Below are 57671 nucleotides of genomic sequence, written 5' to 3' on the forward strand. Positions count from 1 at the left end.
ACCCCGCCTCCCACCGCGCCCCGCCCCACGCACGTCGCCTATCGCGCAGCTCACCCCCAAGAGGCAACCATGTCGTTCTCCCGCGCACGGGCCGCCACCGCGCTCGTGCTGCTCGTGGCCACTTCCGCCACCAGCTGCACGGCGCTGGAAGAGAAGCCCGCGCACGCCCGGCACGCCAGCGCACCGGTGCCGTACGCGAACCAGCAGGCCGGACAGGTGAAACTGCCGCTGGACGCCTACGCATCGAATGACGCCGAGACCTACGCCGTGGAAGACGCACAGGACATCCTCATGCGCCGGTGCATGAACAAGCTGAGCCTGGAGTGGAAGGCGCTGCCCAGGGTGCCCACCCGGGACATCGCCCCCCCCGAACCTCCGCCGGTACGGAGTCGTCGCGGCCGAAGTCGTCCGCTACGGATACCACCCGCGCCCCGACCCGACGTCGGTGGTACGGCGCAACCACGCCTGGGACGAGCGCGACGCGCTCCCCGCGGCAGTGCAACGCGCGGCCTACGGGCCCTCCGGCAAGGGCGGGTGCCTCAAGGCGGCCCAGCACCAACTCGTCGGCGACACCGCCCCACCGGACTACCACGCCTTCAACCAGCTGACCGGAACGGCCCTGGACGCCTCCCGGCACGCACCCGAAGTGCGCCGTGCCTTCCGCGGATGGCACGCCTGCATGGCGAAGGAAGGCTTCGACTACCCGGACCCCCTGACAGCCGCCGGCAGCCGGCGCTGGAACACGACCGCCCCCACCCCGGCCGAACGCCACACCGCCCGCGCCGACGTGACCTGTCAGCAGGCGGCTCAGCTGGTGACGGTATGGGCAGCGGCCGAGACCCGTATCCAAAGGCAACTGATCCGGCACAACGCCGCCCGCCTGCACGAGGCAAAAGCCCGCAAGGACCGTTGGCTGGCAGCCGCCTACCGCGTCCTGAACCGTGCGGGCAGCTGAGGGAACCGGCCACCCGCATCATCCCCGTCACCCACATCGCCATGAGGCGACCGACCAACGAACGGAAGGAAAACACCATGCGTCTCGGTCACATATTCGCCACGAGCACCGCCGCCGCTGCACTCGTGCTCGGCGCCGCGCTGCCGGCCTCCGCGGACGATTCCCCGGCGACCGCCGGCTCGGTCGAGGGCAGTAGGGCGAAGGTCGTCGTCTACGAGCAGCCCCTGTTCAAGGGCAGGCACACAACCTTGACCCGCAGTGATCGGAGTCTGGGGGGCCAGGGCTGGTGCCCCGGCTCGGCCAAGAACGTGGGCAGGTACACAGCCTTCTTCTTCACCGGGCCGCACTACAGCGGCGCCCGCCTCACCCTGGAGCCGGGCGACCGGGTTGCCCACCTCAGTGGACGGTTCTGCGGCTCCCTCCTTTTCCGCTGACAGCGAGTCATGACCGGCAGGGGTGCGACACTTGGCGCGACACTTGGCCACCCCCCGCCCCCGCACCGCCTCCTTACTCGGCCGCCTGGCAGGCCTCGTTCCGGTAGGCCGTGGGCGGCATGCCGTATGCGGTGCGGAAGGCGCGGGTGAAGTCGGCCGCCCGGGGAAAGCCCCAGCGGGTGGCGATCGCGTGGACGGGGGTGCTACGGAGGGCGGTGTCGGCGAGGTCGCGGCGGGCGCGTTCGAGGCGCTGGCGGCGAATCCAGGCAGCGACGGTGGCCTCTTCGTCCTCGAAGAGACGGTACAGATAACTGAGGGAAATGTGGTGGGCGGCCGCGACTGCGCTGGGCGTCAAGTCGGGGTCGGACAGGCGATGTTGAATGAATCCCTGGATGCGCAGGCGGAGGGCGCGCCGACGGGCCTCCGGCGCGAGGGTGTCCTCGGCGTCGAGGGCCTGGGCGAACAGCATGGCGATCAGATCGAGGGCCACCGTCCCCAGGCCGGGCCCGTCGGCAGGCTGGAAGGAGCTGCTGTCCCTGACCACCTGGGTGAGGAACTGAACCAGCAGGGCGCCAACACCCTCCCGCCCCGACATCGGCCGGTTGATGAGCTTCTCGACGCTCTTCGCCGGAAGGGGAATCAGCTCCCGGGGGACGAAGACGCCCGTCCCCCGCGCCTGCCCCCCGCTCTCACCGGCGGCCACCTCGACGTGATGGGGGCGTGAGGTGTCCACGAGGGCCAGGTCGCCCACGCCGTACACCGCCTCGCGGCCGAGATGGTCAACCTTTTCGTGCCCGCCGGCAGCAAAAGACAGATGGTAGATCCCCGGGTCGGACCGCCGGATCAGATGCGCCGTGCGCCGTACCGTCATCGGCGAGTGCTCCGTCGTCCGCAGGCGCACGTCGCCGAGGTCCAGGATGCGCTGTGTGGCCGCGAAGTCGGCCACGTGGTCGCTGAGAATGTCCATCGGCACGAAGCTCCCGAAGACTTGCTCACGCCAGTAGTCGAACCGGTCCGCCGGAGCCACATCGTCGCTCCGGAACTCCACCTCGCCGAGCATGAAACCATTCCCCCTTCGATTCCCCGCGAACGCCCCCTGCGGCGGCGTCCGCCCCCCTCAAGGTCCCACAACCGAAGGCGACCTGCACACACGGTCAGTCACTTCCACGGTATGCCCGAGAGGAGTGCGCGCTCCCATCCCGCCGCCGCTAGACGGCGCGCTCGCGTCCCTCCCAATACGGATCACGCAGCCGGCGCTTGTACAGCTTGCCGTTGGGGTCACGGGGCATGACGGCGATGAAGTCGACGGACTTGGGACGCTTGTAGCCGGCGAGCTGTCGCGCGCAGTGGGCCAGGATGTCGGCGGCCAGCCCGGGGCCCGGCCGCTGGCCCTCGGCGGGTTCGATGACGGCCTTGACCTCCTCGCCCCAGTCGTCGTGCGGGATGCCGAAGGCCGCCGCGTCGGCGACCGCGGGGTGGCTGAGCAGGGCGGATTCGATCTCGGCGGGGTAGATGTTCACGCCGCCCGAGATGATCATGTCGATCTTGCGGTCGCGGAGGAAGAGGAAGCCGTCCTCGTCGAGATGGCCGAGGTCGCCGACGGTGAAGAAGTCCCCGATCCGGTTCTTCTGCGTCTTGTCCTCGTCCTTGTGGTAGCGGAAGCCGCCGGTGCTCATCTTCATGTAGACGGTGCCGAGTTCGCCCGCGGGCAGCCGGTTGCCGTCGTCGTCGAAGATGGCCAGCTCGCTGATCGGCCAGGCCTTGCCGACCGTTCCGGGCTTCTTGAGCCAGTCCTCGGCGGTCGCGAAGGCGCCCCCGCCCTCGCTCGCCGCGTAGTACTCCTCGACGCAGCCGCCCCACCAGTCGATCATGGCGCGTTTGACGTGGTCGGGGCAGGGCGCGGCGCCGTGCAGGGCGTGCCGCATGGCGCTCACGTCGTAGGCCGCCCGGGTCTCGGCGGGCAGCGCGAGCAGCCGGTGGAACTGGGTGGGGACCATGTGGGTGTGGGTGCAGCGGTGCGCGTCCATGAGGGCGAGCATCCCCTGCGGCGTCCACTTGTCCATCACGACGATGCGGTGGCCGATGTGCAGGGAGGCGCCGGCGAATTGCAGGACGGCGGTGTGGTAGAGCGGCGAGCAGACCAGATGGACGTGGTCGCCGAACGGCTCGATGCCGAAGATGGCCAGGAAGCCGCCGAGGTAGGTCTCCTCGGGCGGGATGCCGGGCAGCGGGCGGCGGATGCCGCGGGGGCGCCCGGTGGTGCCCGAGGTGTAGTTCATCACCCAGCCCAGGGTGCGGTCGGCGGGCGCGGACTCCGGCTGCCCGTCGAGGAGTTGGGCGTACGGGCGGAAGCCGTCGATGGCGCCGACGGCATAGCGCTGTCCGGCCGGCAGGTCCGCCTCGTCGGCGGCCTGCCGCGCCGCCGCCGCGAACCGCTCGTGCGCCACCAGCACCTTCGCCCCCGAGTCGGCGACGATCCAGGCGATCTCCGGGCCGACCAGATGGTGGTTGACCGGGACGAGGTAGAAACCGGCCTGGGACGCGGCGAGGTAGGCGGTGAGGAACTCCACGCCGTTGGGGAGGACCACGGCGAAGGCGTCGCCGCGCTGCAGGCCCGCGGCGCGCAGCCCGTGGACCAGTTGGTTGCTCGCGGCGTGCAGCCGGCCCGCGGTCCATTCCTCGCCGTCCGGGGCGATCAGGACCGGGCGGTCCGGGTCGGCGGTGGCCTGTGCCCAGAAGCCGTTGGGCGGTGGGGAGCCTGGGGTCATTCCGCTGTCCTCCTCGGGTTCAGGCGCGTCCGGCGATGCGGTTGATGCGGTCGACGGCCCGCTCGAAGCCGCGGGTGAGGTCGTCGAAGACCGCCTGTACGCTGCGTTCGCTGTTCATCCGGCCGACGATCTGGCCGACCGGGGTGCCCAGCAGCGGCTCGACCTCGTACCGCTGGATACGGGAGTTGGCCTCGGCGACCAGCAGGCCCTGGAGCGGCATCGGGAGCGGGCCGGGGCCGTCCGGGTCGTCCCAGGCGTCGGTCCATGCGGTGCGCAGCTGGCGGGCGGGTTTACCGGTCAGGGCGCGGGAGCGGACGGTGTCGGCGGGTCCGGCGGCGAGCAGTTTGGCGGTCAGCCGCCGGGAGTGCAGCTCGGCCTCCTCGCAGGTCAGCCAGACCGAGCCGAGCCAGACGCCCTGCGCGCCGAGGGCGAGCCCGGCGGCGATCTGCTCGCCGGTGCCGATGCCGCCGGCGGCGAGCACCGGCAGCGGGTCGACGGCGGCGACGACCTCCGGGGTGAGGACCATGGTGGCGATCTCGCCGGTGTGGCCGCCCGCCTCGTAGCCCTGGGCGACGACGAGGTCGATACCGGCGTCCTTGTGGTGCCGGGCGTGCCGGGGGCTGCCGGCCAGCGCGGCGACCAGGATGCCGTGGTCGTGCGCGCGCCGGATGACGTCGGGGGGCGGGGAGCCGAGGGCGTTGGCGAGCAGCTTGATCGGATAGTCGAAGGCCACATCGAGCTGGGTGCGGGCGACTTCCTCCATCCACCCGGTGATCCGCCAGCCGGACGCCTCGCCCTCCGCGAGCCGCGGTACCCCGTGTGTGTCGAGCAGTTCGGCGACGAAGCGGCGGTGCCCCTCCGGAATCATCGCCTCGACCTCGGCCTCACTGACGCCGGCCACCTTCTTGGCGGGCATCACCACATCGAGTCCGTACGGCAGCCCCTCGGTGTGGTCCTGCATCCAGTCGAGGTCACGGGCCAGCTCGTCCGGGGCGGTGTAGCGGACCGCGCCGAGCACCCCGAACCCGCCGGCCCGGGTGATCGCGGCGGCGACGGCGGGAAAGGGCGTGAACCCGAAGACGGCGTGCTCGATTCCCAGCGTGATGCTCAGCTCCGTCTGCATGCGCGCAGGATGCCGCAGCGGGCCGTACGAGGGAAGAGAGTTTCTGATGGAACGTCAGAAACATGGCGCGGCGCGGGGACAGATTCCGCCGCCCGGCGGCCCTCAGCTCTTCCCGACGCCCTCCTCCAACACCGCCATCGCCGCATTGTGCCCCGGGATCCCGCTCACTCCCCCGCCGCGTACCGCGCCCGCGCCGCAGAGGAGGACGGTGGGGTGCGCGGTGGCGACGCCCCAGCGGGCCGGTGCGCCGCCGCCGTGCTCGGCGTCCGGATCCGCGTACGGGAAGGCCAGGTCGCGGTGGAAGATGTTGCCGCCCGGCAGGCCCAGTTCGCGGTCCAGGTCGAGCGGGGACCTGGCCTCGATGCAGGGGCGGCCCTCGGCGTCGTACGCCAGACAGTCGGCGAGCGGTTCGGCGAGGTGGGTGTCGAGTTCGGCGAGGGTGGCGGCCAGGAGGCGGTCGCGGGTGGGGGCGTGGTCTGCGGTGTCGGCGGCGAACAGGCGCGCGGGGGTGTGCAGCCCGAACAGGGTGAGCGTCTGGTAACCCTGGCGGACCAGGTCGGCGCCGAGGATGGAGGGGTCGGTCAGGGAGTGGCAGTAGATCTCCGAGGGCGGGGCGGCGGGCAGGGCGCCGGACGCGGCCTGCCGGTAGGCGTCCTCCAGCTGACGGTAGCCCTCGGCGATGTGGAAGGTGCCGGAGAACGCCTCGCGGGGATCCACCCGGGTGTCCCGGAGCCGCGGCAGCCGGGTGAGCAGCATGTTGACCTTGAGCTGGGCGCCCTCGGCAGGTGGCGGCGGAGCCTCGCCCAGGAGGCGGGCCAGCTCCCGCGGGGCGGCGTTGACCAGGACCCGGCGGGCGCCGACGGTGCCCGCCGCGCAGCTGACCTCCGCGGTCCGGCCGTCCGTCGCGATGCCGGTCGCCTCGCAGTCGGTGACGATCTCCGCGCCGGCCCGGCGGGCGGCGTCGGCCAGGGCGTCGGTGAGTGCGCCCATACCGCCGATGGGGACGTCCCAGTCGCCGGTGCCGCCGCCGATGACGTGGTAGAGGAAGCAGCGGTTCTGCCGCAGCGAGGGGTCGTGGGCGCCGGCGAAGGTGCCGATGAGGCCGTCGGTGAGCACCACACCGCGGATCAGGTCGTCGGCGAAGGTCTCCTCGACCAGCTCCCCCAGGGGGCGTTCGAACAGGGCGTGCCAGAGGGCGTCGTCGTCGATGACGGCGCGGAGCGCCTCGCGGGTGGGGAGCGGCTCGGTCAGCGTGGGGAAGACCCGCTCGGCGAGCCGCCGGGTGGCGCCGTAGAAACTCTGCCAGGCGGCGAACTCCCGCTCCGATCCGGTGAGTTCGGCGAAGGCCGTACGGGTGTGGGCCTCGCCCTTGCCGACGAGGAGTCCGGTGGGGCGGCCGTCGCGCACGGTGGGGGTGTAGGAGGAGACGGTGCGTTTGCGGACCGCGAAGCGCAGCCCGAGGTCCCGCACGATCTTCGGTGGCAGCAGGCTGACGAGATAGGAGTAGCGGGACAGCCGGGCGTCGACCCCGGTGAACGCCCGGGTCGACACGGCGGCACCACCGGTGTGGTCCAGCCGCTCCAGCACCAGCACGCTGTGCCCGGCGCGCGCGAGGTAGGCGGCGGCGACCAGTCCGTTGTGCCCGCCGCCGACGATGACCGCGTCATACGAAGTCCGTTCCGGCATGCCTCTTGGTAGCACGCGCCGATCAGGGTCGCCAGGTGCACGCGGCTGAAACCTTCTCCCCGGTCGGTGCGGCTTCTTGACCGGGCAGGGGGGTGCTCCTAGCGTCCGGCCGTGCTCCGCCCGGGCACCGCCCGCGGCCGTCCTCCCCCCAGCCGTCCCGCCCACCCGTGAGGTGACCCGTGTCCCGTTCCCCGGTACCCCGCACCGGCCGTACCCTCGCCGGACTGACCGCCGTCGCCGCCTGCTCCGCCGGACTGCTCGCGGCCCCCGCGCCGGCCTCGGCCGCCCCCGATCCGGCCCGCGCGCCCGGCGCCGCACGGGCCGCCGGGGCGTATCCGAATCTCGCCCCCAGACCCCCGATGGGCTGGAACGACTGGTCCTACTACATGTGCCGGATCGACGAGAAGACGGTCCTGGACAATGCGCGGGCGCTGGTCCGTACGGGGCTGGCGGGCAAGGGGTACCGCACCGTCACCGTGGACGACTGCTGGATGAGCAGAGCCCGTGGCTCGCGGGGCGAGCTGGTGGCGGACCCGGAGAAGTTCCCGCACGGCATGGCGTATCTGGGGCGGCAGCTGCACCGTATGGGACTGAAGTTCGGGATCTACACGGACGTCGGCACCCTGACGTGTGAGAAGTATCCGGGCAGTCTCGGCCATTTCCCCCAGGACGCACAGCAGTTCGCCCGGTGGAAGGTGGACTACGTCAAGGCGGACGGCTGCAACGTGCCGGTGGCGCCGGGGCACACCAAGGAGGAGACCTACCGGGATGTGTACGGGCAGATGAGCCGGGCGCTCAGGGACACCGGCCGGCCGATGACCTTCTCGGTGTCGGCACCGGCCTATTTCCAGTACGACGGGGACAGCGTCTGGCACCGGGTCATCGGCTGGTCCGCGGAGGTCGGCAATCTGTGGCGCGGCGGGCGGGATGTCGCGCTCCAGCAGCACACCCCGGCCGCGAAGTGGTCCTCCATCCTCTACAACTTCCGCTACAACGTGAAGCTGGCGGCCCTCCAGAAGCCGGGGCGCTGGAACGACCCGGACTTCCTGCTGGCCGGCGACACCGGCCTGACGCGCGCGGAGATCCAGAGCCAGATGTCGCTGTGGGCCATGATGGCCGCGCCGCTGATCTCCAGCACGGATGTCGCCCGCCTGTCCCCGCAGGCGCGCGAGGTGCTCGGGAACCCGAAGGTCATCGCCGTCGATCAGGACGCGCTCGGCGTCCAGGGGCGGCTGGTGCGCCAGGACGACGGCTCCGCGGTGCTGGCCAAGCCGCTGAAGAACGGCGACGCGGCGGTCGCCCTGTTCAACTCGGGCGACACACCGCGCACCCTGTCCGTCACGGCCGCCGCGGCCGGGCTGCCGGATGCCGGGTCCTACCGGCTGCACGATCTGGTCACCGGCCGCCGGACGCGGAGCGACCGGACCATCGTGGCGCGGGACGTGCCGCCGCACAGCACCGTGCTCTACCGGGTCACCCCGCACTGAGCCGGCGGGCCGGCACCCGGACCCGCCCCCGACGCGGGCCGCCCGTTCACTGCCGCCCGCGTACGGCGCGCTCCTGGCGCCTTGCCGCGAGCCGGCGGTGGACGGCGGCGGCCTCGTCCGCGCGGCCCAGCTGTTCCAGACACTGGGCGAGATCGCTCTGGCTGGCCAGCGCGTCGAGGTGGCCGGCACCCAGGACCCGCACGCGGGCGTCGGCGACCCGGCGGTAGTGGTCCAGGGCCTCGCCCCAGCGGCCGAGCCAGCCCAGCGCCACGGCGGTCTCCCGGCGGCTGACCAGGGTGTCGGGGTGGTCCTCGCCCAGCACCCGGGCGCGGGCCGCGGCCACTTCACGGGCCTCCACCAGCGCCTCCTGCCAGCGGTGCTGCCGGCCGAGGTTGACGACCAGGCCGTGCCGGGCGCGCAGGGTCTCCGGGTCGTCGGCGCCCTGGGCGCGGGTACGGGCCGCGACCAGCTCCCGGTAGAGCGCCAGCGCCTCCGCGCCGCGGCCGAGCCGGCCGAGGCCGATACCGACCTCGTAGCGGGCGGCCAGGGTGTCGGGGTGGTCGGGGCCGAGTACGGCCGAGCGGGCCGCCGCGACCTCCTGGTAGACCTGCAGCGCCGCCGCCCACATGCCCAACCTGCCCAGGACGAAGGCGAGTTCACCGCGGGTGGCGAGGGTGTCGGGGTGCAGCGGGCCGAGCACCCGGGCGCGGGCCTCGGCCACGTCCCGCGCCATCGTGTGACAGTCCTCCAGCCGTCCCAGCCGGCCGAGATTGAGCGCGACGTGGTGGCGGCAGCTCAGCGAGTCCGGGTGGTCCGGGCCCAGCGCACGTTCGCGGCCGCCCAGCACCTCGGCGTAGAGCTGGTGCGCCTCGAAGTGCCGGCCGAGGTGGCCCAGCGCATGGCCGGCCTCCAGCCGGCTGGTGAGCGTGTCGGGGTGGTCGGGGCCCAGGAGCCGGGCCCGCTCCGCGGCGAGCGCGCGATGTGCCTCGCCCGACTCCGCCCATCGGCCCAGCCGGCCGAGGTCCAGCGCGGCGGTGTGCCGGCCGGCCAGCGCGGCGAGGGCGGCACGGCGGTCGTCGGGCAGCGGCGGTCCGGCCACACCGGCGGCCGGGGAGGCATCGTCACGCCGCGGGTCGCTGCCGCCGGTCCAGGCATCGGTGAGGACCGTGGCGGCCCGGTCCGGTGCCGGGCGGTACGGCCGCCGGGCCAGGTGTGCCGCGGATCCGGGGGTCATGCCGTGCGTCCAGGACGGCAGCGGGCGGGCCGGGACGGTGGCCTCGTCCGGGTCGGCCACGGCGCGGTGCGCGAGCCGCGGCGCACGGGCATCGGCGAGGCGTTTTCCCAGCTCGGCGGCGTCCCGGGGCCGGTCGTCGGGGTCCTTGGCGAGGAGGTCGAGCATGATCCGCTCGTAGCTCTCCGGCAGGTCGGGCCGGAGCGTACGCGGCGGCTCGGGGGCCCGGTCGCGATGCCCGACGAGCACCGCCCAGGTGTCGCCCAGGTCGAACGGCGGCACGCCGGTGGCGATCTCGTACAGCACACAGCCGAGCGAGTAGAGATCGCTGCGGTGGTCGATGCCGTGGGCGCCGATCTGCTCGGGCGACATGTAGTGCGGACTGCCCATGGCGATGCCGGTGCCGGTCAGCCGGGCGGTGAAACCGATGTCGTGGCCGAGCCGGGCGATGCCGAAGTCGCAGATCTTGACCGTGCCGTCGGCGGTCTTGACGATGTTCGCCGGCTTGAGGTCGCGGTGCACGATGGCCTGTTCGTGCGTGTAGGCGAGCGCGGCGGTGACCTGTTCGGCGATCTCGATGAAGTCCGGGACGGGCAGCGGCTGGCGCCGGTTGTCGTCCAGCAGCTGGCTGAGATTACGGCCGCTGAGCAGCTCCATGACGATGAAGAGGGTGCCGTCGTCCTCGCCGAAATCGTGGACGACGGTGATGCCGCGGTGCTGGAGCGCGGCCGCGACCCGGGCCTCACGGCGGAAACGTTCGCGCAGGACCCGCAGGAACGAGGGTTCGTGCTCCGGGCCCAGCGGCTTGAGGCATTTGACCGCGACCTGCCGGCCCAGCGACTCGTCGCGGGCGCGCCACACCTCCCCCATGCCGCCGCGTCCGATGGTGTCGAGCAGTCGGTACCGTCGTTGGATCAGTCTGTTTTCTGCCACCGTGAATCGCCGCCCCCGTCCCCGTTCCGCGGTCAGCCGCGCAGCTCCCCCTGCGTGCCCCGCTGCCCTGACAGTATGGCGGGGGAACGGCGGAGCTTGTAGGGCGCTGGGCGGGTGTCGGGGCCGAGTCGCTCGACGGCGCGCAGGATGTGCCGGGGCGGGAGCTGCCAGCGGACCTTGGTGGGAACGGCGCGCAGCAGGCGGCCGGTGGCGCACAGCCGGCGGGTGACGGCGGCGGGCGGGGGTGCGAGGAACCCGTAGAGCTCGTGTGCGTACGCCGGGAGTGCGCCGTAGGCGAGGCGGGCCACGTGCTGCCACAGCAGTGCGCGGGCCGGCCGGAGCACCGCCGGGGTCGGCGGCCGGCGCAGAAAGGCGGCCACCTCGCGGGCCTCCGGGGTGAGCGCCAACTCGGGCCGTACGCGGGCGAAGTAGGCCGCGAGGGCGGCCCGGTCGCCCGGGACGGCGGCCGGGTCGAGGCCGACGAGCCGGGCGCTCTCGCGTTGCTCGGCGAGGTAGGCGTCGGCCGCGGCGTCGTCCACCGGGCACCCGGAGCGGCGCAGGACGTGCAGGTAGGAGTCGACCTCCGCGCAATGCACCCACAACAGGAGTTCCGGCTCGTCGACGCGGTAGCGTGCGCCGCCCGCCGGATCGGCGGCGGACAGCCGGCGGTGGATACGGCGGACCCGGGCGCCGGCCCGTTCGGCGGCCTCGGTGGTGCCGTAGGTGACGGTGCCGACGAAGTCGGCGGTCCGCAGCAGCCGGCCCCAGGCGTCGCGGCGGAAGTCCGAGTTCTGCAGGACGCCGCGTACCGCACGGGGGTGCAGCGCCTGGAGGTACAGCGCGCGGACGCCGGCGATCCACATCATCGGGTCGCCGTGCAGCTGCCAGGTCACCGAGCGGGGCCCGAACAGCCCCGGGTCGTCCGTGGACACCTCAGTTCACCTCCCGCTGCCGCGTCAGCGCCGTACGCGGGGCATCCCGAGGCCGAGCCAGGAGATGATCTCGCGCTGGATCTCGTTGTTGCCGCCGCCGAAGGTGAAGATCACGGCGGAGCGGTAGCCGCGTTCCAGCTCGCCGTGGAGCACCGCTCCGGCCGAGCCCTCCTTGAGCGGGCCCGCGGACCCGACGACCTCCATCAGCCAGGCGTAGGCGTCCCGCCGGGCCTCGGAGCCGTAGACCTTGACCGCGGAGGCGTCCTGCGGGGTGAGGGTGCCCTGCTGGAGCGCGTCGACCATCTGCCAGTTCAGCAGCTTCATGGCATCCAGTCTGGTGTGGGTACGGGCCAGCCGTCCACGCACCCAGCCCAGGTCGATCACCCGGCGGCCGTCGCCGAGCTTGGTGTCGGCGGCCCAGCGCTGGACGTTGTGCAGGGCGCGGATGGCCATGGTGCCGTGGGCGGCGAGGGTGACCCGCTCGTGGTTGAGCTGGTTGGTGATGATCCGCCAGCCCTTGTTCTCCTCGCCGACGCGGCGGGAGGCCGGGACGGTGATGTTCTCGTAGTAGCTGGCGGTGGTGTCGTGCGAGGCGAGGGTGTTGATCAAGGTGCAGGAGTAGCCGGGGTCGCTGGTCGGGACCAGCAGCATGGTGATGCCCTTGTGGGGCGGGGCGTCGGGGGCGGTGCGTACGGCGAGCCACACCCAGTCCGCGGTGTCGCCGTTGGTCGTCCAGATCTTCTGTCCGTTGACGACGTAGTGGCCGCTGTCCTCGTCGCCTTCGCGGACGGCGCGGGTCTTGAGGGCGGCCAGGTCGGTGCCGGCGTCCGGTTCGCTGTAGCCGATGGCGAAGTCGAGCTCGCCGGAGAGGATCCGGGGAAGGAAGTAGGCCTTCTGTTCGTCGGTGCCGTACTGCATGAGCGTCGGCCCGACGGTGTTCAGCGCCATCAGCGGCAGCGGCACCCCCGCCTGGGCGGCCTCGTCGAAGAAGAGGAACTGCTCCATCGGGGACATCCCGCGGCCGCCGAACTCCGTGGGCCAGCCGACGCCGAGCCAGCCGTCGGCACCCAGCCGGCGCACGGTCTCACGGTAGAAGCGCTTCCGGTCGGCGGGGGCGGCGTACCGTGCCGAGGCGTCGTCCGGCACCAGCCGGGCGAAGTACGTGCGCAGCTCGGCGCGCAACTGCTGCTGCTCGGGGGTGTATTCGAGGTGCACGGCCCCTCCAGTTCGTCCGCTCCGGTCGTCCGGCCCGGGGGTCGCCCGCGAAGCTGACGGGTCGTCGGCTGCCGGATCGAGGGGCACAGTAGAACTTGTTCCAGAAATACGGAAGGGTGCGCGGACCGGCCGCGGACACACGAAGGCCCGGCCCGGCACCTCCGCGGCACCGGACCGGGCCCTCCCCGGACTCCATCAGCCCACGGCGTGCTTCGCCGGGTTGCTCGGCTGGACCCGGTGGTGCTGCACGTCCTTGCAGTACTTGACGAACCCACTGTTGGTCACGTATTTCGCCGAGACCCAGGCCGGCCGCTCGCTGCGCGTCAGGTACCAGACGGAGTTGCCGCGGACGTTCTGGGTGCGCACCTTGCACACCAGGCCGACCTGCGAGCGGTGACGGAGGTAGCCCCGCACGGAGGAGTCCGTGCTGGGGTACTGACGCTCACTCAGGCCTCGCTTGGCCGTGACGACGCCATAGGGCTTGAGGGGTCCGGGTGCCGCCTGGGCCGGGGCCGCGAACAGCGTCGCACCGACGGCGACGACCGCGGCCAGTGCGCCCGCGCCGGCCGCGAGCTCTCTACCTCGGGCCACGAGGTTTTCGGTCGTGGACATAGGGGGTCTCCTGTTCTTGACGCGCAATGCCACCCATTGGTGCACAGCCGGACATTACGCGCACTTCACCCCCGGAATGTGGTGAAACGACGAACAGGCAGCCAATCGTGTGACAGTGCAAGGGTTGCCGGGTGACACGCCGTCATCGGCGCGCGGCCGGACCCGGGTCGGCGCCGGTCAGCCCTCGGCGCCGGCGCGGTGGATCCCGAAGGAGCCGCCCTGGGGATCCCGGATCACCGCGATCCGCGGACCGTCGGGCACGTCCGTCGGGGGCACCAGCAGCATGCCCCCCGACTCCGCGGCCCGGGCGGCCGTCTCGTCCACGTCGGCGACCGCGAAGTACGGCAGCCAGTGCGCCCGCACGTCGTCCGGATAGAACTCGTCCAGTGCGCTCAGCCCGCCGAAGTCGGCGCCGTCGATGCCCCATTGCGGGTAGTCCGCGTGGGTACCGACGGTCCAGCCGAAGACCCGGGTGTAGAAGGCCTTGGCGGCCTCGGCGTCCCGGGTGGCGAGCTCGACCCAGCCGAGCGAGCCCGGCGCGTTGAGGAGGGCGGCGCCCGCGAAGGAACGGGCCTGCCAGAGCGAGAACACCGCGCCCTCCGGATCGGCCAGCACGGCGAAGCGGCCCAGGTCGAAGACGTCCATCGGTCCCATCAGCTGCCGCCCGCCGGCCTCGGTGACCGCAGCGGCCTGCGCGTCGGCGTCCCGCGTCGCGAACGACACGGTCCAGGCGGTCGGCTGCCCGGGGGCGTAGAGCGGGGTCAGCGCGGCGACCGGGGCGGCGCCCAGGTACAGCGTGGTGTAGCCGCCCGCCTCCTGGCGCGGGTCGGTCTCGGCGCGCCAGCCGAAGACCTGGCGGTAGTACACCTTGGCGGCGTCCACGTCCGAGGTGCCCAGCTCCACCCAGCAGGGCGCACCGGGAGTGGGCTCAGTGATCTTCACGGTGTGTTCCGTCCTCCGCGCCGGGCCGTGGCGGACGGGGCTGTGCACGTCCGTCCGCTGCCGATCGGTAGCCGTACGCTGCCGATGGTCCGACGGGTGCGACCGGGCCGCAACCGGAGCGGGGGGGCCGGACCGGCCGCTGGTGCGGCGGCGCCCGGGCACGCGGCTCACGGGCCGTCGGCGCGCAGTCGGCGCAGGGTGCCGTGCGGGGCGTCGGGGGCGAAGGCCTCGGTGAGGGCGCCGGTGGCGGCCTCGGCGGCGCGCGCCGCGCGGGGCAGCATGGCCGCCTCGTACGCGCCGAGCGCCGCGTCGGTGTCGCGGTCCCCGGCGAGGGCGAGGGCGAGTTCGGCGCCGTCGAGCAGCGCGAGGCCGGCGCCCTCGGCGGCGAACGGCGCCATCAGGTGCGCGGCGTCGCCCAGCAGGGTCAGCCCCGGGGTGGCGGTCCAGGTGTGCGGGACCGGCAGGGCGAACAGCGGCCGGTTGCGGAATCCGCCGTCCTGGTCCCGGAGCAGCGCCAGCAGCCGGTCGTCCCAGCCCGCGAAGGCGTCGAGCAGCACCTCGCGGACCGCTTCGGTGTCCGCCATCGTCACCCCGGCCTCCAGCGCCCAGTCCTGGGAGCCGCGGAAGGCGGCCTGGACGTGGAGGCGGCCGGCGGCGTGGCGCCGGACGATCAGGCCCTTGCCGGCGGAGAGCGCCAGCAGCGTGCCGTCACCGACCAGGCGGGCGAGCCGCGGATGGCGGGTGTCGACGTCCTCGAACCCCGCCTCGACGAAGGTGACGCCGCAGTAGTGGGGGGTGGCGTCGGAGAGGACCGGACGCACCCGGGACCAGGCACCGTCGGCACCGATGACCACGTCGAAGGTCTCGGTGTGGCCGTCGTCGAACTCGGCGGTGTGGCGGCCGTCGCCGAGCGGGTGCAGGGTGCGCAGATAGCTGCCCCAGCGCAGGGTCCCGGGCGGCAGGGATTCCAGCAGCAGCCGGCGCAGCGCGCCCCGGCCGATCGCGGACCCGCCGTTTTCGCCCGGGGTCGGGGCGCGCCGGAAGAGTTCCGTCGCGGTGTGGTCGAGCAGCCGCAGCTCCTGGCCCGCCGGGCGGGCGAGCGCGGCGCACTCCTTCTGGAGACCGGCCGCGCGCAGCGCCGCCTGACCGGTCGTCAGCCACAGCTCCGGCACGCCGTGCCGGTCGGGGGCGGTGACGGCGGCGTCCTGCTCGAAGACGGTGACGGGCAGCCCGTTGCGGCGCAGGACGCGGGCGCAGAGGAGCCCGCCCAGGCCGGCGCCGATGAGGGCGATACGGGGCGGGGCGGGGTTCATGGCGCTCCTCGGCTGAGCGAAACGGCAGCCCCCTGGCCAGAAAAGCACAGTGGCCCACCGGGTGCAGCACGGCGCCGGGCCGGCTCCCGCCGCTGCCCGCCCGCAGGCTCCACGGACCGGGGCACCGGCGGGGAGGAGCGCGTGCGCGGGTGCGGAGGCGGGTAGGTCGACCCAGGTCGGGGGCGGTGGGGGCCCGTTGAGTAACCTTGGCCCGACAAAAGGGATAGTTGGCCACTTCTGCGGAACCTCGCTTGCGTATTTAGGTATGCCTAACCTAACGTAGCGACGCGTGTCGACGACCAAACCATCTGCCACCGCACCCGCTGTGCCCGATGCGCCGCCCGCCACGCGCCTCCTGCGGCGCGTCCCGCTGCTCGTGGTCGGGCTTGCGGCGCTGGCGGTCTGTGCCGCCCTCAGCCTCGCCCTCGGTACCCGGTCCGTACCGCTGTCCACCGTCTGGGACGCGCTGACCGGCGCCACCCACGGGCGGGACGCCCTCGTGGTGACGGGACTTCGGCTGCCGCGCACGGTGGTCGGGCTCGCCGTCGGCGCGGCGCTCGGGGTCGCCGGGGCGGTCGTCCAGGGCATCACCCGCAATCCGCTCGCCTCCCCGACGACGCTGGGCATCAACGCGGGCGCGGGCTTCGCGGTGGTCACCGCGATCTACGCGCTGCATCTGACCCGGCCCGTCCAGTACATCTGGTTCGCCTTCGCCGGCGCCGCGGCCGCCGCGCTGTTCGCCCAGGCGCTGGCGCGGCGCGCCGGTGACCTGGATCCGGTGCGCCTGGCGCTGGGCGGCACCGTCCTGCAACTCGTCCTGCTGTCCTGGACATCGACGGTCATGCTGGCCAGCAAGCGGTCGCTGGACGAGGCGCGGTTCTGGCTGGCCGGTTCGCTGGCCGAACGTCCGCTGTCGGTGCTCTACCCGGTGCTGCCGACCCTGCTGATCGGGCTGGTGGTCGCGCTGGCCATCGTCCCGGCGCTCAACGCGCTGGCGCTGGGCGACGATTCGGCGCAGGCGCTGGGCGTGCCGGTCTCCCGGATCCGCAGCGCGGGCGGGCTGGCCGTCGTCCTGCTCGCCGGCTCCGCGGTGGCCGTGGCCGGTCCGCTCGCCTTCATCGGGCTGGCCGCTCCGCATCTGGTCCGCCAGCTGCTGCGCACCTCCGACCACCGGATCGTGGTGCCCGGCTGTCTGCTCGCCGGCCCGCTGCTGCTGCTCACCGCCGACATCCTCGGACGGATCGTCATCCGCCCGTCCGAATTGCAGGTCGGCATCATCAGCGCGTTCCTCGGCGCGCCGCTGCTGGCAGTGCTGGCCCGGAAGGTGGCCCGATGAACGGCTTCGTACGCAGTGCCGCGCCGCACGGGGACCCGGCGGTGGACGCCGGCCGCCGGACCCGCCGGGGCGCCGCGCGCGGGCGTACCGCGCTGACCGCCGTCGTCGGACTCGTGGTGCTCTGCGCCCTGGTGACGGTGTCCGTGGCCAACGGTGACATGGCGCTGCCGCCCGCCGACGCGGTCAAGGGCCTGTTCGGGCTCGGCGACTCCGCGACGGTGCTGGTCGTCCAGGAGTTCCGGGCCCCGCGCATGGTCGCGGCGATCGTCGCGGGGGCGGGGCTGGCGGTGGCCGGCGCCCTGCTCCAGCGGCTGTTCCGCAATCCGCTCGCCTCACCCGACGTCATGGGGGTGACCGGCGGCGCCTCCTTCGGCGCGGTGGCGATGCTGGCCGCCGGGGCCTCGCAGGCCCTGATGCCGCTGGCCGCGCTCGGCGGCGGGCTGCTCGCCGCGGTGCTGCTCGGGGTGTTCGGCTGGCGCGGCGGGGTCAGCGTGACCCGCCTGGTGCTGGTCGGTCTCGCCGTACAGGCGGGTCTGTCCGCGGCGGTGAGCTTCATGGTCGTCCGCTTCCCCACCGAGCTGGCGGGGTCGGCCCTGCAGTGGACGACCGGCTCGGTGTACGGGCGGACCTGGCCCGAAGTGTGGTCCGCGGGCGGGGCGGTGGCGCTGGGCCTGCTCGTCGCCTTCGCACTGCACCGCCGGCTCGCCGTCCTCGATCTGGGCGACGACTCGGCCGGCGCGCTCGGCCTGCGCACCAGCGCCGCCCGGCTGCAGGTCCTGGTCATCGCGATCGTGCTGGCCTCGCTGGCCGCCGCGCTCACCGGACCGGTCGCCTTCGTCGCGCTGGCCGTCCCGCACATGGTGCGGTTCCTCGCCGGGCCGCCGACCGCCGGGACGCTGGCGCTGTCCGGCCTCGCCGGTGCCGTGCTGCTGCTCGCCTCCGACCTCGTGGCGCAGTATCTGCTGCCGGTCGGCGGGCTGCCGGTCGGAGTGGTCACCGCCACTCTGGGCGCGCCATGGCTGCTGGTGCTGATGATCCGTCAAAGCAGTTCCGTGAACAGGAGTGCCCGATGACCGCCAATCAGCTTTCCACCCACGGACTCGATCTGCGCTACGGCGACCGGCTGATCGTCGGCGGCCTGGATCTGGTGCTGCCCGGCGGCGCCGTCACCGCCGTCGTCGGGCCCAACGCCTGTGGCAAGTCGACCCTGTTGCGCGGGCTGACCCGGCTGCTGGCGCCGGCCGCCGGCACCGTCGCGCTGGACGGCGCCGATATCCACCGGATGCCGGCCCGTGCGCTGGCCCTGCGGATGGGGCTGCTCCCCCAGCAGCCGGTCACCCCCGACGCGATCACCGTCGAGGCGCTGGTACGGCTCGGCCGCTACCCCCACCAGCGGCTGCTGAGCCCCTGGTCGGCGGCGGACCAGCAGGCGGTGGAGGAGGCGCTGCGGCGCACCGGCACGCGGGAGTTGCGCGACCAGCCCGTCGACCAGCTCTCCGGCGGTCAGCGGCAGCGCGCCTGGATCGCGCTCGCGCTGGCACAGGACACCGATCTGCTGCTGCTCGACGAGCCGACCACCTTCCTGGACCTGCGGCACCAGCTCGATGTCCTCGACCTGGTCGCCGCGCTGCACGCCGAGGCGGACCGCACCGTGGTGATGGTGCTGCACGACCTCGGACAGGCCGCCCGTTACGCGGATCACCTCGTGGTCCTCAAGGACGGGCGGCTGGCGGCGGCCGGCGCCCCGGCTGACGTCCTCGACGCGGAGCTGGTCAAGTCCGTGTTCGACGTGGACTGCCGCGTGATCCCCGACCCCGAGACCGGCACCCCGCTGGTCGTCCCGAAGAGCAGCGCGAAACGGCACACCGCCGTGACCGTCTGACCGCCTCCCCCACGGGCGTTTGCTCCCCCTCCGCTCCCGTCAAGGAAGACACCTTCATGCTGACCCACCTCCCCCTCCGCGCCACCACCCGCCGGCTGCCGGCCGCGCTGCTCACCGTCGCCCTCGGCGCCACCGCCCTGACCGCCTGCGGCGGCACCAAGGAGGGTGACGACGCGGCGCAGGGCAAGGCCGGCGCCGGCTTCCCGCGCACCGTCAAGAGCGCCATGGGCGGCGACGTGAAGATCCCCGCCAAGCCCAAGCGCGTGGTCGTCCTGGACACCGGTGAGCTGGACGACGTCACCACCCTCGGCGTCAAGCCCGTCGGCGCGGTCTCGCCGCACATGAAGACCGAGGGCGGCTTCCCCACCTACCTCAAGGACGAGATCGGCGGCGTCAAGGACGTCGGTCCGCTGCTGGAGCCCAACCTCGAAAAGATCATCTCCCTGAAGCCCGACCTGATCCTGTCCTCCAAGGTCCGGCACGAGAAGATCTACGACAAGCTCCAGGCCATCGCGCCGACCGTCTTCACCGAGACCACCGGCGGCCCCTGGAAGGCCAATCTGAAGGTCCACGCCAAGGCGCTGGGGCTGGAGAAGGAGGCCGACCGGAAGCTGACGGAGTACGAGACCCGGGCCAAGGCACTGGGCGCGGCGATCAAGAAGAAGTACCACGGAAAGATGCCCTCGGCCTCGGTCGTGCGCTTCGTCGCCGGCCCGACCCGCCTCTACCAGAAGTCCTCCTACAGCGGTGTGGTCCTCGACGACATCGGCCTGGCCCGGCCGACGTCGCAGAGCTCCACCGACCCGGCCAAGACCATGCTCGACGTCAGCCCGGAGCAGATCGACAAGGCCGACGCGGACCTGGTGTTCGTGGCCTCCGCGGACGCGCCGGGCAAGACCCAGCAGAAGGACGTCACGTCCAACCCGGTCTGGAAGGACCTGCCGGCCGTCAAGCAGCACAAGGTCTTCAACGTGCCGGACGAGACGTGGATGTCCGGCATCGGCATCCAGGCCGCCGAGCACATGCTCGCGGACGTGGCGAAGGCCACCGGGGTGCCGCTGCCGAAGGGCTGACCCCCTGGGGTGGCCCCTCCCCGCGGGGGCCACCCCTTTTTTCGACCTCTTTCACCTCTCCTGCCCCTCTTGTTCCCCCCGCACCACCCTCGACCCCAAAGGGGCCCGCTCATGCGGATGTATCTGCTCGCCCTCAACCCCACCGACTCGGTCACCGAGGGGTTCCTGCCCGCTGCCGCCCGCCTCGGCCTCGACGTCACGATCCTGACGGACCAGCCATCGGCGCACCGGGACGTCCCTGCGCACACCGAGGTTCTGGAGTGCGACGTCCATGACTTCCGCGCCGTCATCAACCGGATAGCCACCCACCACCGCGCCGACGCGGTGTTCACCAACAGCGACCATCTGCAGACCCAAGCGGCCCTGGCCGCCGACTACTTCGGACTGCCCGGCAAGGACTGGCGGGCCGCGCTGCGTGCCAAGAACAAGGGCGAGATGCGGCGCCACCTGGCCGCCGCGGGCCTCGACGCGGTGCGGTCCATGGAGCTCGCCGCCGGGCAGGACCCGTCCGCGTTCGCCGCCGCCGACCTGCCGTATCCGGTGGTCCTCAAGCCCCGCGAGGGCGTGGCGAGCGAGGACGTGATCCTGGCCGCGGACGCCGAGGAACTGGTGGCACGCGCCAAGGAGATCCAGGCGCGGCGCCCGCACGCGGCGCTGCTGGCCGAGGAGTTCCTGACCGGTGAGCTGTACACCCTGGAGACCCTGGGCGACGGCCGGGTACGGCACGTCCTGGGCGGCTTCCACACCGCCGTGTCCGCACCGCCCGTCTTCATCGAGGAGCGGCTGGACTTCGTCGCCGCCCCGCCGGAACCCGTGGTCGCCCAGGTGACGGCGCAACTCGACGCACTCGGCGTCGGGCTGGGCGCCTGTCACACGGAGTACGTGGTGCACGAGGGCCGGGCGCGGCTCATCGAGGTGAACTACCGCGTCATCGGCGACCAGTGCGACCTGCTGCTCGCGCAGATCCTGGGCATCGAGCTGTTCGAGCTCATCCTGCGGGCGCATCTGGGCGAGCCGCTGCCCGCGGACCTCGGCGCCCGGCGCGACGGCGCGGGCCGGGTGGAGTACGCCCTCGCCGACCGGGCCGGCACGCTCACGGCGGCGCCCGCCGCCACGGACCGGACGGGGGACGGCGTACGCCTGGCGTACCGGCCGCTGCGCGACCTCGGCGAGCGGCATCCGCACTACGGCACCAACCGCGACTACCTCGGCGTGCTACGGGTCACCGGCACCGACCGCGGCGCCGTGGAGCGGGTGGCGGACGACTTCGTCGCCGCGGAGCGCTGGGAGATCACGCCGTGAACACCGCACTCGCCACCGCCGAGAAACCCGCCACGCACCGGACCGACGACCCGGCCGGGACGGCGGAAGAGGCCGAACTGCTGGTACGCGTGCTGGGGGCGCTGCTGCGGGAGGACGTCGTCGGCCTGCGCACCCGCGGCACGCTGCTGGAACGCCCGGACGGGCCCTGGCTGCGGCTCCCCGCGGGCCCGGCCGCCGGCGCCCTGCTGCTGCCGCTCGCCGAGGACGGCTACCAGAGCGCCCACACCGCCCGCCTGCCGCTCCTGGTCCGCGAGTCCGACGGCGCCCGGCTGCGCACGCTCGACGAGGTCGTCACGGCGCTGCGCGACCTCGCCGACCCGGCCGACCGCGGCGGCTTCGACGCCCTCGCCGAGGAGTGCCGCCAGACCCTGGCGACGATGCGGCTGCACACCCGCACCCGGGACGAGGCCGAGGCCGACCTGACAAGCCGCCACGGCGGCGATCCCGGCGCCTGGCAGGGCCTGGCCGGCGGCCTCGCGTACGACACGCTGGCCGCCCGGACCGACCACCCCGTCTACCCGACAGCCCGCGGCCGGTCCGGCCTCGACGAGGACCAACTCCGCGCGTACGCACCTGAGTTCCGCCCCGACTTCGCGCTGCGCTGGCTCGCCCTGCCGCGTGCGGCGGTCACCGTGCCGGGTGGCGCCGCAGGGCTGCCCGACTGCTGGCCGACGCCCGGGGAGCTGGGCCTGCGCCACCTCGACGAGAGCCATCTCGCCCTTCCCGTCCACCCGTTGTCCGTCGGCGACCCGCTGCGCGGCGCGCTGCGCCGGACCGGCCTGGAGGACGCGGCGGTGCTGTCCGACCGCGAGCTGCTCACCGCGGTGCCGACGCTGTCGATGCGGACCGTGGCGCTCGATGCCGACCCGCGGCTGCACCTGAAGCTGCCGCTGGCCACCGCCACGCTGGGCCTGCGCAACCGGCGCACCATCAAGCCGGGCACGCTCGTCGACGGCGCCGCGGGCCAGCGGCTGCTGGAGACCGTGCTCGCCCGCGAGCCGCGGTTCGCCGCGGCGATCCTCCAGGCCGACGAGACCTGCTACGCGCACGCCGGTGACGAGCTGCTGGCCGTGCTGTGCCGCCGCTACCCGGCCGGCCTGGACGACAGCACCGTCGTGCCGATGGCCGCGCTGCTGAGCCGGGCACCGGGCGGGCGGCCGGTGATCGACCACCTCGCGGACCGCTTCTACGGCGGCGACCCGCTCGCCCTGCTCGACGCCTGTCTCACCCTGCTCTTCGACTGGCAGACCACCCTCTTCGGCTACGGCATCGCGCTCGAATCGCACCAGCAGAACATCTCGCTGGTGCTGGACCGGACCGCCGGCGGCACCCGGCTGCGGCTGCTGTTCAAGGACAACGACGGACCGCGGATCAACACCGTCCGGCTGCGGGAGACCCTGGGCGACGACGCCCCGGACCCGGCCGGCTTCGCCGACCCGCGGATCTTCGCCGAGAACGACCGGCCGGTGCTGGACCTGTTCACCACCATCACCGTCCACCTGTGCGCGGGCTCGTACGCCTTCGGCCTCGCCCGGCACCAACGCGCCCCGCTGGACCGGCTGCTGGGCCTGGTCCGCGACCGGCTGGCCGAGGCCGTCGAGCGGCTGGGCACCGGGCCGCACGAGCCGGGCGCCGCGCTGCGCGCCCACGTCCTCGACGCGCCGGAGCTGCCGGTGAAGGCGATGGTCAGCGCCGGGACGCTGCTGTCCAAGGAGCGCTCGGGCGCCGCCGACATCAACAAGCACTACACCACCGGACCCAACTACCTGCTGCCGACGGGGGCTTCCCGATGAGCACCGCCACCTCCCGCCGGACCGAGCCGGCGGCCGTCGAGACCAAGGCCCGTCCGGCCCTCGCGCGTCGCCAGGTCAACGCCGTGGCCGGCTGCTACTTCGTGGCCTCGTTCGCCGCTCTCGGCCTGCCGCCGTACCTCACCGAGGTCCTGCCCGAGCTGGGCGACGGCGCCGCCCGCTGGGCCGGTCTGCTCTATGTCGTCCCCACCCTGTTCGGCGCCCTCGGCGCCCCGCTGTGGGGGCGGCTGGCCGACCGCTTCGGCCGTAAGAGACTGCTGCTGCGGGCGCAGTTGGGGCTGGCGGCGGCGTTCCTCCTGGCCGGCTGGGCCGATTCGCTGGCCACGTTCGCCGCGGCGCTGGTCGTGCAGGGCGTCCTCGGAGGCACCTTCGCGGCGTCGAACGGCTATCTGGGAGCGGCCCTGGAGGGCCATGCACTGTCCCGGGCCCTGACGCTGATGCAGGGCAGCGCGCGGGCGGCGCTGGTCTTCGCGCCGATCGTGGTCGGCGCGCTGACGCCGTGGCTGTCGCCGCACCGCCAGTACGCCCTGCTGGCCGTCCTGCCGCTGGCCGCGGCCCTGATGCTGGTGAGGCTGCCGGAGCCGGCCGCCGCCCCGGCCGGCGTGGTGCAGGGGGACGGTACCGCGCCGGGTGCCGAGGTCACGGAGCCCGCCGAGCCCGCCCGTCCCCCGGCCGGGCACCCGCCGGACGCCGGCCCGCTGCGCGCCCTCTACGCCCTGGAGTTCGCGTTCGTCTTCTCCACCGTCATCTCCTTCCCCTACCTGATCTCCCTCATCTCCCAACGGCTGCCGGGGACCGATCCGCTGGTGTCCGGCGTGCTGTTCGCCCTGCCGCACCTGTGCTACCTGGTCGCGGCGATGGGGGTGCACGCCGCCTTCCGCACCCGCCCCCGGACCGGGATCGCCCTCGGCTTCGGCCTGATAGCGGCCGGTCTGGCCGGGCACGGGCTCGCCGGCTCGCTCGCCTCCTTCATCGCCGTACGCCTGGTGCTGGGCGCCGGGCTCACCCTCGGCCTGGTGTGCCTGTCCGTACTGGCCGCCGACTGCGCCAAGGGCCGTGCCCCCGGCGGGCTGTTCGGCTCGATCGAGTTCTTCTCCAAGGCCGGCGCGGTCGCCGCGGGCGTGGCGGCCACCGCCGGCAACGACTGGTTCGGTCCGGTCGCCCCCCTGCTGACCGGCACCGCGATAGCCGTGGCCACCGGACTCGCGACCGCCGCCCCTCTCCTCGCCCGTACTCTCCGCACCCGCAGGAGCCACCGATGCCCTCGCTGACCAATTCGCCCGGCACCGCCCCGGTATCCGCCGCCCCCACCGGCCTGCCCACCGCCGACCAGGCCGTGGCACACACCCTGCTCAACTGTCTGCTGCGGGAGGTCTCCGGTCCCGAGCACCAGACCGCCGTCGATGACGGGCGGCTGCTGATCCGGCTGCCGCGCCGCGGCGTGCTGCTGCGCGTCGCGCTGCGCCGTACCTCGCTGCTGGGCGCGCACCGCTTCACCGGCCCGGTGTCCGAGGAGACCGACGGCGGCTGGGCGGAGGTCGGCTGGCGGCGGCTGGCCGAGTACGCGCACGCCGAGCTGTCGCTGCGCACCGGGGTGCACAACGAGGAGTTCCTGGCGCAGATCGCCTCCAGCCACCAGGCGGTGTCCGCCGCGCTCGCGGCCCGTGCGCAGGGCCCGGCCGCCGGGGAGCACACCGCGGGGGACTGGCAGGCCGCCTATGTCGCCTCCGAGCAGTCGCTGCTCTTCGGCCACCGCTTCCACCCGACCCCGAAGGCCCGCACCGGCGACCCCACCGCCTGGCAGTCGTACGCCCCCGAGACCGGCGCCGCCTTCCCGCTGCTGCTGCTCGCGGTGCGGGACGAACTGATCGCCGAGGAGTCCTGCGCGGACGGCGCCACCGCGGTGCTGGACGCGCTGCACCCCGACGTCCCGGACGGCTACCGGCTACTGCCCGTCCACCCCTGGCAGTACGAGCTGCTGCGCGACCACGCGGGCCTGACGGAGGCGCTGGAGCGCGGCGACATCCGCGTCCTGGGCAGCGGCCGGACGCCGTTCGCCGCCACCGCGTCCGTGCGCACGCTCTACGACGGCGCGACCTTCCTCAAGTTCAGCCTGAACGTCCGGATCACCAACTGCCTCCGGAAGAACGCGAGTTACGAGCTGTCCGGCGCGGTGGCGCTCACCCGGCTGCTGGCGCCGCAGCTCACCGACCTCGCCACCCGCTTCCCGGGAAGCGCGGTGCTCCAGGAGCCCGCCTACCGCAGCCTGGCGCTGCCCGGCGCCGACGGCCGCCCGGCCACCGAACTGCTCGAAGGGTTCGGCGTCATCGTCCGCGAGGGGCTCGCCCAGCGACTGCTGCCCGGCACCACCCCGCTGCTGGCCGCCGCCGTCGCCGACGAGTACCCCACCGGCCCGGCGCACGTCTCCCGGCTGCTGGCGGGCGCCGGCCCGCAGGCCGCGCTGGACTGGTGGGCCGCCTACCTCGCCCTGCTGCTCCCGCCGGTGCTCGCCGCCTACTTCGACCACGGGCTGGTGCTGGAGCCGCATCTGCAGAACGTCCTGGTCTGCGTCGACGGCGACGGGATGCCCGCGCAGGTCCTCTTCCGCGACCTGGAGGGCACCAAGCTCGTCCCCGAACACCACACCGAGCTGCTGGCCTCGCTGCCGGAGCAGGTGGCCGCACCGATGACGTACGACGCCCAGCGCGGCTGGGACCGCGTGGTGTACTGCCTGCTGGTCAACCACGTCGCCGAGATGCTCGCCGCGCTCGCCGATCTGCACCCGGACACCGAGACGGAGCTGTGGGCGCAGGTCCGCCGCACCCTGCAGACCCACGCGGACCGCTACGGCTGCCCGCCGCGGCTGGCCGCCCTGCTGGCCGGCGTGCCGCTGCCCGCCAAGGCCAATCTGCTCACCCGCTGGGAGCGCAAGGCCGACCGGGAGGCCGGCTATGTGCGGCTGCCCTCGCCGCTGGCCGAATCCGTGCTGTCGGGCGCGGTCCGCACCGACGACACCACCCCCTGGAGCGCCCGATGACCACCCCGAGCCCCACCCTTCCCGCCACGGTCCGCGACCGGGTCCGCTCCCTCGCACCCGAGGAACTGCCCGCCTACCTCTACGACATGGCGGCGCTGCGCGCGCACCTGGCCGAGGTGCGGGCCGCGCTGCCGGGGCGCGTCGAGCTGTACTACGCGGCCAAGGCCAACCCGGAACCGGAGATCCTGGGGACGCTGCGCCCGTACGTGGACGGCTACGAGGTCTCCTCGGGCGGCGAGCTGGCACATGTCGCCAAGGCCGTGCCCGACGCTCCGCTGGCCTTCGGCGGACCGGGCAAGACGCCCGCGGAGATCGTGCGGGCGCTGGAGACCGGCGTACAGCGCTTCCACGTGGAGAGCGTGTACGAGCTCCACATGCTGGCGAGCCTGGCCGCCCGCCACGTACCGGAGCGCCGGATCGCGGTGCTGGCGCGCGTCAACCTGCCGGTCGCCGACGGCTCCCTGGACGGCAGCTCGCTCGCCATGGGCGGCCGCCCGACCCCCTTCGGGCTGGACCCCGACCGGGCCGGTGAGGTCATCACCCTGCTCACCGACGGCAGCTACCCGCACCTCGAACTCCGCGGCATCCACGCCCACTTGGCCAGCGGCCTGGCGGCGCCCGAGCAACTCTCCGTGGCGGAGGCCATCGTGACCTGGGCCGCCGCGCTGGCCGCCCGGCACCGCGTCCCGCTGTCCGAGGTGACCATCGGCGGCGGCATGGCGGTCGACTACGCCGCCCCGGAGCGGCGTTTCGACTGGGCCGCCTACGGCGCGGGCCTGGCCCGGCTCACCGCCGCCCACCCGGACCTCACCCTGCGCATCGAGCCGGGGCGGGCGCTGACCGCGTACTGCGGCTGGTACGCGACCGAGGTGCTGGACGTGAAGCGCAGCCACGGCGAGGAGTTCGCCGTGGTGCGCGGCGGCACCCACCATCTGCGCACCCCCGCGACCAAGGGCCACGACCAGCCCTGCACCGTGCTTCCGTCCGAGGCGCCCTGGCCGCACCCCTGGCCGCGGGCGGCGGCGGAGGGCGGCCTCGTCACCGTCACCGGGCAGCTGTGCACCCCCAAGGACGTCCTCGCCCGCGGGGTCCCGGCACCGGGGCTGCGGGCCGGTGACCGGCTGGTCTTCGGCGTGGCCGGCGCGTACGCCTGGAACATCTCGCACCACGACTTCCTGATGCACCCGCGCCCCGGCTTCCACTTCCTGGACGCCGCGGAGCCCGGCGCGGGCGGGGAGGGCTGAGGTACTGCGCCCCACCGCGGTCCGCCGCCCGCCCGGCGTGCGCCGCGCGGGCCTCCGGGGCCGACGGCGGGGTGCCGGGGCGGCGCGGACCATGATCACGTCGCCCGCACAGTCCGGGCCGCGCGGCGCGGCGTGATCATGGTCCGCGCAGCTCAGGGACGGTCGGCAGGCGCCTCACGGAGCGCCGCCGGCCACTGTGTGGTCGCCGTAACGACGGGTGGGCGGTTGCCGTGACACCTGGTTAACGGGCCGTTCGTAAGGTCGGGAGCACAGCAGCCGACCACGAAGGGGACCGTCCGTGACCGCACCGGAACCGCCGGCAGAAAGCATTTCGCAGGTGCGGACGGCGTGCACGTACTGCGGTGTCGGCTGCGGGGTCGTACTGGACGTCGCGACGGACGGGGACGGGCGGCGGACGGTGCGCAAGGCGGCCGGCGACAAGGCCCACCCGGCGAACGCCGGCCGCCTGTGCACCAAGGGCGCGACCAGCGCCGAGCTGTTCTCGGCGCCGGGGCGGCTGGCGACCGCGCTGGTGCGCGCGGACCGCGGCGACGAGCCGGTGGCCGAGGCCATGGACACGGCCGTCAAGCGGACCGCCGCGCGGCTGCGGGAGATCATCGACGAGCACGGCCCGGACGCCCTCGCCCTCTACGTCTCGGGGCAGATGACGCTGGAGGCGCAGTATCTGGCGAACAAGCTCGCCAAGGGCTTCGTCCGCACCCGGCACATCGAGTCCAACTCGCGACTGTGCATGGCGAGCGCGGGCAGCGGCTACAAACTGTCGCTGGGCGCGGACGGCCCGCCCGGCTCGTACGAGGACTTCGAGCACGCCGACGTCTTCCTCGTCATCGGCTCCAACATGGCCGACTGCCACCCGATCCTCTTCCTGCGGCTGATGGAACGGGTGAAGGCGGGCGCCAAGCTGATCGTCGTCGACCCCCGGCGCACCGCCACCGCGGCCAAGGCCGACCTGTTCCTGCAGATCGAGCCGGGGACGGATCTGGCGCTGCTGAACGGCCTGCTGCACCTGCTGGCCGCGGACGGCAGGCTCGATGCGGAGTTCATCGCCGAGCACACCGAGGGCTGGGAGGCGATGCCGGAGTTCCTCGCGGACTACCCGCCGGCGACGGTCGCCGAGCTCACCGGGATCCCGGAGGCGGACATCCGCCGGGCCGCCGAGTGGATCGGTGCGGCCGGCGCCTGGATGAGCTGCTGGACCATGGGCCTGAACCAGAGCACCCACGGCACCTGGAACACCAATGCCCTGATCAACCTGCATCTGGCGACCGGGGCGATCTGCCGGCCCGGCTGCGGCCCGTTCTCCCTCACCGGCCAGCCCAACGCGATGGGCGGGCGGGAGATGGGCTACATGGGGCCGGGCCTGCCCGGACAGCGGTCCACGCTGGTGGCCGGGGACCGTGCCGTCACCGAGGAGCTGTGGGGCCTGGAGCCGGGGACGCTGCGGGCCGACGAGCCCGGCCGGGGCACCGTCGAGATGTTCCAGCGGATGGCCGACGGCGAGATCAAGGCGTGCTGGATCATCTGCACCAACCCCGTCGCCTCGGTCGCCAACCGCCGCACGGTCATCGAGGGGCTGGAGGCCGCGGAGTTCGTCCTCGCGCAGGACGTCTTCGCGGAGACCGAGACCACCGCGTACGCCGATGTGGTGCTGCCCGCCGCCATGTGGTCCGAGTCCGAGGGCGTGATGGTCAACTCGGAGCGCACGCTGACGCTGGTGCGGCAGGCCGCCGACGCACCGGGCGAGGCCTGGCCGGACTGGCGGATCATCGCCGAGGTCGCCTGCGAGATGGGCTTCGAGGACGCCTTCAGCTACCGGAGCGCCGAGGAGATATTCGAGGAGATCAAGCGCGCCTGGAACCCGCAGACGGGCTATGACCTGCGCGGAGTGTCCTACGAGCGGCTGCGGGAGACGCCCGTGCAGTGGCCCAGCGCCACCGCCGACGGGCCCGCCCGCAATCCGGTGCGCTACCTCAACGACGGCGTCAGCCAGTCCCTGGACGAGCGGCCGGACGGCACCCGGCCCCGGCTGACCTTTCCCACCGCGTCCGGCCGGGCCGTGTTCTTCGCCCGTCCGCATCTCCCGGCCGCCGAACTGCCCGACGACGACTTCCCGTTCGTCCTCAACACCGGCCGGCTGCAGCACCAGTGGCACACCCTCACCAAGACCGGCACGGTCGTCAAGCTGAACAAGCTCAACCCCGGCCCCTTCGTGGAGATCCACCCCCAGGACGCCCAGGCGCTGGGGCTGGCGGAGGGCGACAAGGTGGAGGTCGCCTCACGGCGCGGCCGGGCGGTGCTGCCCGCCGTGCCGACCGACCGGGTGCGGCCCGGCAACTGCTTCGCGCCGTTCCACTGGAACGATCTGTTCGGCGAGTACCTCAGCGTCAACGCGGTGACCCATGACGCGGTCGATCCGATCTCCTTCCAGCCCGAGTTCAAGGCGTGCGCGGTGTCCCTGGCCAAGGTCGCGGGAGAGCCGGGGCCCGCGCCGGGGACGGCGGCACACACGGGCGGGACGGATGCGGCGGACGCGGCCCCGGGCCCCGGTGGGCGGGTGCCGGTGGCGGCGCTGGCCGGGGTGTTCCAGCTCGCCGAACCCGCGCCGCCGGTGCTGGCCGCGCACGAGCGCCGCTACCTGTCCGGCTTCCTCGCCGGGCTGGACTCCGGGTCCGCCGTCGGCACCCCGGTGCTGCCGCCCGAGGCGCCCTTCAGCCCGGACACCGCGCTGTGGGTCAACGGCGTGCTGGCCGGGATGTTCTCCCGCATACCCGAGGTCCGGCCGCGGACCGCCGCGGCCGACGCCCCCGCCGCGCCGGCCGGGGACACCCCGGGCCGGACGCTCGTCGTCCTGTGGGCCTCGCAGACCGGCAACGCGGAGGAGGTCGCCGCCGACACCGCCCGCCGGCTCAACGGCAGCGGCCGGCAGGCGACCCTGCTGAGCATGGCGGACACCGCACCGGCCACCCTGCCGGACGGCGCCGATCTGCTCATCGTCACCAGCACCTTCGGTGACGGCGACGCCCCCGACAACGGATCGGACTTCTGGGAGACCCTCAACGCGCCGGACACGCCGCGGCTGGAGGGCGTGCGCTACTCGGTGCTCGCGCTGGGCGATTCCTCGTACGACGACTTCTGCGGCCACGGCCGCCGGCTCGACGCCCGCCTCGCCGAGCTCGGCGCGGTGCGGATGGTGCCGCGGACCGACTGCGAACCGGACTACGAAGCGCCGGCCGGGCAGTGGCTCGACCAGGTGCTCACGGTCCTGACGGACGACCCGGGGCCGGCCGACGCCGCGGCGTCCGGCGGTGCCGGGAAACCCGGGGGTACCGGAAGGCCGGCGGCCGCCCCGGCCCCCGCGTCCCCCGCGGCTCCGGCCGCCACCGGGCCCGCCAAGGCCGCGCCGGTCACCGCCCGCCTCGTCGGCAACCAGTTGCTGAGCCGGGACGGGGCCACCAAGGAGGTGCGGGAGTTCACCTTCGACACCCGTGACGACGACGGCACCCCACTGGACTACGAGGCGGGCGACGCGCTCGGGGTGCTGCCGCAGAACTGCCCGGAGCTCGTCGCGGAGTGGCTGGCGGTCACCGGTGCCGATCCCGCCACCGTCGTCGACCTCCCGGGCCAGGGCGCGGTGCCGCTGGGCGAGGCGCTGCACCGGCACCTGGACATCACCCGGATCACCCCCGCTCTGCTGCGCCTCGTCGCCGAACGCACCGGTGACCGGGTCCTGAAGAAGCTGCTGCGGCCCGACAACCGGGGTGAGCTGGCCCAGTGGACCTGGAGCCGGCAGGCCGTCGACGTCCTCGCCGAGTACCCGGTACAGGCCGGTGCGGCGGACTGGGCGGCCCTCCTCCCCCGTCTGCAGCCCCGGCTGTACTCCATCTCGTCGAGCCCGCTGACCGACCCCGCGCTGCTGCGTCTGACGGTCTCCGTGGTCCGCTACGAGAACCGCCAGGGCCGCGCGCGCAAGGGCGTGGCCTCCACCTTTCTGGCCGATGCCGGGCAGGACAGCCCGGTGCCGGTGTTCGTCCGGCGCACCCCCCAGTTCCGTCCGCCGGCCGATCCGGCGACCCCGATGGTGATGGTGGGCCCCGGCACCGGCGTCGCGCCCTTCCTCGGCTTCCTCGACGAGCGGCGCGCCCGCGGCCACCGCGCCCCCAACTGGCTCTTCTTCGGTGAGCAGCGCCGCGCCACGGACTTCTACCACGAGGACGCCCTCGGCCGGCTGTGCCAGGACGGGCTGCTCACCCGGCTGGACACCGCCTTCTCCCGCGATCAGCGCGCCAAGATCTACGTCCAGGACCGGATGCGCGAGCACGGCGCCCACCTGTGGTCCTGGCTCCAGGACGGCGCCCACTTCTATGTGTGCGGTGACGCGTCCCGGATGGCCAAGGACGTGGACCGTGCGCTGCGGGACATCGCCGTCGCGCACGGCGGCCTGACGCAGGAGGCGGCCGCGAGCTATGTGAAACAGCTCGCCGCCGACAAGCGCTACGTCCGCGACGTGTACTGAGGGCCCCGCCCTCGGCGCCCGCCCGCACCGCGCTCCCCTCCCTCACCGCCCGCGACCCCGTGGTCCTCCCCGTTCCTCCTGAACGGGCCGACACCGGGCATCGGACGGACCATGGTGAGGAAGGAGAGGAACATGACCCTGATGACCGCTGCCGCGCTGACCACCGAACCGGAGCCCAGGCGGCCCGATGCCGTGCCGAGCGAGCCGGAGCCGGCGCCGCGGGACCCGGTCCCGGCGGAACCGGAACCCGCACCGGAACCCGACGAGCCGGGCCCCGCACCCGAGGAACCCCCCGGCGCGGTCCCGGGCGACCACCCGGCCCCCGAGCCACCCGACTGAACCACCCACCTCCGGTTGCCCGCACCGCAGGACGGAGCGGGCAGGTCGCGGTGCCCGGCCATGACGTGCCCGTCGCGTGGGTACCCGGACAGTTCCGCCGGTGAACGCCCCTTGCACGCCACCTCGGTGAGGAGATGAGGATGCCCCACGCGGACCAAGCGGACCACGCCCGCACCCCGGACCACGCGGCAGACCCGGCAGCGGTGCCGGGCCCCCTCGGCGCCGACGAGCTACGCGCCCTCGACGCCCACTGGCGGGCCGCCAACTACCTGTCCGCCGGGCAGATCTATCTGATGGCCAATCCGCTGCTGACCGTCCCGCTGCGCCCCGAGCACGTCAAGCCGCGGCTGCTGGGCCACTGGGGCACCTCGCCCGGCCTCAACCTGGTGCACACCCATCTCAACCGCGTCATCAAGGCCCGCGCGCTGGACGCCCTGTGCGTATGGGGGCCGGGGCACGGCGGCCCCGCCGTGGTGGCCAATTCCTGGCTGGACGGCACGTACTCCGAGACCTACCCCGACGTCCCCCGGGACGAGGCGGGCATGGCCCGGCTGTTCCGGCAGTTCTCGTTCCCCGGCGGCATCCCCAGCCACGTCGCCCCGGAGATCCCGGGCTCGATCCACGAGGGCGGCGAACTCGGCTACTCCCTCGCCCATGCCTACGGCGCGGCGTTCGACAACCCGGAGCTGTTCGTCGCCTGTGTGGTCGGCGACGGCGAGGCGGAGACCGGGCCGCTCGCCGGCTCCTGGCACACCACGAAGTTCCTGGACCCGGTGCACGACGGCGCGGTGCTGCCGGTCCTGCACCTCAACGGCTACAAGATCGCCAATCCGACGGTGCTCGCCCGGATCCCGCAGGACGAGCTGGACGCACTGCTGCGCGGCTACGGTCACGAGCCGCTCCACGTCACCGGCGACGACCCGGCGGCGGTCCACCAGGCGCTGGCCGCAGCGATGGACCACGCGCTGGACCGCATCGCCGCCATCCAGCACCGGGCCCGCACGGAGGGGGCCACGGAGCGCCCCCGCTGGCCCATGATCGTGCTGCGCACCCCCAAGGGCTGGACCGGTCCGCACGAGGTGGACGGGCAGCCCGTCGAAGGCACCTGGCGTGCCCACCAGGTCCCGCTGCCCGGCGTACGGGACAACGCCGGGCATCTGCGCCAGCTCCAGGACTGGCTGCGCTCGTACCGGCCGGAGGAGTTGTTCGACGCCGAGGGCCGGCCGCGCCCCGAGGTGCTGGCCTGCGTGCCGGAAGGGCCGCGCCGGCTGGGTGCCTCGCCGCACGCCAACGGCGGTCTGCTGCTGCGGGAGCTGCCCCTGCCGCCGCTGGAGCGCTTCGCGGTGGAGGTCGACAAGCGCGGCAGTGCGCTGCACGAGCCGACCCGGGTACTGGGCGGACTGCTCGAAGCAGTCATGGAGGCCACGGCCGAGCGTCGTGACTTCCGGGTCATGGGCGCCGACGAGACCGCGTCGAACCGGCTGGAGGCCCTCTACGAGGCCACCGGCAAGGCCTGGCAGGGCGAGCTCCTCGGCACCGATGAGCATCTCGCCCGCGACGGGCGGGTCATGGAGGTGCTCTCCGAGCACCTGTGCCAGGGATGGCTGGAGGGCTACCTCCTCACCGGCCGGCACGGGCTCTTCTCCAGCTACGAGGCGTTCGCGCACATCGTCGACTCGATGGTCAATCAGCACGTCAAGTGGCTGCGGACGGCCCGCCGACTGCCCTGGCGGCGCCCCGTCGCCTCGCTGAACTACCTGCTCACCTCACACGTCTGGCGGCAGGACCACAACGGCTTCTCGCACCAGGACCCGGGCTTCGTCGACCACGTCCTCAACAAGAGCCCCGAGGTGGTCCGGGTCTATCTGCCGCCGGACGCCAACACCCTGCTCGCGGTGGCCGATCATGTGCTGCGCAGTCGCGACTACGTCAATGTGATGGTGGCCGGCAAGCAGCCGAGCTTCGACTGGCTCACCCTCGACGAGGCCCGCGCCCACTGTGCGCGCGGCGCCGGCGCCTGGGCGTGGGCGGGCACCGAGGACGGCAGCCGCGACCCCGATGTGGTGCTGGCCTGCGCGGGGGACGTGCCCACGCAGGAGACCCTGGCGGCGGCCGATCTGCTGCGCCGGCATCTGCCGGAGCTGGCGGTGCGCGTGGTCAACGTCGTCGACATGGCGCGGCTGCTGACGCCCGGGGAGCATCCGCACGGCATGCCGGACCCCGAGTACGACGCCCTCTTCACCCGCGACAAGCCGGTCGTCTTCGCCTACCACGGCTACCCGTGGCTGATCCACCGGCTCGGCTACCGCCGCGCGGGCCACGAGAATCTGCACGTCCGCGGCTACAAGGAGGAGGGCACCACCACCACGCCCTTCGACATGGTCGTCCGCAATGATCTCGACCGGTTCCGGCTGGTGATGGACGTCGTCGACCGGGTGCCCGGCCTCGGGGTGCGCGCGGTCGCGCTCCGGCAGGAAATGGCCGACGCCCGTACCCGTCATCACGCCTGGATCCGGGAGTACGGCACCGACCTGCCGGAGGTCGCGGACTGGACCTGGAGCGGCTGAGCCGGACGCCCGCCGGGTCAGGCGCCGGCGGCCGTGCGTACGTCCTCGACGACGGACCGGTCCAGCGCCGCGCGCACCAGCCCGGAGGCGAACGCGGCGGTGCGGTCCGGGCCGACCAGCCCCGCCAGCTGCCGGCTCTCGCCCGGCAGGCCCAGCCGCTCCGCACCCTGGACGGCCTTGGCGTCGAGGTACGGGGCGAATTCGGGCCAGACGCCCTGCACCTCGCGCAGGAAGATGTGGGAGCCCGCGGGCCCCATCCCCGGGATCTCCTGCAGGGCCCGGCGCAGCGCGGTGGCGTCGCCGTCGGCCGCCTCCCGCATCCGCCGCAGATCGCCGCCGTAGGTGTCCAGCAGCAGGGTGGCGCCGTCACCGAGCTGGGTGGCGGTGCGCTCGTCGTAGCGCCGGTAGCCGCCCTCCCCCAGCGCGTCGACCCGCTGTTGCCAGGTCGCCCCGGCCATCCGCCGCGGGGTGCGCAGCCCCGCATCGAACAGGGCACGGGCGGCCGCCACCGCCACGGACGCACGGATGCGCGCGCTGAGCAGCCCGGCCAGCACCAGCAGCTGGTACAGCGGCTGCGGTGTGTTGCCCATACGGATCCCGCTCTGTGCCGCGAAGGTCTCGCCGTGCCGCTCCAGCAGGGCGTGCGCCAGGGCCCGCTGCCCGCCGCGGGGGCTCATGCCGCGGTCCCGTACGGGCTCCCGGGGGCGAGGGGGAGAGTGCCTGCCACGCCATGTCCTCCGTTGCTCGGGTCGGTTCGTCCGCGGTCACCCTCCCCGGTCCGCCGCACGGGAAACGGCTGTTGGGCCAGGGGGCGCAAGGACATGCCGCCCCGTACGGGCGGGCCGGGCCCGCCGCGGCGGGGACTCAGCGCAGCGCGTCGAGCCGCCTGCGCGCCGTACGCAGCGACCGTCCACGGGCCGGCACCCCGGACCACGGCCGGGCGGCCGCCTGCTCCAGGACGCCCGCGACGTCCCGCAACGACCAGCGCTGCGGGGTGAGTCCGCGCTCGTCGAGCTGGTCGCGGCCGATCGGCGTGGCCACCGGGGCGCCCGGCTTCGGCCGCAGCGACCAGGGGGCGACGGCCGTCTGCGCGTAGGCGTTGCGCTGCACATCGAGGTAGAGCCGGTCGCCGCGGGACTTCTTGCGGACCGCGGTGGTCAGCCGGTCCGGGTGACGCTCCGCCAGGACCTGCGTCACGTCCTGGGCGAAGCCGCGCACCGTGTCGACGTCGCTCTTGCCGTCCAGCGCCACGATGACGTGCAGGCCCTTCGATCCCGTGGTCATCAACGCGGCCGGCAGGCCGAGCTCGTCGAGCAGCGCGCACAGCCGCCGGGCGGCCTCCCGTACGGCGGCGAAGTCCGGTCCGGGCGGGTCGAGGTCGAACACCAGCCGGTCCGGGTGCAGGGGACGCTCGGCGCGCGAGAGCCAGCGGTGGAAGGTGAGACAGGCCTGGTCGGCAAGGAAGAGGAGGGTCGCCTTGTCCTCGCAGACGGTATGGGTGACGGTGCCGCCCTCCTTGGCGACCTCGGCCCGCCGGATCCAGTCGGGGTAGTGGCCCGGGGTGTCCTTCTGCATGAACTGCGGGCCGCCCAGGCCCTCGGGGAGCCGCTCCAGCATCAGCGGGCGCCCGCGCAGCTGCGGGACCATCGACGCGGCCACCCGGCGGTAGTAGTCGAGGACATCGGCCTTGGTCAGCCCGTCGTCCGGGAAGAGCACCTTCTCCGGCCGGTGGAGGCGCACCGTACGGCGGCCCACCCGCACCGAGGCCGCGCCGGTGTCCCTGTCCGTACCGGTGTCCGTGTCCGTACCGGTGTCCGTGTCCGTGCCGGTGTCCGTGTCCGTGGCGTTCATGCGGGCGGGAGTACCCGGCCCGGGCCGCCCCTACGCTCCCGCGTCCGGGTGGCACGTCCGTGGCGCGTCCGTGCACCGCCTGTGTCGCGGGGGCCCACGGGCCGTCGCAGAGTGGGCACGGGACGCGGTCCGTGCGCGGCCGGGCGCATGGGCGGCTCCGGACCGGCAAGGAGACCGGCAGGCCCGCGCGGAGCGAGCGCCCGGCGCCCGTCCGCCCAGGAACGACACGTGAGGAGCAGATGACGGTGCGAGCGCACACAGATACGCCGGCCACCCCCCGTCCGGACCCGGTTCCGCCCACTCCGGGGCCCGGCCCCGGCCCGCCGGGACCCACTCCGGGCCCGACGCCCGGCCCGGCCCCCGCCCCCGGCCCGGATCCGGTGCCGCCGCCGGTGCCGGGTCCCGAACCGGATCCGGTCCCGCCGCACCCGGCACCGCCGACGCCGGGTCCGCAGCCCGGCCCCGCGCCCGATCCGCTGCCCGCGCCGGGCACCGACCGGCAGACCGGACGGCCCGACCGCGGGAGTGGCCCGCGCTGAACCGGCTCCCGGGCCGCCGGGCGCCGACCGGCGCGCCGGGGTGGTCGCGGCGTCCCGCACAATGAACCCACCGGTTCATCCAGACGCCGGGCGCGCACCGCGCACCTCTGCACGGGAGAGAACATGCCGAACCCGGACGCCGACCAGGCCTCCGCCGTCCCCGTCCTGGTCCTCAACGGACCCAATCTCAACCTGCTCGGGCTGCGTGAGCCCGAGATCTACGGGCGGGACACCCTCGCCGACATCGAGGCACTGTGCCGGCGCACCGCCGCCGCCCACGGGCTGCGGGCCGACCTGCGGCAGAGCAACCACGAGGGCGTCCTCATCGACGCCGTGCAGGAGGCACGGACCGCACACCACGGGATCGTGATCAACCCGGCCGGCTACAGCCACACCTCCGTCGCCCTGCGCGACGCACTGGCCGCGGCGGACGTCCCGATCGTCGAGGTGCATCTGTCGAACATTCACCGGCGGGAGGAGTTCCGGCACTTCTCCTACGTGTCCGGGGTCGCCGACGCGGTGATCTGCGGGGCGGGCGCCCACGGCTATGAGCTCGCGCTGGCCCATCTGGCCCGTCTGGTGCACAAGACCTGACGAGGCGCTACCGGCATTCCCGCACGGGCTGGTTAGTCTCGGCGGGTGGGGCATTCCGAGGAGCGCGCCGAGGGTGCGGGACCGTTCATCACCCGGCTGACCTGGCGCCTGGAGGAGGGCGGCACCGCCGTCTGGGAGTCCCGGGCGGCCCGCAAGCGCGGGACGCTCGCGGTGCGGCCCGCCGGTGCCGCCGAGAGCAGCGAGCGGCGCGCCGACTCCGCGGCTCTGGCACGGCTGCGCAGGCTCAACAGCCTGGCCGCGGGCTCCTTCACGATCGGCGGGCTCCTCTTCGCCGTCGGTGCGGCGCTCGCCCAGTTCAGCACCGCGGGTCCGACCCTGAGCGCCACGGCCTACTTCATCGGCGGGGTCTTCTTCACCCTCGGCGGCTATGCCTCACTGGCCCAGACCGTCAATGCTCCGCGCCGGGAGGGTACGGCAGGTGAGCTGACCACGCACGCGTTCCGGTGGTGGAGCTACGAGCCCGGCCGGGTCGACTGGCTGAGTACGTTTCTGCTGTTCCAGGGGACGTTGGTGTTCGGCGTCAATCTGCTGGATGCGTTTCTGCAGGGGCTCACGGCACGGCAGACGAACCGGCTGGTGTGGACCCCCGACATGATCGGCTGCGTGCTGTTCCTGGTCTCGGGGCATCTGGCCGTCATCGAGGTCTGCCACGGCCGGCCGTGCTTCCACGGGCGCAGCCTCGGCTGGTGGATCGTCGCGGTCAATCAGCTGGGTTCGGCGCTCTTCATGGTCTCCGCGCTGGCGGCCTTCACCCGGCCCGCGACCGACAGTCTCGTGAACGTCGGCGTCGCCAACTGGGGGACCCTCACGGGCGCGCTCTGCTTTGCGGTGGCGGGCGTGCTGCAGGCCCGCGAACGTCCTTGACATGCGGGTTCCGCGTACCTGTGGAACCGTGGTGTCACGGCATGATCACCGGCGGGTCCGGTGTGGTCGGCCAGGTTTCTCGAGCAGAGGAGTGACCCATGGCCTCTCAGAAGCAGACTGTGGGCGGATGGACCGCATTCGCCGCAGTCCTGATGATCTTCGGTGGTGCGATGACCGCCCTGGAGGGCATCTCCGCCATCGCCAAGGACAATGTCTTCGTCACCACGCAGAACTACGTCTTCTCCTTCAACCTCACCGGGTGGGGCTGGATCCATCTCATCCTGGGCATCGTCATCCTGATCGCGGGTATCGCCCTGCTGAGCAGCGGCGCGACGTGGGCCCGGGTGGTCGGTGTGATCCTCGCGGGCCTGAGCGCGCTCGCGAACTTCCTGTGGATCCCCCACTACCCGTTCTGGGCCATCGTGGTGATCGCCATCGACATCTTCATCATCTGGGCGCTGTGTGCCGGAGAACACCGCCACGCCGTCGCCGTCTGACCGGGCCCGCTGCGCCTCATGGCCACCGGACCCGCCGCGCGGGAACGCGCGGAACGGGGCAGGGCACTTCGCTCCGAAGTGCCCCGCTCCCGTCATGCGGAGTTCACCCCGGCACCGGACCGGGCCGATCCGGTGGACATCGTCGAGCGGCAATCGGCCCACCGTGTCCCGGAGTTGGTTCCCCTTCGCTACGGGCGGATGCTGGAGTCACCGTTCCGGTTCTATCGCGGTGCGGCCGCCATCATGGCGGCGGATCTGGCCACAACACCGTCTACGGGGCTGCGGGCCCAGCTGTGCGGGGACGCCCATCTGCTGAATTTCCGGCTGCTGGCCTCCCCCGAGCGTCATCTGATGTTCGACATCAACGACTTCGACGAGACCCTGCCCGGCCCGTGGGAGTGGGACGTCAAGCGACTGGCGGCCAGCTTCGCCATCGCGGGCCGTCAGAACGGCTTCAGCGAACCGGAACGGGCCGGCATCGTCCGGGCCGCCGGCGCTTCCTACCGCGAGCAGATGCGTCGGTACGCGCGGATGCGCACCCTGGAGGTCTGGTACGCACACGCCGACATGGCCGAGATCGAGGCCGAGGAGGCCCGAGAGCTGGGCGCCAGGGGCCGGGCGGGGCTGGCCCGGATCATCGAGGACGCCCATGGGCACGACACCCTGCAGGCGTTCCGCAAGCTGACCCGGCGCAGCGGCGGGCAGGTGCGGATCGCGTCCGATCCGCCGCTGATCGTGCCGCTGCACGACCTGCTGCCGGGCCCCGAGGGCGACCGGATGGCCGGCACCCTCAGTGATCTCATCGCCCGTTACGGCCGCAGTCTGCGCGCGGACCACCGCAGGCTGCTGGAGCAGTACCGGGTCGTCGACCTGGCCCGCAAGGTCGTCGGCGTGGGCAGCGTGGGCACCCGCTGCTGGATCCTGCTGCTGCTCGGCAAGGACACCGACGATCCGCTGCTGCTCCAGGCCAAGGAGGCCGACGAGTCGGTACTCGCCCCCTACGCCGGGGCGAGCCGGCACCGCAACCAGGGCGCCCGGGTGGTGGACGGCCAGCGGATGATGCAGGCCGCCAGCGACATCTTCCTCGGCTGGGAGCGGACCACCGGTGTCGACGGCCGCCCCCGCGATTTCTACGTACGCCAGCTGCGCGACTGGAAGGGCATCATGCCGGCGGACGAGATGGCGCCGGTGGGCATGCGGCGGTTCGCCGTGCGCTGCGGCGCCACGCTGGCCCGCGCGCACGCCAGGTCGGGCGACCGGATCGCGATCGGCGCGTACCTCGGCTCGGGGACGGTCTTCGACGAGGCGCTGGCGCAGTTCGCGGAGCGCTACGCGGACCAGAACGCGCGCGACCACCGGGCGCTCGTGGAGGCGGTCCGCTCGGGCCGCGTCCGGGCCGAGGCCGGCTGAGTGCACGGACGGCGCCCGGGCGGACCGCCCCCGCCACCCGATCGGCACACCCGGTCCCGCACGGGATGTCGGCGCCGCCCGCCCCGCCTAGCATGGATCCGAATGGCTCCGACGAAGGCGGCCCCATGCGCCCCACGGCGAAGTTCTCCATCAGCTTCGGCCTGGTCACGATCCCGGTCGCGGCGTACAACGCCACGGACAGCTCCGCGTCCGTCAGCTTCGTGCGGATCCACACCGCGGACGGCGGCCGGGTGCGTAATCAGCCCGTGTGCTCGGCGGAGGGCGTCGAGATCTCCCCGGACGAGATCGGCCGGGGCTACCGTCCCGGCGACGGCGACACCGTCGTCCCGCTGAGCGACGAGGATCTGGACGCGCTGCCGCTGCCGACCGCGAAGACCCTGACGATCCTGGCGTTCGTCGCCGGCGGCGACATCGACCCGCTGCAGATGGGCAAGGGCTACTACCTGGGCATCGACAGCCCCGCCGCGGCCAAACCCTATGTGCTGCTGCGCGAGGCGATGGAACGGCATCAGCGCGTGGGCCTCGGCAAGATCGCGCTGCACGGGCGGGAGACGCTCGCCATGATCCGGCCGATGGAGGGCGCGCTGGTGATGCAGGTGCTGCTGTGGCCGCACCAGATCCGCCCGATGGACGGGGTCCTTCCCGAGCGGCAGGTGGAGGTCCATGCCAATGAGGTGGAGGCCGCGGAGACCCTGATGGACTCCTTCGGCGCACTGTCCGAGGACGACGTGCACGACCATTACCGCGAGGCGCTCGAAGAGATCGTGGCGGCGAAGCTGGCGCACCGTGAGCCGCACTTCGAGGCCGGCGAGGAGCCGCCCACCGGAGGGGTGATGGACCTGATGGCGGCCCTGCAGGACAGTGTGCGCGCGGCCAGGAAGTCCCGCGGTGAGGACGAGGAGGGCGAACCCGCCCGGAGCACCGCCCGGTCCGGCCGCGGTACGGCGAAGAGCACCGCGAAGAAGGGCACCGCGAAGAAGACCGCGGCGAAGAAGACGGCCGCCGGCGAAACCACCGCCAAGAAGTCGGCTGCCAAGAAGTCCGCCGCCAAGAAGACGGCCGCGGCGAAGAAGACCTCCGCCAGGGGCGGTCGGCGGGCCGGCTGAGCCCGGCCGGGGCACCGGCCCGCGGCGCCGCCCGCCCCCTTGCACACATAAGGCGACCGCCTCGGGGTACGCGATGCCTCAACGGGGTTTTCTGCCACAAGAGTTATGGAGGTTGACACCATGGGTATCGGCGGGTGCATCGGCCTGCTCGCGGTGGGCGCGATCCTCACGTTCGCGGTGGACTGGCACATGGCCGGGATCAACCTCGACCTGGTGGGGATCATCATGATGATCGTCGGCATCATCGGCCTCGCCACCTACGTCAGCATCCTCAAGCGGCGGCGCACCCAGCCGCCGTCCCCCGGCGCCCCCGTCGTCGACGTCGAGGACGCCCGCTACTACAAGTAGCCTCCCCCGACGATGCGTTGGGGCCGCAGGGCAGGCCGGTCGGCCGTCAGCCGTCAGCCGTCAGCCGTCAGCCGTCAGCCGTCAGCCGCAGGACGTACGGGGCTTCGGCAGGGTGCCGTTCAGGAAGAAGTCGTCGACATAGCGCTGGATGCAGGGGTCGCCGGTGGTGTAGGCGGCATGACCCTCACCACGATAGGTCAGTACGACACTGGAGTTGTCCAGCGCCCGCGCCATGCTGAACGCACCCTGGTAGGGCGTCGCCGGATCGTTGGTGGTGGCGACGAGCAGCATGGGCGGGGCGCCGGGCGCCGAGACGTCGCGGGAGGAGTCGTCGCCCGCCACCGGCCAGTCGTAGCAGTCCAGCAGTGTCGGGGCGATGTCCGGGCCGAAGAGCGGGGAGGCCTTGGTGAGTTCACGCTCCGCCCGGGGGAGGTCGTCGGCACCGTAGCGCTCCGAGGTGTCCCGGCAGGCGATCGCCCGCAGGGCCAGCTGGTCCGGCGGCGGCAGCTCGTCCCGCCCGACCTGCCGTGCCGGGAGCCGGCCGGCGTGGGCGCCCCCGCCGCCCTCCCCGCTGTTGCTCAGCCGGAGGATCCCCGAGGCGTCACCGCGCCGCAGCTGAGCCAGCGCCTGGCGCAACTGCGGCCAGTCACTTCTGCTGTACAGGGACTCCCGCAGGGCGTACACATAGGTGGTCTCGTCCACCGTCTCCCCCTTCACCTTCACCGGCGCCTCGCTCAACTTCCGGTACCAGCTGCGAAGTTGCTCCTGCGCCTGATGCGGATCGGTACCCAGCGGGCAGCTCGTGCCATGGAGGCAGTCGGCGGCGAAGTCGTCCAGCGCCCGCTGGAATCCGCGGGCCTGGGCCACCGCGGTCTGCCAGGTGTTCTTGCCGGGGTCCTCGACGCCGTCCAGCACCACCCGGCCGACCTTGCGGGGGAATTCATGGGCGTAGACCGCGCCGAGTTTGGAGCCGTAGGAGAAGCCGAGGTAGTTGAGCTTGTCGTCGTGGACCGCGGCGCGCAGTACGTCCATGTCCCGGGCGACATCGGGGGTGCCGACCCAGGGCAGCAGCCCGCCGGAGTAGCGCCCGCAGGCCTCGTTGATGCGCTTCTCCTTCGCGGCCAGGCTGTTGTCCTCGCCCGTGGCGGGGGGCGGGCTGAGCTTACTGCCGCAGGAGACCGGGTCGGTGTGGCCGGTGCCGCGCGGGTCGAAGCTGACGATGTCGTAGCGCTGTCCCAGCCGGGCGAAGGCGCTGCCGCTGTCGATCAGATAGTTGACGCCGGAAGCACCCGGTCCCCCGGGGTTGAGCACCAGTGAGCCGAGCCGCTTGCCGGGCCCGGTCGCCTTGAGCCGGATCAGCTGGACCTGCATCGTGTTCCGGCCGGGGTCGGAGTAGTTCCGCGGCACCGTCAGCCGGGCGCACTCCAGGCGCTCCCGGAAGCCGGGCGGCTCGGTGACGCCCCCGCTCTGCGCGCCGCTCTGCACCTCCGTGCCGCACGGTTCCCACGACAGGTGCTGCTGGTAGAACGGCGTCAGATCCTGGTCACCGACTGCCACCGCGGCGGGAGTTCCCGCAAAGACGCCGCACAGCGCCACCACCGCCGCCACGGCCCACAGCCGTACGGACACCGTGCGCCGGCGAACACGCCGCGTTCCCCCTGCTCCCACACGAGACGGCGCACGGCGTATTCCCGGCATATTCCGAGCCTAGGGCCGTTACGCGGCGTCCGCACACCTGCGACGGAGGCATTCGACGTGCCGTACACCACCCCCGTGACCAGCCCTTATGCGGGTGGACCGGAGGAAACCGACGGCATTCCGCGGGCCTGTCCCCAGCGGATATCCACCACACAATGGGATCAGCCGCATTCACCGCGTAGCCGCGCAGGGCTTGTCAGCGCGCTCAAGATGCGGAGGACATCACACAGCTCACTCTGGAGTTAGGGCGAGCATCACCGCTGGGCGGTGGCTCCCTGAACGGACGCCGATTCGGCCGGATGACCGGGAAAAGGTGGCGCACCCATGAGTGACGGATCCAAGGCCCTGTTGGTCGCCGCACTGGCCGGCGGCTATCTGCTGGGCCGCACGAAGAAGGCGCGATTCGCCTTGACAGTGGCGTCGTATGTCGCCGGACGTCAATTGGGGCTCGAACCGCGACAGCTCGTGACGGAGGGGATACGCAAACTCGGCGAGATCCCCCAGGTCGCGGAGCTGGGTGAGCAACTGCGCGGAGAAGTGCTGGACGCCGGCCGGAAGGCTCTGGCCGCGGCCGCCAACCACCAACTTGAGAACTTCGCCGACACGCTCCACGACCGGACCCTGAAGCTCGAAAGCGGCGAGCTGGAGCCGGAGGAAGAAGAAGAGGAAGAAGGCGAGGAGGAGCCCGAGGGCGAGTACGAGGAGGAGGAAGAGGAACCCGAGGAGGAACCTGAGGAGCGGACCGGCCGGCGTACACCGCGGGCGGATGCCGGGAAGAAGGCTGCCACCGGCCGTACGGCCGCGAAGAAGACGGCGCCTGCGAAGAAGACCGCCGCCAAGAAGACCGCGGCAAAGAAGACCACAGCGGAGAAGTCCGCCGCGAAGAAGGCACCCGCCAAGAAGACCACGGCCAAGCAGAAGACAGGGAAGGCCGCCAAGAAGGCCCCACCGAAAAAGACTGCCGCAGGCAGGAAATCAGGCCCCGCTGCGAAGAAGAGCGCCAAAAAGACATCAGCGCGCGTCGAGCGCCGGAGGTAACGGGTCATGGTCAAGACGGGACAGGACAAAGCGGACTCGGGACTCGACCGACTGCGGGACGAGCTCGGAGACTACGTGACGAGCTGGGTCGGAAATCTGGCCGAACGAGCCGGCGACAAGCTGATGGATGTGACGGACCAGCTCACCGATGTCGCCGAGAACGGCGGATCCCTTTCCAAGATCGGCGCCAATCTCCTCGGCGGCGACTCCCCCGTCTCCGCCGCACTCAAGGGGACGGCGGAGAACGTCAAGGACAAGGCCAAGGAGGTCTTGGGCGGCGGGAAGAAGCGCAAGTCCGGGGACCAGAAGGTCACCAACATCATCGAGGTTCTCGATATCGGCGTACCGCTGCGTACCGCCTACGACCACTGGACCCAGTACGAGAAATTCAGCAGCTTCACCAAGGGCGTCCGCAATGTGTCGGTGTCGGACGAGACGACCACGGACTGGAAGGCCAAGGTCGGCCCCTCGACCCGGAGTTGGAAGGCGACCGTCCTGGAGCAGGTGCCGGACGAACGCATCGTCTGGACGGCCGAGGGCTCCAGGGGAACGACCCACGGTGCCGTCAGCTTTCACGAGCTGGGGCCCAGCCTGACCCGCATCGTGCTGGTCGTCGAGTACTACGCCTCGGGATTCTTCGAGAAGACCGCGAACATCTGGCGCGCCCAGGGACGCCGACTGCGGCTGGACTTCAAACACTTCCAGCGCTACGTGACCCTCACCGAGGAGGAGCCGGAGGGCTGGCGTGGCGAGATCCGCGACGGCGAAGTCGTACGGACCCATGAGGAGGCCGTCGAGGACGAAGAGGCGGAAGAGGGGGAAGAAGCGGAGGACTACGAGGGCGAGGGCGCCGAGGAGGAGTACGACGAGGAAGAGGGGGAGGAAGAGGAAGAGGGCGAGGGCGACGCCGAGGACCGGGACGAGGGGGACGAAGAGGAAGAGGAGTGGGAAGAGGGCGAGGAAGAGGAAGAGGAGTGAGCCGGTTCGTGCGCGGGGGCCGGTGAGGTGAGGTCATGCCTCCCGCCCGCGCCGGCCGGCGCCCGAGGGAAGGACTCACCATGCGTGTGTTTCCGCCTCCTCCTTCGATCGCGGGGCTCACCGCTGTCGTCACCGGCGGTTCGCGCGGGCTCGGGCTGCTGCTGGCCCGCGAGTTGCTGCGGCGCGGCTGTGAGGTCGCGCTGCTGGCCAGGGACGACGCCGAGTTGGGCAGGGCCGTCGGCAAGCTCGGCCCGTGCCGCGGCGGCACGGTGCAGGGGGTGGTGTGCGATGTACGGGACCGGGCCGCGGTGCGCGACCGCCTCGCGGAGATCGCCGGGGACCGCGGGGGGCTGGACATCGTCATCGCCAACGCCGGCATCATCCAGGTCGGCCCCGCGGAGGCGCCGGCGCCGAGGGGTTCCAGGACGCGATGGACTCGGTCTTCCACGGGGCCCTGAACACCGCGCTGGCCGCCCTCCCCCACCTCCGGCACAGCCCGGTCGGCGGTCGGCTGGTGCTCATCGGATCGGTCGGCGGTCTGCTGACGGTGCCGCATCTGCTGCCGTACTCCTGCGCCAAGTCGGCGGTGGGCGCGCTGGCCGAAGGGCTGTATGCGGAGGAGGCCCCGCACGGCGTCTCGGTGACCGCGGTCCACCCCGGCCTGATGCGCACCGGGTCGCATGTCCATGCCCTCTTCGGCGGGGACCGGCGGCGGGAGTACGGATGGTTCTCCGCGGTGGCCGGGGCGCCGTTGCTGTCCATGAACGCCGAGCGGGCGGCGGACCGCATCGTGACCGCGCTCCAGCGCCGGCGCCCGCGCCTGGTGCTGACCCCGGCGGCCAGGCTCGGCGCCACGGTCCACGGGCTGGCCCCGGTGACCACCACCCGGCTGGTGTCGGCGGTCGCCCGGGTGCTGCCGCGGGACGGCACCCGCACCACCGTGCGCGGCGCGGCGGTCGAGGCCGGGGAGCAGCCGCCGGCCCCTCGGCTGCGCGCGGTCCTCGGCGCCCTCAACGAACGGGCGGCGGACCGCTTCAATCAGCGCTGAGGAGATGTTTCCGAGCGGAATTGCCGGGCACCCGGTTTCCCATCACAGGACGATCCGACCTGTGATGGAAGGAGAGTTCACCGTGGCCGCGAGCAATTCCCCCGCATATTCCCCCGCGTACACCGTGCCCGGCATGACCGAGGCCGAGGGAGGAGAGGTCATCGAACGTCTGCGGCTGCGGCTGCACGCGCTCAATGATCTGGCTCTGACGCTCAAGCATGTGCACTGGAATGTCGTGGGGCCACATTTCATCGCCGTCCACGAAATGCTCGATCCGCAGGTCGATTCCGTGCGCGCCATGGTCGATGCCACCGCGGAGCGCATCGCGACCCTCGGCGGCTCCCCGGCAGGCACGCCGGGCGCATTGACCGCGGAACGGACCTGGGAGGACTACTCCGTCGGGCGGGCGGACGCGATCGCGCACCTGGGTGCGCTGGATGGCGTCTACTCCGGGATCATCGAGGACCATCGGGCGGCGGTGGCCGCCACCGACGGGGTCGATCCGGTGACCCAGGACCTGCTCATCGAGCATCTGCGGTCGCTGGAGCTGTTCCAGTGGTTCGTCCGGGCGCATCTGGAGAGCGCCGGCGGCACGCTCGGCACCGGCGCGGCCCGCGGCGAGACCGTGGTGGGCCGGGTGGCCGTCCAGCAGGCGAGCCGGCAATCCTGAGCCGTGCCGGGAGTCTCCCGGCCCATGACGCCGGCCCCGTCGTCGCAGGGAGTGCGGCGGCGGGGCCGTGCCGTCAGTGCCTTCGGTACCGTCAGTGCCTGAGAGAGTCCCTGCCCTTCTCCATTGCCTGCTTCACTCTCCCCCTGACAAGTTCGGCTTTCCCTCTCCGGGCCAGGCTTTTGTTGCCCAGCGCCTTCCCGGTCGTATGCATCGCCTTTCCCTCGACGATCTGGCCGAGGTTCCTGGTCTTCTTTGCTATTCCCATGTCACGCTCCTTCAGGGTGATTCAGCGGGTGGCAGCAATGTCCCGAGCGGGCCGAGATCCAGATTGAGGTCCTGCATCGAGAGGTCGTATTGGGTGCAGAGTTCCACCATGCGGTCGTGAAGAATCATCAGCGTTGCCCCCAGGCGCTCCTCCTGCTCCTCGGTGAGGTCTCCGGAGTCGACCCGTTGCAGGGCCTGACGTTCCATGAGCTGGCGCAGCAGCTCGACGAGGGTGAGCACGAGCTTGATGAGGTCGCGTTCCACGGTGTCCGGGTTGGTGCGCAGCCGGTGTGCCGGGCTCCGTCGCTCCCCGCCGCCGGACGGCAGTTCGTCCTGCGGTGCCGCGGGCAGCAGCCGGAATGCCCGGTCGGCCGCGTCGGCGACATCGTCGAAGCGGCTGGCGGGGCGGCGGTCCTCATCCGTCATGACCATCGCGTACCGGGGGTGCGGTGGCGGACCACGGGGCGGGCATCTGCTCGCTGATGGAGACGATCAGCGCGCGCAGCGAGATGCGAACGAGGTCGATGTCAGCGATGGACAGCACGACATCGCCGGTCAGGACCACGCCCCCGCTGAGCAGCCGGTCCAGCAGGTCGATCAGCGCGATCTGCCGGTCCGGCAGCGGCTCCTGGGCCACTGCCGGCGGCCGGCCGTCCGCCGCCCTCACGGTGCGGCCCGCTTCATCGGCTCGGTTTCGGGGGGCGTGGCGAAGGAGTACGGGGCCCATGGCCCGGTGACCTCGACCCGGACCCCGGTCAGCCCCTCGCCGGCCCGCAGGACGTCGGCGCGGAAGCCCTCGGCGTGCCCCACCGGTACGAGGTAGGCGTCGTTGATGACGTTCTCCCCCGGCCCGCGGGCGAGTTCGCCCTGCTGGACCCGGTGCTGGACCCGGTCGACGGCATGGTGCCGGGCGGCGTCCTCGACACGCCGGGCGACCTCCTCGGCGTCCCGGTAGGCGTCCTCGCGGGCGTGCCGCTGCGCCCGGCGATGGCTGAGGTAGGCCCGCCCGGGGCTCAGGTCCGCAGCGGCCGGCGGCGCGGCCGGGCGCTCGGTGGCCGCGGGCGTCTCGACGTAGATCTTGACGCCCCACTCGGTGTGGGCGGTCAGTTCGGACAGCCGGCCGGCGAACGTCTCCTGGCGGGCTTCGAGCATCTGCCGCACCCGCTCGTCGTCGAGGTACACCGTCGCCAGCCGGAGCGGCAGGACGGTGGTGCGCTCGGCCAGGGCCCCGATCACCCGGTGGTGGGCGCGGGCCACCGACTCCAGCCACTCCAGGTCCTCCAAGTTGGCGCGCAGCGCGGACTCCTGGAAGTCCTGCTCGGGCACCGGGCTCACGGCGACCACCATCTCGTCGTGCCGCACCAGGTGCACCGGTGCGTCCGCCACGCCCGGCAGACCGGACAGCGCCCGCGCCAGCGTGTCGTCGTCGTCCCGGGCGACGGCGTACGCATAGCTCATCGTCGCGGTCATGACTCGTCCCGCCGCTTGCTGCGGGGGCGGGGCTCGGCCCGCTTGGCGCGGGAGGTCCGTGCGGCACGGCGCGGCGCGGGGCGCCTCTCCTCGTCCTCGTCCTCGGCCGGCGGCAGCTCGTCGCCCTCGCGCAGGGCCTCGATCTCGGCGCGCAGCCGCCTGTTCTCCTCGGCGAGCGAGTGGTAGCCGTCGGCAGCGCGGGAGGAGAGTGCGGGGTCGTGCTCCCACCAGTCGATGCCCATCTCCTTCGCCTTGTCCACCGAGGCGACCAGCAGCCGGAGTTTGATGGTGAGCAGTTCGATGTCCAGCAGGTTGATCTGGATGTCGCCCGCGATGACGATGCCCTTGTCCAGGACACGTTCCAGGATGTCGGCGAGGTTGGCCGAGGAGCCCTGGCCGCCGTACGGGCCGGCCCGGGACGGGTAGTCACCCGTCCTCCGTGCCACGGGTTCGTTCACGGCCGTCGCACCTCGATTCCCGGGTGTCCCGGTGTTGCGGCCGCAGCGCGCGCCCGCGCTCCGGCTCGTCGGTGGCCGCGGTCAGCTGCCGGTGCCCTGCACATGAGCCCTGATCTCCTCCAGCCGGTCCAGCAGTTCGTCCTCGCGCCGGTCGAAGGTCTCCTCGTCGATCTCGCCCGCGAGCAGCGCCCGTTCGAGCTCGGCGAGTTCCCGCTCGATGGGTGCGGGGTCGTAGTACTCCTCCTCCGCGGCGTCGACGACGCGTTCCATCACCCAGGCCACGCCGCGTACGGGCGCCAGCGGAAGGGTGGCGAGGTGAGTCAGCAGGCCTGCCATTGGGATCTCCCTAGACGAAACTGTAGGCGGGCAGCGGGCCGAGCAGCCGGAAGGAGAAGTCCTCCCCCAGTTCCTGGGCGAGTTCCTGCTCCGCGTAGAGGAAGCTCTTCTCGTTGTCCTGCTCCACCAGGAAGGACACGCTCAGGAAGTCGTCCCCGGTCGCCTGTGACAGGCTCTCCTCCCGCGCGAATTCGCGCAGCGCCCCGACGATCCGGTCGACGAGCTGTTCCTCCCGTGCCTGTACTTCCCCGGCGATCAATTCACCGAGGGCGAGCGGGGCTTGCGGGCCGCCGGTGCCGCTGGTGATCTGCTCGTTCAGCGCGCGCGCCTGGTCCGACTCCAAGAGGATCTGCCGCAGCAGCGCCTCCTCGGCCTGGCTGACCTTGAGGTGGTACTCGGCACAGCCCTCCAGCGCCTCCAGCCGTTCGGCGTACATCTCCGCACGCTCCTCAAGCACGTCCCGTACGGAGTCGTCGTCCGTGGTGGTGAAGCCGAACTGCAGGGGCAGGACGGTGCCGTCGGCCATCAGCGCTTCCTGGACTGCCTGATGCGCGGCCAGGTCACGGCGTTTGGGACGCAGCTCCTCGGGGGCGTCGCTCACGACGGCGGTGAGTTCCTCGCTCTGCACCGTGCGCAGCGTGGACGGCGGGTCGCCCACCCCGTTCAGGCCGTTGAGGTTCTGGGGGTGGCTGGTTGCGACGATGGAGTAGACATAGACGGGCATCGCTCACTCCTTCCGGCGCCGGGCCGGCCGACGAGCCTGCCGCTCACGCCGGCCGGCGGGCTCCTTCTCCTTCTCCTCGTGCTCCTCGTCGTCGCTGCCCTTGAGGACGTCGCTGACGGCCTCCGCGGCTCCGGACAGTGCGCCCTTGGCCTTGCCGTGCGAACCACCCTCGGTGACCTCTCCGACCAGATCGGTCAGCTGGGAGGGCGCCTTGCGCCCCGCTTCCAGGTCGAGGCGGTTGCAGGCCTCGGCGAAGCGCAGGTAGGTGTCGACGCTCGCCACGACGATGCGGGCATCGATCTTGAGGATTTCGATGCCGACCAACGACACACGTGCGAAGACGTCGATGACCAGACCGCGGTCCAGGATCAGATCGAGGATCTCGTAGAGATTTCCGGAGCCTGCCCCGCCACCGGGGGCGAGGGCTCCTCCGCTCTGCGGCACCACAGTCACGGTGCCTCCCTTCACCGGCTCGCCCCGCCGTGCGGAGCGGCCGAGTCGTTCGCCTGGCGAACGTGGTGCCGCGGCCTGCCGGCCTCAACGCCGGTCGATCTGACCGCGGGTGTAGCGGCGGGTGCGCTCGTACGCCACGAGTTCGCCTTCCTCGTCCAGCGTCACACGGTAGGTCGCCATCACGCTCGTCGTCCCCGGCACCCGTTCCAGCTCCAGGACTTCCACATCCGCCTGCCAGCCGTCCTCCGTCGGCTGCACCGCGGAGACGGACTCGGGGGCCCGCCCCAGCAGCTCTTCGAGCTGCTCGGAGGCGTTCCGCATGGCGCGTGGCGCCGAAACGCGGCGGGCTGCGCGCTCCGTCCCGCTCCCGCGGCTCCCGGCCTCGGTACGGCTGGATTTTCTGACGGTTTTCTTGGCGGTCTTCTTGCTGGACGGACGCCGGACTCGTTCCGTGTCGTCCTCTTCGCCTGTGGCCATGGTCCTCTCCGGATTCGGAGGCGACATCTGCCCACGCCACTTCCAAGAGGCGTCCCTACATGATATACGGCCTGAGCTGAGCGCATCTTGAGCGCGCCTGGCCATGGCGGCACCGGTGCGGGCCGGGGGATCGAGTGCCGCGGCCCGGTCGGCGGCGTAACGTCGGCACTGACCCGGAAGAGACGGCGCGACGGTCTCCTCACGGGAGAACCAGCGGCCGGAGTGGTCTCGATGGCGCGACAGCTGTGTGCAGGTGAGCGATGACCGGCGGGGCCGGGGCGGATCCGGTGGACCGGGCACTGCTGGGCGCCCTGCGGGAGACCGGGGCGTCCGCCGGCGGCCTCTACGAGCTGGCGGCCGATGAGCCGGTGCTGCAGCTCACCGCCATGAGCGGGATACCGGCGCCGTTCCTGGAGCCGTGGAGCCGAGTGGCCCTGGCCGCCCCGATCCCGGTCGCCGTCGCGGCCCGTGAGCAGCGGCTGGTGTGGGCGGGCGGCCAGCAGCAGATGGCCCGGGACTTCCCCCGTACGGCGGTGGCCGTGCCCTACGACTTCGCGCTGGCGGCGGCCCCGGTCGGCGATCGCACCGACGGCCGGGGCGCCCTGTTGTTGTTGTGGCCGGCCGGCCACGCACCGCAGTTGTCGGGGGACGAACGCGAAGCGGTGACGGCCGCCTGCCGGCGTCTGGCGGCGCTGCTGGACGAACGCCCCCGGCCCGGCACCGCCACCGCGCCCGCCGGCGCCCCGCGGGTCCTCTCGCCGCCTCCGGCGCGGACCGTGGGCCGCGACGAGGCGCTGGCGGCCGTCGACTACCTGGAGCGGCTGCCCGGCGGCTGCTGCGCCCTCGACCTGGAGGGGCGCTTCACGCTGGTCACCACGGGCGCGGCGGGGCTGCTCGGCGAGCAGGAGGCCCGGCTGCTCGGCGCGCGCCCCTGGGACGCCCTGCCGTGGCTGCGCGACCCCGCCTTCGAGGACCGCTACCGCGCGGCAGTGATCAGCCGCCGGCCGATGTCGTTCACCGCCTGCCGGCCCCCGGACCGGTGGCTCACCTTCCGGCTGTTCCCGGACGCCCGGGGGCTGAGCATGTGGATCGGTCCCTCGGGCAAGGATTACGGCCCGGTGGCGCCCCCGGCCACGGAGGGCGAGGTCGTGCCCGTGCGGGCCGGGCAGATCTACCACGTCCTGCATCTTGCGGCGGCCCTCACCGAGGCCGTGGGCGTGCGGGATGTCGTCGATCTCATCGCCGGCCAGATCATGCCCGCGTTCGGCGCCCAGGGCATGATCATGTATGCGGCGGAGGGCGGCCGGCTGCACACCATCGGCCACCGCGGGTACCCCCCTGAGGCCGTCACCGCCTTCGACGGTGTCGCCCTCGACGCCGCCAACAGCCCTGCCGTACGCGCCCTCGCCACCGGGGAGCCCTGTTTCTTCAGCTCTCCCGACGACAGCGAACGCGACTACCCGGGCTTGCTGCAACTGACCGGCAAGGCCTCCCGGGCCGTGCTGCCGCTGGTGGTCTCCGGCCGCCCGGTCGGCTGCTGCATCCTCTCGTACACCCGGCCCCGCACCTTCAGCCCGGAGGAGCGCCAGGTGCTCACCTCGCTGGCGGGGCTGATCGCCCAGGCGCTCGACCGGGCCCGGCTCTACGACACCAAGCAGCAGCTGGCCCACGATCTGCAGGCCGGCCTGCTGCCGCACGGCCTGCCCGAGGTGCCCGGGTTCGCCGTCGCCGGCCGTTACCTGCCGTCGACCCGCGGTATGGAGATCGGCGGCGACTTCTACGACCTGATCCGGCTCGACGCGGGCCACGTCGCCGCCGTCATCGGGGATGTGCAGGGCCACAACGCGACGGCCGCCGCCTTCATGGGCCAGGCCCGCACCGCCGTCCGTGCCTATGCGACCGCGGGGGTGCCCCCCGGAGAGGTGCTGGCCCGTACGAACCGGCTGCTGACCGACCTGGACCCGGAGCTGTTCACCAGCTGCCTGTACGTCCGCATCGATCTGCGGACCCGGCGGGCGTGCCTGGCCGGCGCCGGTCATCCGCCGCCCATCCTCCGCCATCCCGACCGGCACACCTCGGTACTGCACGTGCCGCCCGGCCTGCTCCTGGGCATCGACCCGGACGCCCGGTACTCCGCCACGGAGATCACGCTGCCGCCGAATTCCGTGCTGGCGCTCTACACCGACGGCCTGGTCGAAACGCCGGGCGTCGATCCGGAGCGCTCCGTCGCCGACCTGGCCGGGCGGCTCAACGACGCCCCGCCCCTGGGCCCCGAACGCCTCGCCGACGCCCTCCTGGAGAACCAGGACGCCGATACGGACCGTCAGGACGATGTGGCACTCCTGCTGTTGTCGGCCCTGCCGGTCGGCCCGGCCATTCCCGTGTGAGAGCGACACGGGAGCGCATGCCGGACCGGCCGCGCTCAAGCAGGCGGCGGCCCCCCGACGTCCGGACCGGTGAGGTGGTCGGTGCCGTGGGCCTGCCGCCGTACGTTCCGTGCCGGACCGCCCGCCTCGGTGGTCCCTCCGCCCGCCGGTCGGCCGGGCACTTACGGCTGCCCAGGCCGCGGTGCGTACGGTCGACCGGCGGGCGGTGCGGACCGGTCAGGGCGTGGTGCCGCGCGGGCACGTCGGCCGGCCCGGCAGCGTGGCGTGCGCGTGGGCCGGGCGCAAGGGTTGGAAGAAGTGGGTGACCGTCCAGACGCCGATGCGGTTGCCGACCTGGCACCCGGTGAGGTCCGCGGTGCGGAAGTGGATTCCGGCCCAGACCCGGGCGTTGATCATGTCCTCGTTGAACCGCACGGCGTCGTCGTAGTGCCGTGTGGTGCCGGTGGCGTCGGAGGAGAAGGTGAGATCGAGGTGCGCGGTGCCGAGGACTCCGGTCAGGGTCCGGGTCACGGCACCGGCGACCGTGGCGTGACCGCTGAGGTAGTCGGGGTGCGGTGGGGTGATCAGCAGCGGCTGCCACTGCGGGTCGGCGTCGGTCGCGGGGTTGCCGTCGGTGTCGGCGAGCTGGATGGCGGTGATGGGCCGCCAGAAACCGTAGTGGAGCTTGGTGTTCCAGGCGGTGACGACGGCGTCGGTGGCCGAGGCGTTCGCCGCGGCGATCATCCGCGCGGTGTCGGCGATGCCCAGCTGGTGCCGGGCGGAGTAGTCGCGGAAGGCCGACTGGAGCTGCACCACCAGGCTGCCCCCGAAGAACAGCGCGGTCTCGGTCTGTTGCGCGGTACGCGGCGAGCCGGTCCTCGCCCCCATGGTCTTCACCTCGTTCACGTCCCGGGCGTAGCGGGCCGAGGACAGCGCGGGCGGCCTGCCGGGACGGACCTGGTCCGGGGAGGTGAGCACCATGGGACGCAACTTCGCGAGCCAGGTGTCGATGAAGGGCAGGTGGGCAGGCGGGGTGGGCCGCCAGATGCCGGGCGCGGGCGGCAGGGTGAACTCCACCGTGGCGAACCGGCCGTCGCCTTCGCGCAGGGCGATGAGGTGGTCGGCGGAGCGCGTCCCGAACGCCACGCCCTGCGTCTTCGCCGCGCCGTCGGGGATCTTGGCGAGGGAATCGGCGTACGCGGCGTCGAGCGTCGCCCGGGAGGCGGGGAAGAAGGCGACCAGTACGTGGTGTGCGGCGGTCACGGCCGCCGCCTCGGGCGAGGCGGTGGCGGGCCCGCGCGCCCGCCACTTGTACGGGGCGTAGCGGCCTTGGATGCCGACCACGGCGTTGTAGACGGCGGCCGAGACGAACCCGTGCCAGATGACCGCCTGCCCGGAGGGGCGGGTGGGGCCGAGGTTGGTGCTGATGGTGTCGGCGGCGAGGGCGTTCCAGTCACGGACCGCCGCGGGGTCCGCGGCGGGTGCCGGCTGATTGCCGGCGGTGGCGGTGGGGCCCGCCACCGCCGTGAGGGCGAGGAGGAGGAGTGCCGCGAGAGTGGCGCGGACGGACCGGCCGCGCGAACGAGAAGTATCCATAACCGACTTAACAGCCGAACGGGTGAAGGGGCACGCCGCTTCGCCGTGGGAAGGGGTGCGCCGGGCGCACACCACTCGCCTTGTCCTTACGCCCGAAGTCGCGCACGGGGCGAACGGGGGAAACCGGCCGGCCACCTTGGTGCTCTAGGGTCTGCGCCGGTGCCGGAACCGTGGTCCGGCCGTGGTGCCCCTTGTCGAGGAGCGAGCAGAGGAGCGAGCGATGGAGACATCGGCGCAGTCTGCCGGAGCGGGAGAGCTGGACCGGCGTCTGGGCGTGGGCGACGCCGTGGTGATCGGGCTCGGGGCGATGCTCGGCGCGGGGATCTTCGCCGCGCTCGCTCCGGCCGCGGCGGCGGCCGGGCCGGGCCTGCTGCCGGCCCTGGGGCTGGCCGCGGTGGTGGCGTACTGCAACGCGACCTCCTCCGCGCGGCTGGCCGCCCGCTACCCCCGCTCGGGTGGCACCTACGTCTACGCCGGCGAGCGCCTCGGGGACTTCTGGGGCTATCTGGCCGGCTGGGGCTTCGTGATCGGCAAGACCGCCTCCTGCGCGGCGATGGCCCTGACCGTGGGCTCCTACGTATGGCCCGGCCAGGCGCGCGCCGTTGCCGTGGCGGCGGTGGTGGCGCTGACCGCGGTGAACTACGCCGGCGTGCAGAAGTCCGCCTGGCTGACGAGGGGGATCGTCGCGGTCGTCCTGGCGGTGCTCGCCGCCGTGGCCACCGCCTGTCTCACCTCGGGCGCGGCCGGCCCGGCGCGCCCGGACCTCGGCGTGGACGCCTCCGTCGCGGGGGTGTTGCAGGCGGCCGGTCTGCTGTTCTTCGCCTTCGCCGGCTACGCGCGCATCGCCACCCTCGGCGAGGAAGTGCGCGATCCCGGACGGACCATCCCCCGCGCGATCCCGCTCGCGCTCGGCATCACGCTGGTGGTGTACGCGGGCGTCGCGGTCGCGGTGCTGTCCGTCCTCGGGCCCGACCGCCTCGCCCACAGCGCCGCGCCGCTGGTGGAGGCGGTGCGTGCGGCCGGCGTCCCGGCCCTGGCGCCGGTGGTACGGGGCGGGGCGGCCGTCGCGGCGCTCGGGTCCCTGCTCGCGCTGATCCTCGGGGTCTCGCGCACCACTCTTGCGATGGCCCGCGACCGGCACCTGCCGCACGCGCTGGCCGCCGTCCACCCGCGCACCAAGGTGCCGCACCGTGCCGAACTCGCCGTCGGCGCGGTGGTCGCCGTCCTCGTCGCCACCACGGACGTGCGCGGCGCGATCGGCTTCTCCTCCTTCGGCGTGCTGGCCTACTACGCCCTCGCCAACGCCTCCGCCTGGACCCTCAGCCCCGCCGAGGGCCGCCCGGCCCGGCTCGTCCCGGTCGTCGGCACGGCCGGCTGCCTGGCGCTGGCCTTCGCCCTGCCGCCGGCCTCGGTCCTGTGGGGTGCCGCGGTGTTCGCGGTCGGCGCCGCCGCCTACGGCGTACGCAAGGCAGCCGGCCGCCGCAGCTGAGCGGCCCGGCACCACGGCCGCGACCGACGGGCGGGCAGCACCGGCCACCACGGCACCGGCACCGGCACCGGCACGGCGATGCCCCACCACCGGGTTTGACGCCCGACCGGAGCAGGGCAGCAGCCACGTCACGTCACCGTGACACGCCGGGACACCGACACGCGGGGGACACCCACACGGCGGGGCCGCCCCTCCGCGCCCGGAGAAAGCGGGGCGCAGGAGGGGCGCACCCCGGGGGGCCACGGCCGTCCGGACGACGCGCCCGCGAGCAACCTCAGGTGAACGCACTACAGAGAGCGCAACGACACCAGCACGCAGCAGTGCCGCCGGGCCCCTCACCGTCCGATACTGGTCCCCACCGCTCCTCGACGTCCCGGAGGCCCGTACCCGCCACCTGATAGGCCATCAACCCAGCCCGCACGAGGTCGGCATCAGCCTGCCCACCCCCGCTTCGCACCGCCGGAGACTACCGGGGCCCGCCCCGCCATACCTACCATGACCTGGAAGAACACCGGTCAGATGGCCCACTGCCAGTCTCACCAGGAGGTACCCATGAAGATGCTGATCAACGTCGCCGA

At 72.9% G+C, this 57671-nt stretch carries 50 protein-coding genes and 1 pseudogene (1 of these 51 running past the window's edge); 28 read left to right on the forward strand and 23 right to left on the reverse strand.

The window, feature by feature from the left end:
* Positions 1–445: 445 nt before the first annotated feature.
* Positions 446–955 (forward strand): hypothetical protein, encoded by a 510-nt coding sequence (locus EST92_RS32050; protein ID WP_254068654.1) that lies wholly within the window; start codon positions 446–448, stop codon positions 953–955.
* 77 nt (positions 956–1032) lie between these two features.
* Positions 1033–1389: a hypothetical protein gene (locus tag EST92_RS08805; protein WP_129280382.1), complete on the forward strand. Its 357-nt coding sequence runs from the start codon at positions 1033–1035 to the stop codon at positions 1387–1389.
* A 73-nt stretch (positions 1390–1462) separates the two neighbouring features.
* Here EST92_RS08805 and EST92_RS08810 read toward each other — a convergent pair whose 3' ends face one another.
* The 4 genes from EST92_RS08810 to EST92_RS08825 all read right to left on the reverse strand — a co-directional run bounded on the left by EST92_RS08810 (position 1463) and on the right by EST92_RS08825 (position 6966).
* Positions 1463–2449 carry a helix-turn-helix domain-containing protein gene (locus tag EST92_RS08810; RefSeq protein ID WP_129280383.1) on the reverse strand — a complete coding sequence of 329 codons (987 nt, stop codon included), beginning with the start codon at positions 2447–2449 and terminating at the stop codon, positions 1463–1465.
* 148 nt (positions 2450–2597) lie between these two features.
* The gene (locus EST92_RS08815; protein WP_129280384.1) at positions 2598–4157 is read right to left on the reverse strand and encodes an acyl-CoA synthetase; all 1560 of its coding nucleotides are present in this window, start codon (positions 4155–4157) and stop codon (positions 2598–2600) included.
* Between the two features lie 19 nt (positions 4158–4176).
* Entirely contained in the window at positions 4177–5280 is a 1104-nt protein-coding gene (locus tag EST92_RS08820) for a nitronate monooxygenase family protein (RefSeq protein ID WP_129280385.1), read from the reverse strand.
* A gap of 102 nt (positions 5281–5382) precedes the next feature.
* Entirely contained in the window at positions 5383–6966 is a 1584-nt protein-coding gene (locus tag EST92_RS08825; RefSeq protein ID WP_129280386.1) for an NAD(P)/FAD-dependent oxidoreductase, read from the reverse strand.
* 179 nt (positions 6967–7145) lie between these two features.
* Between EST92_RS08825 and EST92_RS08830 the strand changes: the two genes are divergently transcribed.
* Entirely contained in the window at positions 7146–8453 is a 1308-nt protein-coding gene (locus tag EST92_RS08830; RefSeq protein WP_129280387.1) for a glycoside hydrolase family 27 protein, read from the forward strand.
* Positions 8454–8499: 46 nt separating this feature from the next.
* On the opposite strand, the gene EST92_RS08835 is transcribed toward EST92_RS08830, so the two are convergent.
* The 6 genes from EST92_RS08835 to EST92_RS08860 form a co-directional block, all read right to left on the reverse strand.
* The gene (locus tag EST92_RS08835) at positions 8500–10617 is read right to left on the reverse strand and encodes a serine/threonine-protein kinase (protein WP_129280388.1); all 2118 of its coding nucleotides are present in this window, start codon (positions 10615–10617) and stop codon (positions 8500–8502) included.
* Positions 10618–10649: 32 nt separating this feature from the next.
* Positions 10650–11549: an oxygenase MpaB family protein gene (locus EST92_RS08840; RefSeq protein WP_129280389.1), complete on the reverse strand. Its 900-nt coding sequence runs from the start codon at positions 11547–11549 to the stop codon at positions 10650–10652.
* A 24-nt stretch (positions 11550–11573) separates the two neighbouring features.
* A complete protein-coding gene (locus EST92_RS08845) occupies positions 11574–12764 on the reverse strand; it encodes an acyl-CoA dehydrogenase family protein (protein ID WP_129280390.1) in 1191 nt (396 codons plus the stop codon).
* A 195-nt stretch (positions 12765–12959) separates the two neighbouring features.
* Entirely contained in the window at positions 12960–13376 is a 417-nt protein-coding gene (locus EST92_RS08850) for an SH3 domain-containing protein (RefSeq protein ID WP_129280391.1), read from the reverse strand.
* Positions 13377–13553: 177 nt separating this feature from the next.
* The gene (locus EST92_RS08855) at positions 13554–14318 is read right to left on the reverse strand and encodes a VOC family protein (RefSeq protein WP_129280392.1); all 765 of its coding nucleotides are present in this window, start codon (positions 14316–14318) and stop codon (positions 13554–13556) included.
* A gap of 167 nt (positions 14319–14485) precedes the next feature.
* Entirely contained in the window at positions 14486–15631 is a 1146-nt protein-coding gene (locus EST92_RS08860) for an FAD-dependent monooxygenase (RefSeq protein WP_129280393.1), read from the reverse strand.
* A 325-nt stretch (positions 15632–15956) separates the two neighbouring features.
* On the opposite strand from EST92_RS08860, the gene EST92_RS08865 reads away from it, so the two are divergent.
* The 12 genes from EST92_RS08865 to EST92_RS08920 all read left to right on the forward strand — a co-directional run bounded on the left by EST92_RS08865 (position 15957) and on the right by EST92_RS08920 (position 34777).
* On the forward strand, positions 15957–16967 hold the full coding sequence (locus EST92_RS08865) for an iron ABC transporter permease (RefSeq protein WP_129280424.1): 1011 nt from the start codon (positions 15957–15959) through the stop codon (positions 16965–16967).
* A complete protein-coding gene (locus EST92_RS08870) occupies positions 16964–18040 on the forward strand; it encodes an iron ABC transporter permease (RefSeq protein WP_129280394.1) in 1077 nt (358 codons plus the stop codon). The genes EST92_RS08865 and EST92_RS08870 overlap by 4 nt, the downstream gene beginning before the upstream one ends.
* Positions 18037–18849: an ABC transporter ATP-binding protein gene (locus EST92_RS08875; protein ID WP_129246809.1), complete on the forward strand. Its 813-nt coding sequence runs from the start codon at positions 18037–18039 to the stop codon at positions 18847–18849. The genes EST92_RS08870 and EST92_RS08875 overlap by 4 nt, the downstream gene beginning before the upstream one ends.
* A gap of 56 nt (positions 18850–18905) precedes the next feature.
* Positions 18906–19922, forward strand: coding sequence for an iron-siderophore ABC transporter substrate-binding protein (locus tag EST92_RS08880; protein ID WP_129280395.1), 1017 nt, complete (start codon positions 18906–18908; stop codon positions 19920–19922).
* Between the two features lie 111 nt (positions 19923–20033).
* Positions 20034–21224: an ATP-grasp domain-containing protein gene (locus EST92_RS08885; RefSeq protein WP_129280396.1), complete on the forward strand. Its 1191-nt coding sequence runs from the start codon at positions 20034–20036 to the stop codon at positions 21222–21224.
* The gene (locus tag EST92_RS08890) at positions 21221–23038 is read left to right on the forward strand and encodes an IucA/IucC family protein (protein ID WP_254068656.1); all 1818 of its coding nucleotides are present in this window, start codon (positions 21221–21223) and stop codon (positions 23036–23038) included. The genes EST92_RS08885 and EST92_RS08890 overlap by 4 nt, the downstream gene beginning before the upstream one ends.
* Positions 23035–24327 (forward strand): MFS transporter, encoded by a 1293-nt coding sequence (locus tag EST92_RS08895; RefSeq protein WP_129280397.1) that lies wholly within the window; start codon positions 23035–23037, stop codon positions 24325–24327. Before EST92_RS08890 ends, EST92_RS08895 begins: the two co-directional genes overlap by 4 nt.
* Positions 24315–26093, forward strand: coding sequence for an IucA/IucC family protein (locus EST92_RS08900; RefSeq protein WP_129280398.1), 1779 nt, complete (start codon positions 24315–24317; stop codon positions 26091–26093). Before EST92_RS08895 ends, EST92_RS08900 begins: the two co-directional genes overlap by 13 nt.
* Positions 26090–27337 carry a type III PLP-dependent enzyme gene (locus tag EST92_RS08905; RefSeq protein ID WP_129280399.1) on the forward strand — a complete coding sequence of 416 codons (1248 nt, stop codon included), beginning with the start codon at positions 26090–26092 and terminating at the stop codon, positions 27335–27337. Before EST92_RS08900 ends, EST92_RS08905 begins: the two co-directional genes overlap by 4 nt.
* 298 nt (positions 27338–27635) lie before the next feature.
* Positions 27636–31871, forward strand: coding sequence for a bifunctional nitrate reductase/sulfite reductase flavoprotein subunit alpha (locus tag EST92_RS08910; RefSeq protein WP_129280400.1), 4236 nt, complete (start codon positions 27636–27638; stop codon positions 31869–31871).
* Positions 31872–32003: 132 nt separating this feature from the next.
* The gene (locus EST92_RS08915; protein ID WP_129280401.1) at positions 32004–32210 is read left to right on the forward strand and encodes a hypothetical protein; all 207 of its coding nucleotides are present in this window, start codon (positions 32004–32006) and stop codon (positions 32208–32210) included.
* A 140-nt stretch (positions 32211–32350) separates the two neighbouring features.
* Positions 32351–34777: a phosphoketolase family protein gene (locus tag EST92_RS08920; protein WP_254068663.1), complete on the forward strand. Its 2427-nt coding sequence runs from the start codon at positions 32351–32353 to the stop codon at positions 34775–34777.
* A gap of 17 nt (positions 34778–34794) precedes the next feature.
* Here the strand turns inward: EST92_RS08920 and EST92_RS08925 are convergent, their stop codons facing one another.
* Both EST92_RS08925 and ligD read right to left on the reverse strand, forming a co-directional pair.
* Positions 34795–35454, reverse strand: coding sequence for an endonuclease (locus EST92_RS08925; protein WP_129280402.1), 660 nt, complete (start codon positions 35452–35454; stop codon positions 34795–34797).
* Between the two features lie 187 nt (positions 35455–35641).
* Positions 35642–36628 carry a non-homologous end-joining DNA ligase gene (ligD, locus tag EST92_RS08930; protein ID WP_254068665.1) on the reverse strand — a complete coding sequence of 329 codons (987 nt, stop codon included), beginning with the start codon at positions 36626–36628 and terminating at the stop codon, positions 35642–35644.
* 662 nt (positions 36629–37290) lie between these two features.
* Here ligD and aroQ point away from each other — a divergent pair.
* The 6 genes from aroQ to EST92_RS08960 all read left to right on the forward strand — a co-directional run bounded on the left by aroQ (position 37291) and on the right by EST92_RS08960 (position 42028).
* Positions 37291–37761 carry a type II 3-dehydroquinate dehydratase gene (gene aroQ, locus EST92_RS08935; RefSeq protein WP_129280403.1) on the forward strand — a complete coding sequence of 157 codons (471 nt, stop codon included), beginning with the start codon at positions 37291–37293 and terminating at the stop codon, positions 37759–37761.
* A gap of 45 nt (positions 37762–37806) precedes the next feature.
* Positions 37807–38646 carry a hypothetical protein gene (locus EST92_RS08940; protein WP_129280404.1) on the forward strand — a complete coding sequence of 280 codons (840 nt, stop codon included), beginning with the start codon at positions 37807–37809 and terminating at the stop codon, positions 38644–38646.
* 98 nt (positions 38647–38744) lie between these two features.
* Positions 38745–39143 carry a hypothetical protein gene (locus EST92_RS08945; RefSeq protein ID WP_129280405.1) on the forward strand — a complete coding sequence of 133 codons (399 nt, stop codon included), beginning with the start codon at positions 38745–38747 and terminating at the stop codon, positions 39141–39143.
* A gap of 18 nt (positions 39144–39161) precedes the next feature.
* Complete coding sequence (locus EST92_RS08950) at positions 39162–40553, forward strand: DUF2252 domain-containing protein (RefSeq protein WP_129280406.1); 1392 nt, start codon at positions 39162–39164, stop codon at positions 40551–40553.
* Between the two features lie 125 nt (positions 40554–40678).
* Entirely contained in the window at positions 40679–41680 is a 1002-nt protein-coding gene (locus EST92_RS08955) for a Ku protein (protein ID WP_129280407.1), read from the forward strand.
* Positions 41681–41800: 120 nt separating this feature from the next.
* Complete coding sequence (locus EST92_RS08960) at positions 41801–42028, forward strand: DUF6458 family protein (protein WP_040901776.1); 228 nt, start codon at positions 41801–41803, stop codon at positions 42026–42028.
* An 81-nt stretch (positions 42029–42109) separates the two neighbouring features.
* Here EST92_RS08960 and EST92_RS08965 read toward each other — a convergent pair whose 3' ends face one another.
* The gene (locus EST92_RS08965; RefSeq protein WP_254068673.1) at positions 42110–43657 is read right to left on the reverse strand and encodes an alpha/beta hydrolase; all 1548 of its coding nucleotides are present in this window, start codon (positions 43655–43657) and stop codon (positions 42110–42112) included.
* Between the two features lie 393 nt (positions 43658–44050).
* Between EST92_RS08965 and EST92_RS31090 the strand changes: the two genes are divergently transcribed.
* From EST92_RS31090 to EST92_RS08985, 4 genes and pseudogenes are all read left to right on the forward strand, one after another.
* Entirely contained in the window at positions 44051–44764 is a 714-nt protein-coding gene (locus EST92_RS31090; protein WP_154073963.1) for a histone protein, read from the forward strand.
* Positions 44765–44770: 6 nt separating this feature from the next.
* Positions 44771–45742, forward strand: a complete 972-nt coding sequence (locus tag EST92_RS08975; RefSeq protein ID WP_129280409.1) for an SRPBCC family protein — start codon at positions 44771–44773, stop codon at positions 45740–45742.
* A gap of 80 nt (positions 45743–45822) precedes the next feature.
* A pseudogene (locus tag EST92_RS08980) lies at positions 45823–46790 on the forward strand (SDR family NAD(P)-dependent oxidoreductase).
* Between the two features lie 64 nt (positions 46791–46854).
* Positions 46855–47460 (forward strand): DNA starvation/stationary phase protection protein, encoded by a 606-nt coding sequence (locus EST92_RS08985; protein WP_129280410.1) that lies wholly within the window; start codon positions 46855–46857, stop codon positions 47458–47460.
* 91 nt (positions 47461–47551) lie between these two features.
* Here EST92_RS08985 and EST92_RS08990 read toward each other — a convergent pair whose 3' ends face one another.
* The 9 genes from EST92_RS08990 to EST92_RS09030 form a co-directional block, all read right to left on the reverse strand.
* Complete coding sequence (locus EST92_RS08990; protein WP_129280411.1) at positions 47552–47725, reverse strand: CsbD family protein; 174 nt, start codon at positions 47723–47725, stop codon at positions 47552–47554.
* Between the two features lie 11 nt (positions 47726–47736).
* The gene (locus tag EST92_RS08995) at positions 47737–48150 is read right to left on the reverse strand and encodes a gas vesicle protein K (RefSeq protein WP_129246769.1); all 414 of its coding nucleotides are present in this window, start codon (positions 48148–48150) and stop codon (positions 47737–47739) included.
* Positions 48140–48391 carry a gas vesicle protein gene (locus EST92_RS09000; protein ID WP_006607243.1) on the reverse strand — a complete coding sequence of 84 codons (252 nt, stop codon included), beginning with the start codon at positions 48389–48391 and terminating at the stop codon, positions 48140–48142. Before EST92_RS09000 ends, EST92_RS08995 begins: the two co-directional genes overlap by 11 nt.
* Positions 48388–49194, reverse strand: a complete 807-nt coding sequence (locus EST92_RS09005) for a GvpL/GvpF family gas vesicle protein (RefSeq protein WP_129280412.1) — start codon at positions 49192–49194, stop codon at positions 48388–48390. The genes EST92_RS09000 and EST92_RS09005 overlap by 4 nt, the downstream gene beginning before the upstream one ends.
* The gene (locus EST92_RS09010) at positions 49191–49652 is read right to left on the reverse strand and encodes a gas vesicle protein (protein ID WP_129246766.1); all 462 of its coding nucleotides are present in this window, start codon (positions 49650–49652) and stop codon (positions 49191–49193) included. Before EST92_RS09010 ends, EST92_RS09005 begins: the two co-directional genes overlap by 4 nt.
* Positions 49653–49733: 81 nt before the next feature.
* Positions 49734–49988 (reverse strand): gas vesicle protein GvpG, encoded by a 255-nt coding sequence (locus EST92_RS09015; RefSeq protein ID WP_129280413.1) that lies wholly within the window; start codon positions 49986–49988, stop codon positions 49734–49736.
* 10 nt (positions 49989–49998) lie between these two features.
* Entirely contained in the window at positions 49999–50712 is a 714-nt protein-coding gene (locus tag EST92_RS09020; RefSeq protein WP_129280414.1) for a GvpL/GvpF family gas vesicle protein, read from the reverse strand.
* A 3-nt stretch (positions 50713–50715) separates the two neighbouring features.
* A complete protein-coding gene (locus tag EST92_RS09025; protein ID WP_129280415.1) occupies positions 50716–51165 on the reverse strand; it encodes a gas vesicle structural protein GvpA in 450 nt (149 codons plus the stop codon).
* 84 nt (positions 51166–51249) lie between these two features.
* Positions 51250–51642 (reverse strand): gas vesicle protein, encoded by a 393-nt coding sequence (locus tag EST92_RS09030; RefSeq protein ID WP_129280416.1) that lies wholly within the window; start codon positions 51640–51642, stop codon positions 51250–51252.
* Positions 51643–51902: 260 nt separating this feature from the next.
* Here EST92_RS09030 and EST92_RS09035 point away from each other — a divergent pair, with 260 nt between their 5' ends.
* Entirely contained in the window at positions 51903–54029 is a 2127-nt protein-coding gene (locus EST92_RS09035; RefSeq protein ID WP_129280417.1) for a SpoIIE family protein phosphatase, read from the forward strand.
* A gap of 216 nt (positions 54030–54245) precedes the next feature.
* On the opposite strand, the gene EST92_RS09040 is transcribed toward EST92_RS09035, so the two are convergent.
* Positions 54246–55604, reverse strand: coding sequence for a vanadium-dependent haloperoxidase (locus EST92_RS09040; RefSeq protein ID WP_129280418.1), 1359 nt, complete (start codon positions 55602–55604; stop codon positions 54246–54248).
* Between the two features lie 220 nt (positions 55605–55824).
* Here EST92_RS09040 and EST92_RS09045 point away from each other — a divergent pair, with 220 nt between their 5' ends.
* Both EST92_RS09045 and dhaK read left to right on the forward strand, forming a co-directional pair.
* Positions 55825–57093, forward strand: coding sequence for an APC family permease (locus EST92_RS09045; protein WP_129280419.1), 1269 nt, complete (start codon positions 55825–55827; stop codon positions 57091–57093).
* A gap of 552 nt (positions 57094–57645) precedes the next feature.
* On the forward strand, positions 57646–57671 hold the beginning of the coding sequence (gene dhaK / locus EST92_RS09050; RefSeq protein WP_129280420.1) for a dihydroxyacetone kinase subunit DhaK. The gene runs 967 nt beyond the window's last position; 26 of the gene's 993 nt are visible here — the first part of the coding sequence; it begins with the start codon at positions 57646–57648; its stop codon lies off the right edge, out of view.

The sequence above is a fragment of the Streptomyces sp. TM32 genome, from assembly GCF_004122755.1.
Classification (GTDB): domain Bacteria; phylum Actinomycetota; class Actinomycetes; order Streptomycetales; family Streptomycetaceae; genus Streptomyces; species Streptomyces sioyaensis.

Coding starts and splice junctions, on each gene's coding strand:
- EST92_RS08805 (WP_129280382.1), top strand. CDS start 1,033: ATGCGTCTCGGTCACATATTCGCCACGAGCACCGCCGCCGCTGCACTC.
- EST92_RS08810 (WP_129280383.1), bottom strand. CDS start 2,449: ATGCTCGGCGAGGTGGAGTTCCGGAGCGACGATGTGGCTCCGGCGGAC.
- EST92_RS08815 (WP_129280384.1), bottom strand. CDS start 4,157: ATGACCCCAGGCTCCCCACCGCCCAACGGCTTCTGGGCACAGGCCACC.
- EST92_RS08820 (WP_129280385.1), bottom strand. CDS start 5,280: ATGCAGACGGAGCTGAGCATCACGCTGGGAATCGAGCACGCCGTCTTC.
- EST92_RS08825 (WP_129280386.1), bottom strand. CDS start 6,966: ATGCCGGAACGGACTTCGTATGACGCGGTCATCGTCGGCGGCGGGCAC.
- EST92_RS08850 (WP_129280391.1), bottom strand. CDS start 13,376: ATGTCCACGACCGAAAACCTCGTGGCCCGAGGTAGAGAGCTCGCGGCC.
- EST92_RS08860 (WP_129280393.1), bottom strand. CDS start 15,631: ATGAACCCCGCCCCGCCCCGTATCGCCCTCATCGGCGCCGGCCTGGGC.
- EST92_RS08870 (WP_129280394.1), top strand. CDS start 16,964: ATGAACGGCTTCGTACGCAGTGCCGCGCCGCACGGGGACCCGGCGGTG.
- EST92_RS08875 (WP_129246809.1), top strand. CDS start 18,037: ATGACCGCCAATCAGCTTTCCACCCACGGACTCGATCTGCGCTACGGC.
- EST92_RS08880 (WP_129280395.1), top strand. CDS start 18,906: ATGCTGACCCACCTCCCCCTCCGCGCCACCACCCGCCGGCTGCCGGCC.
- EST92_RS08885 (WP_129280396.1), top strand. CDS start 20,034: ATGCGGATGTATCTGCTCGCCCTCAACCCCACCGACTCGGTCACCGAG.
- EST92_RS08895 (WP_129280397.1), top strand. CDS start 23,035: ATGAGCACCGCCACCTCCCGCCGGACCGAGCCGGCGGCCGTCGAGACC.
- EST92_RS08900 (WP_129280398.1), top strand. CDS start 24,315: ATGCCCTCGCTGACCAATTCGCCCGGCACCGCCCCGGTATCCGCCGCC.
- EST92_RS08905 (WP_129280399.1), top strand. CDS start 26,090: ATGACCACCCCGAGCCCCACCCTTCCCGCCACGGTCCGCGACCGGGTC.
- EST92_RS08915 (WP_129280401.1), top strand. CDS start 32,004: ATGACCCTGATGACCGCTGCCGCGCTGACCACCGAACCGGAGCCCAGG.
- EST92_RS08920 (WP_254068663.1), top strand. CDS start 32,351: ATGCCCCACGCGGACCAAGCGGACCACGCCCGCACCCCGGACCACGCG.
- EST92_RS08925 (WP_129280402.1), bottom strand. CDS start 35,454: ATGAGCCCCCGCGGCGGGCAGCGGGCCCTGGCGCACGCCCTGCTGGAG.
- ligD (WP_254068665.1), bottom strand. CDS start 36,628: ATGAACGCCACGGACACGGACACCGGCACGGACACGGACACCGGTACG.
- aroQ (WP_129280403.1), top strand. CDS start 37,291: ATGCCGAACCCGGACGCCGACCAGGCCTCCGCCGTCCCCGTCCTGGTC.
- EST92_RS08945 (WP_129280405.1), top strand. CDS start 38,745: ATGGCCTCTCAGAAGCAGACTGTGGGCGGATGGACCGCATTCGCCGCA.
- EST92_RS08950 (WP_129280406.1), top strand. CDS start 39,162: ATGGCCACCGGACCCGCCGCGCGGGAACGCGCGGAACGGGGCAGGGCA.
- EST92_RS08955 (WP_129280407.1), top strand. CDS start 40,679: ATGCGCCCCACGGCGAAGTTCTCCATCAGCTTCGGCCTGGTCACGATC.
- EST92_RS08960 (WP_040901776.1), top strand. CDS start 41,801: ATGGGTATCGGCGGGTGCATCGGCCTGCTCGCGGTGGGCGCGATCCTC.
- EST92_RS31090 (WP_154073963.1), top strand. CDS start 44,051: ATGAGTGACGGATCCAAGGCCCTGTTGGTCGCCGCACTGGCCGGCGGC.
- EST92_RS08975 (WP_129280409.1), top strand. CDS start 44,771: ATGGTCAAGACGGGACAGGACAAAGCGGACTCGGGACTCGACCGACTG.
- EST92_RS08985 (WP_129280410.1), top strand. CDS start 46,855: ATGGAAGGAGAGTTCACCGTGGCCGCGAGCAATTCCCCCGCATATTCC.
- EST92_RS08990 (WP_129280411.1), bottom strand. CDS start 47,725: ATGGGAATAGCAAAGAAGACCAGGAACCTCGGCCAGATCGTCGAGGGA.
- EST92_RS08995 (WP_129246769.1), bottom strand. CDS start 48,150: ATGACGGATGAGGACCGCCGCCCCGCCAGCCGCTTCGACGATGTCGCC.
- EST92_RS09005 (WP_129280412.1), bottom strand. CDS start 49,194: ATGACCGCGACGATGAGCTATGCGTACGCCGTCGCCCGGGACGACGAC.
- EST92_RS09015 (WP_129280413.1), bottom strand. CDS start 49,988: ATGGCAGGCCTGCTGACTCACCTCGCCACCCTTCCGCTGGCGCCCGTA.
- EST92_RS09020 (WP_129280414.1), bottom strand. CDS start 50,712: ATGCCCGTCTATGTCTACTCCATCGTCGCAACCAGCCACCCCCAGAAC.
- EST92_RS09030 (WP_129280416.1), bottom strand. CDS start 51,642: ATGGCCACAGGCGAAGAGGACGACACGGAACGAGTCCGGCGTCCGTCC.
- EST92_RS09035 (WP_129280417.1), top strand. CDS start 51,903: ATGACCGGCGGGGCCGGGGCGGATCCGGTGGACCGGGCACTGCTGGGC.
- EST92_RS09040 (WP_129280418.1), bottom strand. CDS start 55,604: ATGGATACTTCTCGTTCGCGCGGCCGGTCCGTCCGCGCCACTCTCGCG.
- EST92_RS09045 (WP_129280419.1), top strand. CDS start 55,825: ATGGAGACATCGGCGCAGTCTGCCGGAGCGGGAGAGCTGGACCGGCGT.